Genomic DNA, 57,113 nt, shown 5'->3' with positions numbered 1-57,113 from the left:
GTATCCTGCGGCATATAACCGATCGCCCGTTTCCCTTTATTGGACCCCTCGACGACAACTCTGCCAGGGCCGCGCAGAAGTCCTGCCATGCGTTTAAACAGGGTCGATTTTCCTGCCGCGTTCGGACCGATCACGGCAACAAGCTCGCCTTTGGAAAATGCTGGCGTCGATATTCCCGATACTGTCAGTTTGGCACCGTGAAGGGCACCGACGTCCTCAAGCCTGATTGTTACCATGATCTCCTCACATTCGAGATAATAAGGAAGAAAAAGAACGGGACGCCCACAAGGGCGGTGATAATGCCGATGGGGAAAACAACCCCCGGCAGGATCGACTTCGAGACTACCGAGGTTGCCGATAACAGTAGAGCTCCCGACATAATGGCAGTGGGTAAGAAAAAGCGTTGATCTTCGCCCACCAGCATTCGCGCAATATGCGGTCCCACCAGGCCCACAAAACCGATGGTCCCGACAAAACTCACCGGGACCGACGCAAGCAGTGCCACGATCAACATGGTTTCTAGCCGGATGCGTTTGACGTTGACACCGAAGCTTGCGGCCTTGTCTTCGCCCAATCGCATAGCCGTGAGTGCCCAAGCGTGTCGAGCGAACATCGGTATGGCAAAGACCAGAACCACGGAGGTAATTGCGATTTTCTCCCAAGTAGCCTTGGTGAGACTGCCCATCGTCCAGAAAACGACGGCTTGTAGCGCTTGTTCGGTGGCAATGTACTGGAGGAACGCAAGCAGCGCATTGAAGGTGAAAACCAGCGCGATGCCGAGCAGCACGATGGTCTGTACCGTTACCCCGCGTGCCTGTGAAAGAAAGTGAATGATGAGCGCGGCAATCAGCGCCATAACAAAGGCATTGACCGGCACAACGAAATTGGCGGCAAAGGGTACAAGTGAGACACCAGCAACAAGCGCCAATGCTGCGCCAAAACTGGCAGCTGCCGAAATCCCGAGGGTGAACGGGCTTGCGAGTGGATTGGCGAGGATGGTCTGCATCTGCGCACCGGCCAAAGAGAGCGCAGCGCCGGTTATCACAGCCATCAGCGCCATCGGCATCCGGATCTGCCAAACGATGACGCGGAGCTGATCGGGAACGTCGCCGGGTGCGATCAGGGCTCTGGTGACGTCGCTGAGATTGTAGTGCGCCGGCCCCCACGCGATATCAACGACAAAGGACGTAGCAAGGGCCAGAGTGAAAGCCGTGATGATCGCCAGGCGCCGCCAAGCCAGGGCGCGGTAATGACCGCGCCCTTCAGCGATTGTGGTGCTGGTGGCTTGCTGTGCCATTGCCTTATTCCGCTTTGAGGCTCAGCCAGTAACCTGGCTGATATGGCACGGGCAGGAACCGGTCATGGAACTCGGCGAACGTGGCATCGGGATCCAGATCAGCGAACAAGTCGGGATGAAACCATTTCGCCAGCATCTGGACGGGTGCGAACTGATAAGGACTGGCGTAAAACTGGTGCCAGATCGCGTAGACTTCATCTGTGTTGGCGGCCTGCACGTCGGTGAAGGCGGGCAATTCCATCAAGGCAGCAAGCGCTTCGCGACTGACTTCGGCGCTATCGGCAGCGTTAGGTCCGACATTCACATAGGCGATTTCCGAGTTTTGAGCGGAAGGTAAGCTGCGCCAGTCCGAGCCAGTGACGACGATGATCTCGGGGTTCGAAGCGATAACCTGCTCGGGATTGATGGTGCCGGTGTAGCCTGGCAGAAATTCGGCCCCCAAATTTATGCCACCAGCCAGTTCGACCATCTTCCCATAATTGTCGGTGCCAAATGTCCCACAACAATCGGAAAGTCCCGCGGCGCGATACATGAACACCAAAGGTTTTTCTGGGTTCTCATGCTCAAGGACGTCAGTGACGCGTGCGGTCTGTTCGCTCCAGAACGCAATCAATTCTTCGGCTCTGTCGTGCTTGTCGTATAGCTGTCCAAGGATGCGCAGGCTCGGTTCGGTGTTTTCAAGGATGTGCTCGCGGAAATCGACATAGACGATCTTGACCCCAACCTCGTCGAGCATGGCCTCAAGACCGATTTCGTCTGCGGCTCTTTTTGCCGATATGGTGAGGATTAGCGCGTCGGGATTGAGATCGACAATTGTTTCCGTCTGGAGCGTGCCGTCCGTCAGGTTGCCCAGGAACGGAATATCTGCGGCTTCGGGGAACGCTTCGAGATAGGCATGAAATCCTGTGAAATCGGTCGTGAAAAGATCGTTGCGCCACCCCACGACCGAAGCGAATGGATTTTCGGTCTCAATGGCGGCCAGTGAATAAACAAGTCTGCCCTCGCCCAAGATCACGCGCTCCACGGGCTTTTCGAAGGTAATTTCGCGACCCGTTACGTCGGTGACAGTGAAGGACTCTGCCCAGGCAGCGGGCACAAAAAATTGTGCGCTGACCAGAACGGCCAACGGTAGGAATTTGGCGGACATTTTTGCCCTCCTATATTGCAAGACAGCTCCAATAATGAAATATGATTAAAAGAGTCAACTTTTATCTTTTAGAGCCATTCCAATGAACGCCTTGAGCAATTATTCCATCCGGGACGAGATACGCGACTTCTGGTCTGAGCGGGCCGCAACGTTCGATCAGGGTGTGGGACACGAAATTTTCAGCGAGGCGGAACGCCGAGGCTGGCACAGGTTGATTGAAAAGCATCTTGGCAAGGGCGATGGTCGCCCATTGCTCGATCTGGCCTGCGGAACAGGGGTTATCTCGCACTTGATGGCCGATATGGGCTTTGCGGTAACCGGGCTGGATTGGTCTGAAGCCATGCTCGAAGAGGCCCGCACTAAAGCCGCGAGACGCAAGTCGGGCATCCGGTTCATCATGCGCGACGCAGAAAATACCGGAGAGCGGGATGACAGCTATGCGGCCATTACAAACCGCCATCTGGTCTGGACATTGGTAGACGTACCTGCAGCGTTCGCTGAATGGTTTCGACTCCTCAAGCCAGGTGGGGCGCTGCTGATCGTTGACGGCAATATGGGCAAGCGCAGCTGGGTTTCTCGGCTGCACACAGGCTTTAACATGCTGGCACGCCGCCCAGAACCACGCGGAAATCTGGGCCCCGAAATGGCGGAACGTCTTAAGCGTATCCGCGAGCAGGTCTGGTTTTGCGATGGGATGCCAGCCGAAGCGGTTGTGGCACTTCTCAAGGATGCCGGCTTTGTCGATTGCGTCATAGACCGCAACCTATGGGATATTCACTTCTCTCAGGCACGCAAAATGCCGTTCTGGCGTGCGGCCGAACGACTCGCCTCCGACCGATTTGTGATCTGTGCTCGAAAGCCGGGCGCGGTTTACCTTGACAAACCGACCATGCAATCAATAACTGGATTATAATACTCATATTTAAGAATCTCGTTTTCGAGAGTCGTTGTTTTGGAGCAAATTCAATGAGAAAACCGCTTCTTTTGGTGCTTGGGATCGTCGTGTTGGGGCTGTCGCCAGTTTGGGCGCAAGAAACACGGTCGTTCGTGGATGACCAGGGCCATGAAGTTGAAATCCCGGTCGATCCACAACGCATAGTTTCTTTACGGGGGGAGCAGACAACCGCACCTCTTGTTGAGTTGGGCGCCAATCTTGTCGGTTCAACTGGACGGATAATTGAAGGGGTTAACAACGGTCTACCGCATGTGCGCGGCGCCTATGATGCGCTCGACTACCGGATGGAAGAGCACGGCGTTGGCTGGGTGGGGCACCCTACTGAGCCAGATATGGAAGCGATTGCGGCGCTCGAACCCGATTTGATCATCGCAACTGATGTATGGCAGGCCAATTACGATCACCTGGCGATCATAGCCCCAACGGTCATCTTTAATGTCTGGGAACAGGATATGCTGGAGCTTTATCGCAAGGTTGCAGATGTTTCGGGGCGACTGGATGTCTACGAGGAAATGCTCCGAAACTATGACGCTCGTATCGAGCGGGGTATCTCACTCCTGAGCGATACGATCGGCGATCCAAAAGACGTGAGCATTGCTATTGCCAGTGCGTATCCCGCCGATGGCCAAATCCTGATCCATCGAAACTACGGAACGCTTTCCCAGGTCCTTAGAGATCTGGGATTTACTATGCCTGACGTTATTGCCCAGCTTGAAGACGGAAACAGCACCATCAGCGTTGAGCGCATTGAAGAGATTGACGCTGATTTCATGATAGACACCTATGTCTCATCCAGTCAGCCGCCAAGTTTCATGATCGAAAACTGGGACGAAGAGCTGCCCATTTGGCGTGATGTCTTGCATGCAGCCGGGCATAACCAATTCTTCATGGTCAATCGGGAAGAAATGCGCGCCGTGAGCTTTCAGGCATTGCGTAGCATGACAGAAATCGTCCTGGCCAACATTGCAACGCGAGATTTTGTGCCGCTTGAAAGGTAGGTGAAGCCAGATCAAGCAGGCTTTCTATTGAGCCGAGGCTTTGATCCAAGTCTCTGACTTTTCAAGCGCGCGAGCCGGAATACCGTTTCCACGTTTTCTGGATACGCTCAAGCCTGCATGAAATCGCACGGGCCGGATGGAGTGTTTTCGGCTCGTAATCTTCTTATTGAGCTCCGGGCGTCCAACTCGCTGAGAATTGCGCGTCTTTCTGTTCAAGCAGTTCCATGATTGAGAGTGGCTCAAGTGTTTCGCCAGCGAGCATTGGAAGGATATCCATGGAAGAAAATCCGGCCGAGCTTGAAAACGAGATAAACAGCTCTCCTTCAGGATCTGGCAGGGCGGCGAAAAATTCAGCGAAATCCGTCCTGGAGTTGGATGACATCAGACCGTTAGGTAGGGCTGCGATGCCTGCAATCAGGGTGTTTTTGAATTCTTCGACTGCTTGCTGCGGCGTCGCGCCAAACTCAGGGTAAATCAACGGCATCCAGACATAGCCGATAGACTGAACGAGCGAACGAGTTCGTGCTCGAAACTCAAACTCATGGACTCGCACATTGAGTGCCAGCTCGGGCGAGGGCCCCTCTGCCGCGAGTAGGAGTGGATCGACCTCGCTTAGGCTCGCAGACAACCCAACGTGTTCATGGCGCAAGTCGAATTCGAGAGCGTCAAGGTGGAACAGACCCTCCTCGGGATCTATGTGATAAGCAATCCGCCCGTTGATTTTGTCGAGATCCATCAACAGTGCGTTGATATAATTTTCGGCAGGCGAGAGGACGTCCGACCGTAGCAATGGACGAAAGCCGTCAATCTCAATAGTCAGAGCGCGAAGCTGAGGAGCTGGGGGCGTATTAGACCATTCCGCACTCCATTTCAGGCCGTCGATGCGGATGAAATGATGCATCGTGCCAGTGATATCGGTCGGGATCTCCAGATAACCAACACGGCAATATCCCTCCTCGAAATAAGGAGCCGGTAAAGTGGCAGGATCCAATTTCGGAGCGCCAAGCTCTTCGACAAACTGGATAACCGCAAGACCGGAAGCAATAGCTGCAAGTTCGGCGCTGCAATCAAGGTGCTCTGTCGGCGCAGCGGGTGTTGCAACCAATACCGCCAAAAGTGGTAACGCAAACCGCGATTTTATTGCCATCTATGACCTTTCACCCAACTGCCTTTCTTGAGCGCAGCTTAGTGAGCCGTTCTGCCTTACACAATTAAGCCAATGCATAAATCACAAAGAAATCAGCACGTTCACCGCACAGCTAATATCACATCGGCAATGCGCAGGATGTGTAGGCAATAACCCATATCCCGATGCTGAAAGAGCGCAGCTGAGAAGTTTCGGCAATCGGGAACAGGAGCTGCTATGGGCAATCCCGCCTAAAGCGCACTTATTTCAGGATCGGACACGAATTACACTTAAGCACGAGCCTTGGCACGTCACTCGTTGGTTTGTCGTTTTCGGCTTAGGTTGAAATATCGGGTCTCGGCATCTTGAAAGAAAACCGTCCGCCGATTCTTGACCACTTCCAGTAGCAATCGCGATTTGCCCACGCGTCTGCGCCCTGTAACAACAACAAGGGAAGGACGGACCCGAGAGAATTCTTTATGGAGCTTGGCAGGCTCATGCTTGCGACCGACGAACCTGACAAGCACCATTAGACTAATCGTAATTATACGAATTCAGATTAGTTTAATTTGCAAACGGTGTTTGTGAATTGGAGGAGGGTCCGGATGGGTTATCAAGGACACCTACCGTGACCAGCCCAGTCTCTGGGCGATGCGGCTGGCGCTTTGGCGGACGAGATCCTTTAGGTTCGGGTCGGCTTGCTCAACCTTATGGTCGGGAACCACGATCGAAATCGTCGCCCGGCAAAGCCCTTTATCGTCAAGGATTGGCGCGGCAATACACGCGACCGAATAGTCTGACTCCCCCGCCTGAATGGAAAGCCCTTGCTCAAGAGCAAGGCGCGCAGAGCTTGTCAGGACTTCAATATCGGTCTCAGCCCGACCCGTGGGTGAAGGACGCGTCGCTTGGGAAAAGATCTGCCGGCGTTCGTCCTCGGGCAAATGCCCGACAAGAAGACGTCCAGACGCCGACCAGTTAAGCGGAGAACGGCTGCCAACCTGCGAGGCGACCTGAAAATGATCAGGCCCATCGACCATGGCAAGAACAACCATATGGTCACCGTCGCGACCGCAGAGCTGAACGGTTTCCCCCGATGCCAAAGCGAGGTCGGTCATTTCGTGATTGGCTGCGGTCAGAAGATTAAGGTGCCGCGCGTAGGTCAGTCCGTAATGAAAAAGGCGTTTGCCAAACCACAAGGTGCCATCCTCGTGGCGATCAAGCATATCCTTTTCCACCATGTCATCGACGGTCACATAGATCGTGGAGAGGGGTGCTCCGACCCCCCGCGCGATCTCATAGGCGGTTGCCGGCTGGTCATTGGCCTGCAGGAAATCGAGAATTTGCAGGATGCGCTCAAGAGCCCCCGTTCGCTTGCGCTTGGGCGCGTCCGTTTTTGCTTCTCCCTCGTCCAGCGTGCTCATGGCAAGCCTCCCAATGCACTTAGGTGCAGACGGAAACCTTTCCTGCACCTAATGGTTCAATGTCGGTTGCCCGGCTTGGACGGGCTATGAAAACGTTCAATCCGGCCAGTTAAGGGCAGCCTGCTCATTGCGCAAGGCGCGCTCTGCGAAATCGGAGATGAACGGCTCGTTTGAAACACGGGCAGCTTCGAGTTCCGATTTCAGCTTTTCAGCGACAATATACTCTTCATCGGGATGAAGGTTACACGGATCCAGATAAAAATAGCCATGCTCGGCTTCGTGGTCGCGCACAATAACGGGATTATCGCCGCGCGCCATGCGGTCCGCAAGATCCCATGCTGTGATGCGGGCTTTTCCTGGATCCACCCATACCTTGAGCCGGTCGAGCGGATTGTCGGTCGGGTCCGGCTCGATGATGGCGTTAACACCGGAACGGCCCGCAAGCGCCTCGGTCCAGACATCAAGCGCATTTTGCTCTCGGCGCCGTACCCCTGCGTGATCACGTTGCTCCCAGGCTTCGAGCGCGGCGATCACCCCTGCCACACCTTCTTTACCAACCTTCATGCCGCGACCGACGCCACGATTTTGAAGATAGCAAGCCGCAACCAGGTCCTTGCTGCCGGCAATAATCCCCGATGTGGGGCCGCCGAGAAACTTGTGCCCCGAATAAAGCACAAGATCGGCGCCAGCGTCCAAGAACATCTTGAGGTCATATTCCGACGCTGCATCGACAATCACGGGGACGCCCTTGGCGTGGGCGACCTGGCAAAAGGTCTTGAGCGGGATTTGCCCATAATTGACGACATGATGGGAAACGACAAATACGGCCGCTGCGGTATTTTCCGTGATCGCACCGGCAAGCTGATAAGCATAGGCGCTGGTCGCCTGGCCGACCGGGACCACCTTTGCACCGCAAAGCCGTATGCTCTGCTCGACCGGCGCGCCATAGCTCACCATGTGCCCGGACTGGATCACCACTTCGTTTTTGAGCCCTTTAGTGTCAGGCAATTGCTCGATTGCCGCAAGGTTCTTGCCAGTCATGGCAGCAGCAACGCCCAGCGTTATTGCCGCCGAGCAGGACGCGGTGACGCAACCAGCCTCTGCGCCCGTCAATCGCGCAATAGTCCGGCTTGCGATTCTTTGCAGATCGGAGATTTCGGTCCATTGGCTCAAGATTGCAGCCACGGTTTCGATTGCATGGGGAACGACAATCGAGGCCCCGAGTGAGGTCATTGTGCCCGAGCAGTTGATGACGGGCCGCAGCCCCAGCTTTTCCCGGATGGTTTGTGTCGACATTGGTATTGCCTTTAATTCTCGATAGCCACGATAGCTTCAATTTCCACGGTAATCTGGTTGGGCAGCGAAACAAATCCCACTGCTGAGCGGGCATGGATGCCGCGTGATTGAAACACCTCGGCAAAAAGATCCGAACACCCGTTCATCACTGCAGGATGGCCTCCGAACTCAGCGGTTGCATTGATCATGCCCAGGACCTTCACGATGCGTTTGATCCGGCCAAGGTCGCCCAGTGCTGCCTGCATCACCGAAATCAGGTTAATCGCGGTCAGGCGCGCATGCTGATAGGCCTCATCGATACTCACATCCGCGCCCACCTTGCCCTGATGCTGGCTGCCGTCGGGATAGGTTGGTCCCTGTCCGGACAAAAACAGCAGATTGCCTTCAATGACATGGGTTACGAAATTGGCCACCGGCGGTGGTGGGGGCGGCAGCACGATGCCCAGCGCCTCAAGGCGTTCATAAGGCGAAGATTCCGCGCGCTTTTGCGCTTCGGAAATACTCATAAGGATACTCCAGATAATTACGAAGCGACCGCCAACTCACTTTGGCGAATGCAGGCCACATGATGATTTTCCCCGATATGCTCGGCCTGCGGAACGGTTTGGGCACAGGCATCGATTGCATGCGGACAGCGTGTGCGGAAAACACAACCCGATGGCGGATCAATGGGGCTGGGAATGTCGCCCTGCAAGGGAACGCGGGTTCGTTTGCGCGTTGGGTCTGGCACTGGAGCCGTTGCCAGCAGCGCCTTTGTGTAGGGATGGCGTGGGCTGCCATAGACGGCGCGGGCTGGCCCGCGTTCCATGATACGTCCCAGATACATCACTACCACTTCGTCGCACAGATATTCGACCACCGAGAGATCATGGGCGATAAACAGTAAAGTCAGCCCCAACCGTTGCTGCAGATCGCTCAACAGGTTGAGAACCTGCGCCTGAACTGAAACGTCCAGAGCCGAAACTGGCTCGTCTGCCACCACGAATTCGGGTTCGACCGCAAGGGCGCGGGCAATCCCGATCCTCTGGCGCTGCCCACCTGAAAATTCGTGCGGAAACCGGCGGCCATGTTCAGGCTGCAGCCCAACCAGCGTCAGAAGTTCGCCGATCCGCGCCTTGCGACGCTCCCCTTTCGGAAAATTGCAGGCATCGAGCGCTTCCCCGATGATCGCTTCAACCCGCATGCGCGGATTAAGGCTCGAAAACGGGTCCTGAAAGATGATCTGCATGCGCTGGCGATAGGCGCGCATCTGCTTTTCCGGCAACGCGAAAATATCAACGCCATCAAAAATCGCCTGGCCTTCGGTTGGTTCGATCAGCCGCAACAGCGTGCGTCCGGCCGTGGTTTTTCCCGACCCTGACTCACCAACAAGCCCAACCGTTGTGCCGCGCCGGATTTCAAAGCTCACATCCTCGACCGCATGAACAGTCCGGCCATTGCGTGCAGGAAAGCGCTTGACCAGTCCGCTGACCGTCAGAAGTGCATCGGATCGGTTGGTTTCGGGTACGTTCATAGTTCTGAACTCCTCAGGCAGCGCGACAGCCTGTCCGCTCCTGCATCGGTCAGGCTGGGCGGCATGGCATGGCAGGCATCGATCGCGTATTCGCAGCGCGGGGCAAAGGCGCATCCCGGTGGCAGATTGGTTATGGGAGGCACGCTGCCCGGAATTGAATAGAGCGCCTTGCGTGTGCCGCCCGGTTCCAGATCGCGCGCAGCATTGGGCGTACAGGCCAGCAGCCCCTTGGTATAGGGATGCTTCTGGCGTGCAAAAAGATCGATCACCGGCGCGTGCTCGACAACCTGACCGGCATACATCACCACGACCTCATGGGCGATCTCGGCCACAACGCCCAGGTTGTGGGTGATAAACAGGATCGACATGCCCATCTGTTCCTGCAGCCGCCGCAACAGGTCCAGAATTTGAGCCTGAATTGTAACGTCGAGTGCGGTCGTTGGCTCATCTGCGATCAGCAGCGAGGGGTTGCAGGCCAGCGCCATGGCAATCATGACGCGCTGCCGCATGCCGCCCGACATCTGATGGGGGTAGTCGTCGAGCCGGTTTTTTGCGTCCGGAATCTCAACCGCCTGCAACATTTCAAGCGTGCGCTTGCGGGCTTCGTGGCGATCGAGCTTGTTGTGAAGTGCGATCATTTCCCCGATTTGGTCACCGACCGTATAAAGCGGGTTAAGGCTGGTCATCGGTTCCTGGAAAATCATTGCGATCTCACGCCCGCGAATGGCACGAAAACCGCGGGGACCAAGTTTTGCCAAGTCCTGCACCTTCTCGGATCGGTCCCGAAAAAGAATTTCTCCGCTTTCGATCGCACCCGGCCTGCTCAGGAGTCCGATGATCGAAAGTGAGGTTACAGATTTGCCCGAGCCGCTTTCGCCGACAACGGCAAGGGTCTGGCCGCGTTTAAGGTCGAATGTCACACCATCGACCGCCTTGGCAGTGACATATTTGGTGCGAAACCAGGTGCGCAGATTGCGCACTGACAGGATCGTATCTGCATCAAGGGTCATGGCAGGGCCCACCCGCAATGGGGACAGTTGTCAAGCGCCACGTCGGGAGCAGGTTGATAACGATGCGCATCGACGGCCCTTGCGCCCAAAATGGCATGGCGCGGTTCGAAAACCTGATCGAGACGGCTGGAAATTCCCTTGGAGTCCTTGACCTCGAGTGTGCTGTTCTCAAGTTCAAAGATCGTAAATTCGGCAGGCTTGCCGATGCCGAGCAATCCGGTGTGATCAAGCCCGATCGCCTTTCGCGGCGTGGTCGTGGAGGCCCTTATGACATCCTCAAATTCCATCCCAAGCGAGAGCAGTTTGGACATCGTAGTGCCCATGTCCCAGACCGCGCCATCCATCGAGCGGTTATGTAAATCGGTCGAAATGGTCTGAGGCGTCAATCCCTTGGAAAGAGCGGCCTTGGCAACATCAAACGAGAATGATGCACCGCCATGCCCGACATCGAGCACAACACCCCGCTCTGCCGCGGCCACAACAAGTTCGTAAAGGTCCTCGTCTTCAAGAATGGAGCCGCCGACCTTGCCGTTAAAGCAATGGGTGACGATGTCGCCTTCGCCCAGAATGGCCAGTATGTCGTCATAAAGTGGGGGAGGTTCACCCACATGCACCATGATCGGCAATTTCAGGACACGACCGAGTTTCTTGGCAAGCTTTACCGGCACCAGGTCCCAGCCGCCCGAAATCACCGCGCTCGCCCGCACCTTGAGCCCGACGATCACGTCGCGATTGGCTTCGACACAAGCCGCGATGCGATCGATATCGATCGAGCGCATGTCGGCGAGTTCAGTTACCCGGTTGCAGGCGACAAGACCGATCGAACCGATATTAAGAAAGGCATAGACATTCTCGATTGCCGGCTCGATCATCAATTCGCGCAGGCCGTGAAAATTGGCTTCCCCGGCTGAGCCCGCATCCACCATGGTCGTTACCCCGTGATGGGCACCGCATTGTTCAGGCTTCAATGAGATATCCGTACCGCCATACCAGACATGGGTATGGATGTCGGTCCAGCCCGGCGAAACGAATGCGCCCTTGGCGTCGAGAATTTCGGCATTCCCATCCGCCGCAATGCCGGTGCTCACCTCCGTGATCGTGCCATCTTGTCCGATAAGGATATCGATAGCTCCGGTGGGTGTTTTTTCAAAGCCGACCGGTCTGGCATTGCGGATTAGAAGCGGACGATGAGAAGGTTCAAAGCGATTGCCGATCATCAGATATCCTTTGCAAGCCTTGGGTCGAGAAGGTCGCGCAATCCATCGCCGAGCAGTTGCAGCGCCAGAACGGTCACCACAATGGCAAGCCCGGGATAAAACAGAATCCAACCAGCCGAATTCATGAACTGGCGCCCCACCGAAATCATGGTGCCCCAGGTCGGTATATCGGGCGAAATGCCCACCCCGAGAAACGAAAGCCCGGCTTCTGCGAGAATGGCCTGCGCGAAAATGAAAGTGCCTTGCACAAGAAGCGGCGAGGTGATGTTGCGCAAGACATGCCGGAACAGGATAACGCGGGTGGGCACTGCGAGGGCACGTGCCGCTTCCACATAGGGCAATTCGCGGATGACCAGCGTTGAAGCGCGTACGACACGGGCCATGCGCGGCGCATAGACAATCCCGAGCGCTAGAACCACGTTGAACGCGGATGCCCCCAGCGCAGCAACAAGTGCAATCGCCAAAAGGATGTCGGGAAAGGCCATGAGCGCATCGATGAGGCGCGAAACCGGCGCATCGGCCTTGCGGAAAAAGCCCGCGATCAAGCCCAGCGTGATCCCCAGCAGCGAAGCGACAATCACAACGGCGAAAGCAACGGATAGCGAGGTGCGTCCGGCATAAAGCATGCGGGTAAAGACATCGCGCCCCAGATCGTCTGTCCCGAGCAGGAATTCCGGACTTGGCGGGCTTAGCCGGTTGACGATTGAAAGCTGGGCCGGATTGTAGGCCGTGAGCAGCGGTGCCAGGATTGCAGCAAGCACCACGAGCGTGATTGTTATCAATCCGGCAGCGGAGGTTGGGCGAGCAAGCAGTCGCTTTAACAGATTTGGCGTTTTGCCAGGTCCTGTAGCAATGGCGGCCATCAGTACCTCACGCGTGGATCGACGAGCAGATAGAGCATATCGATAAGAAAATTGATCAGGACATAAAGTCCGGCGACGATGAGCAGTGCGCCCTGAATGACAGGATAGTCGCGGCGAAGGACCGCCGAAACAATCAGGTTTCCAACCCCCGGCAAGGCGAAGACAGTCTCGGTGACAATTGCCCCGGAAATCAAAAGCGCTGCTGTCAATCCGACCACGGTGAGAATGGGGATGAGAGCATTTTTGAGCGCGTGTTTGACCACTACCCGCCATTCGGTCATGCCCTTGGACCGGGCCGTTCGGACATAGTCGTCGTTGAGTACGTCAAGCATGGATGCACGGGTAAAGCGCATGATCAGGGCTGAAGAGACGATGCCAAGCGTTGCGGCAGGCAGCACCAGATGATGCAGGCGTTCGACAAACCCAGTATAGGGGCCGCCATAGCCAGATGTCGGGAACCAGCCAAATTGCACGGCGAAGACCTGTATGAAGATCAGTCCCAGCCAAAAGCTTGGCACCGATGCTGCAAACATCGCAATCGCCGTCATTGCCTGGTCGAACAGCGATCCGCGCCAATAGGCTGACGCAATGCCAATCGGCAGCGCGATGATCGTTGCGATACCGAGCGAAAAAAGAGTGAGAAAGAATGTCGGTTCTGCACGCATCCATAAAGCGGTGGTGACCGGCTGACCCAGAAAAATCGATTGGCCGAGATCGCCGCGCAGGATGCCTCCAATATAGGCTACAAACTGCTGAAAGATCGTACCGTCGAGGCCAAGCCTCTGGCGAAGTGCCTGAACGTCGGCAGCGGTGGCGTCCGGGCCGAGCATGACGGCGGCGGGGTCGCCAGGTGTTACTCGGACGATGATGAAAACGATGGTGACGACAATAGCCATCACCGTAAGCATGCCGACAAGGCGATTGAATGCAGCGCGCAACATGATGGATCCCTTGGCTAATGCAAAGTTTGGGGAGGAGGAACCCGCAAATTGACAACTCAAGTTGCGAGGGTAGGACGCTCCTCCTCCCCAAGACTGACCGGCTCCCGTGTCCCCGTGAAAAGCGGTAAACCGGGAAAACAGGAGACGGTTAGACGAGCTTACTCGGCCAGATAAGCATTCCAGAAATAGGGCCAAGGCGCAGGATTCATGCCTTCAAGATTGCTCGATTGCGCAGCGACTGCATTGAAATTGCCGACCTTGAACGCTGGCACTTCTTCGTAGATCACTTCTTGCACCGCCGACCAAAGCTCAACGCGGCGATCAGGGTCTGCTTCGGCATTGAATGCGCCCAGCGCCGCGTGTTTGGCGTCCGACACCCACCAGCCGGGCGAGGTGTCGGACATGATCCCGGTCAGGGACGGTTCGGGCAGGAAAGGTGAGTGGGTTATATAGATATCCCAGAGCGCGGGATCGGTGCGCCGCTGGGTCAGCGTTGCCCATTCCACCACGTCGAGTTGCACGTCAAAACCTGCTGCCTCGAGATAGGCTTCGGCCACCTGCGCCATGGTGTAGTGGAACTCATACTGGCGTGAGGTCAGGATGCGGACAGGTGATCCATCATACTCGGATTCGGCCAGAAGGCTCGCTGCGCGCTCCATATCGCCGCTCGGATTATAGGGTTCGATGCCCGCCTCGGTGTGCCAGACATAGCTGTCCGGATACATCGGCGCTTCGGCTGCGAAAAACTCTTCCGAGCCAAAGGCCGCCAACAGCATGTCATGGGGCGCTAAGCCAGCTTGCACGGCTTTGCGGGTCGTAAGGTCCGCCATCACGCCTTCGGCGGTATTCATCACAAAGACGGGCCAGCCGAACGGTGCAAGCATTACCGGTTCTGTCTGCCCGCTTTCGATACGGTCATAGGCTTCCACGGGAATGGAATCTACATAATCGAACTGCCCGGCAACCGCGCCTTCGATGCGCGTATTGGCGTCGGGTACTGGAACAAAACGGATTTCATCGAGATATTGGGCGCGACCGCCACCATATCCGCTGGCATCTTCCTCCCGGCTTGCATAGTCCTCAAAGCGCGTAAGCTGGATGAACTGGTCGGGGCGGCGTTCGCCGAGCTGATAGGGGCCGGTACCGATATAATCTTCCATCACGTCATTGCCCGCGATTTCAGCCGGAATGACAATGGCTGCGGAATTGTTGAGTGAAAGCAACGATAACAGCGGCGCATAAGGTGTTGAAAGGGTGATTTCAACCGTCAGGTCATCGATAGCTGCAACGGATTCCACGACTTCAGCGGTCTGCAACCCACGGCTTGCGATCCGCAGCCAGCGTTCGAGCGATGCAACGACATCTTCAGATGTCATGGCCGATCCGTCATGAAAGGTAACGCCATCGCGCAGGGCGATGGTATAGGTCAGCCCGTCTTCGGAGATTTCCGGCAGGTCTGCTGCCAATAGTGGTGCCACAGCCCAGTTTCCGTCAAACGTATAGAGCGTTTCAAACATGTGCTGGGTGATGATCCCAACCAGATCGGCCGTCGAGGTCATCGGGTCGAGGGTGGGCGGTTCGCCGATTGTTGCAACATCGATTGCCCCGCCATGGGACTGGGCATGTGCAATTGCAGGCAAGGATGCGCCCGCCAGAATGGCAGCCGACATCAGCTTGAGAAATGAATTCATGACTATGCTCCCTTTGTTCCAATGATACATAAATATGGAATACATATCACTGTTATGTCAGGAGAGCACAAGAAGGCGTGGAGGTCAACTTTCTTGATATTCATCTGAAAGGACGCTGCGCGTGCCGGACAGGAGTTCTTCCGTTCGCTTGAAGCAAACCTGTTCTGTTGCGTGTGATTGTTTCGTACTGACCACGTCAATTGAAAGAGAGCACATCCATGGGCCAGGTAAGCATTGTTGGCATGGACCGACTTGCACAGAAGGGGTTGCTTCCTGCCATCGGCTTGTCCCGGAGCTGAGAAAATAGGCTAACCCAGCCTTGCCCCAAAAAACTTGGTATGCAACCTTTGGCTTCTGGAGCAGTTATTGCACCTACCAAACGTACAGTTTTCCGACGTTAATCGCGATAGTCGATCATTGCTTGGTCACAAGCATTATCAACGATCAACCCAGCACGGACGCACTCCATGGCCGACATGTCGAAGCGCTTGCGCGAACCACTCGTTTTCACTCTTGTTGTTGTCGCCGTGGCCGGATGGCTTTCACTTTTCGCGGTGTGGATCAACACTGCCGGCCAGTCCAGTCAGCAAGAGCAGGCCATCTCAGCGCTGACCAATGAGCGTGATCAGATGGCCGGGGAACTGGAGGCCCGCGACGCGGCCACCGGCGCTTTGGCCGAGACCGAAGCCGAACTTGCAGAGGCCCGAGAGCAACTGGATTCAGTTTCTGCTTCACGCGATGCCATCAACGCCGAACTGGCAACACGCGCAGACGAACTGGCCAGCATTGAGGCAGATCTTCAAGCCCGCCAATCGGAAGCTGACGAGGCCGACCAGCGACGGGCAGAGGCCGTTGCTGAGACAGAGGCTTTGACGGCGCAGCGCCAGGAATTGAATGCCCAGCTTGAGACCGCCAACGATCAAGTCAATGACGTAGGGGAGCGGCTGGAAGAGATGCGTGCCCAAGAAGCCCAGGCTGCTGCACGATTGGCACAAATTACACAAGAATCTGCTGATGCAGCTGCCACATTGTCGGAAAACCAGTCCCAGCTGCAGTCGATGCGCGAGGAACTGGCCCAACTACAGGGCGAGATGACCGAAATCTCCACGCGAAGCCTGGAAACACAAGCGGAAATCGAGGCTCTGGAACAGCAGGTAAACGATGCCACCGATCGCCGCGACCAGCTTGCCCAGGAAGTGGAAGGCTATCTGGTCCAGCGTGACGAATTGCAACCTCAGGTCGAGGAACTGGCCGCTACCGTTACCGCGAGGGGTGAGGAGCTGTTGGCACTGGAAGAGCGTATTGGTGAGGTAAGCGCAACAGCGGACGCTGCCCGCACCACCGGGCGGTTTGTCGTGGGTGAGGGCGATACCCCGTCTGGCCTGACGTTGATCCTTGGCGATGACAATCGGTTTGCGCTTTCAAATGCGCGGGGCCGTTTGGTCGAGGGAACCTACTCGCGCACCGAGAGCGAACTTGTGCTCTCCGATGCGACGGGCGCGCTCGGCGACGCCAGTTTTCCGATGACCTGTCCCATCACGGATTCTGGCTCCGGGTTCACCGTTTCCGAAGCTGAAGGATGTCTTCTCGCGGGCCTTCAGTTCGAACGCGTTTTCTGACCACAAAACTTTGACCAGTGCAGCCGACACCGCTCATCCCGACGGCGCGAGCATCGCTTGGAGATAGGGCTTGTTGTCATCGAGCATTTGTTTTTTTGCAGGTTCGTAGACCTCGGGCGATGCCGTTACTGCCGGTCAGCGCTGTAACGCGTAAAGCGCCTGGCGCCAAGGTGGGAAAGAGCCAAACGTGTGCAAATGCGTGCCAGTGAGCTTTGAGGTTTATGCCGCAGATGCACTCGGATTGATTGGTTTCGATGGATACTTTGACCGGTGCCTCGTTGGTCAGACCGTTAGGCTGCTGCGCGAAAGCTGTCGCCCATTCCTCGGCGCGCTCAATTACGATACAAGTGTGTCAGCGGCGCCGGTCGAAGCCAGAAGCGTTTGGCGGGCCGTTGCAAGATGAGCCAACGCGGCAGATTGCGCGGCCTGCCAATTCCGGCTTTGTAACGCGTCGATGTAGGCGAGGTGCTCGCTGATTGCGACGGTGTTGCGTTGCCGCTCCCACCGCTTGTTCCACTGATAATGATAGTGGAAAATCATCGAGATCAGAGACTGAAATTCGCGCGTAAAGCGGTTGTCCTGCACACTGTTGATCGTTGTGTGAAGTCGATCGTCGAGCGATGAAAAGTCGCGATACCGCACCTCGATATGTTCAAGCAGCGCGATATGATCGCGCTTGAGCTCGTCTAACTGCGCCCAAACCGGATGGTCGGTCGCGAGCGCAACTAGTTTTCGCACTGAAGTAAGTTCGATCATCTCACGGAACTCCGACAATTCGATTGCATATTCCGCCGTAAATCCTCGCAGTACCCACCCACCTGTTTTCAATCGCTCGACAATGCCGAAGCGCGAAAATCGCACGAGGAATTCATGTAGCGCATGCGGGGTGCAACTGAATTGGCGTGACAATAGGGAAACGTTCAGCCGGGTGTCGGGGGCCACATCGGTACGCAGTACCCATTCGAGGAAGTATTCCTCGAGGCGCACCGAGACACTTTCGACTTCGTCGTCGGGAAACCGATCCGATGCGTCAGGGGATTTGAGCAGCTTTTTTCGTCGTCCTCGCCAGGAAATTATGCGCATCTTTTGCAGCCGCTCGAGAACCGCACGTACGATTGTGCGGCTGACTCCCAATTGCCGCGCCAGAATGGTCTCAGATGACAGCTCGCTTCCAGCAGGCATTGCGGCGAGTGAATCAAGCATCTGGTTGAATGCTGTCTTGTATCGGTCGTTTGTGCGCGCCATTTCAAAGATACCGTTCGGTTACAAATCACTGAATTAAAACAAAAAAATCTCACTATGTATATAAATAATTAAAAACAGTTGACCGATAGGAATACGACATGGCTTGATTGGGTTCAAGATGAACAAGAGCACGCAGGGTCGTGCCGATATGATTTGAAGAGTACCTCGGCAAACGCCGTATGGACCTTCGGAGGACGAAAAGGACACCGATAATGAGAGTTTTCGGTTCGAGCGCGGCGAGGGCTGCGCTTGTCGGGAATAACGGCCTGTCAATACGCGCCGACATGTTGCACCGCATATCGGCGCTCGTAACCCTTTTGGGGCTCATCATTGCCTTTGCGTTCCTCAACAGCGCCTTTCTGAGCCTCAATAACGCGATGACCATCCTGCTTCAGACTGCAGTCATCGGTCTATTGGGCATCGGGCTGACGATTGTCATTCTGACCGGCGGCATCGATCTAAGCGTGGGCTCGGTGCTCGCACTTTCGGGCACTGCGGCGGGGCTATTGGTCAAGGCCGGGCTGCCCGTGCCTGTCGGCATGGGCGGCGGTTTGGTGGTGGGCACGCTATGCGGGATGGTCAATGGCTTTGTCATCACGCGGCTGCGAATTGCGCCGTTTATTGCAACCCTCGGCATGATGATGATGGCCCGCGGACTGGCGTTACAACTCACTGGTGCGTCGCCCGTCTCCCAACTAGGTGCCGCCTTCGGCTGGCTGGGCAATGGCGCGCTGTTCCGTATTGTTGAAACCCAGTCCAATGGCCTGCCGCGGATGGTGTTCCCCGGCATTCCGTACCCGGCCATCCTGCTTCTTATTGTGGCGTTGGCCGCCACTTATATGCTCAAGCGGCGGCAGTTCGGACGCCACGTCTATGCGGTTGGATCGAACGAGGAAGCAGCACACCTGTCGGGTGTGAACGTCAATCACACCAAGTTCGCCGCTTATGCACTTTCGGGGTTCCTTGCCGGGCTGGCCGGGATCGTCCTGATGTCACGTCTCGTCACCGCTCAGCCCAATGAGGGCGTTATGTACGAACTCGATGCTATTGCGGCGGCGGTCATTGGGGGCGCGTCTCTCATGGGAGGCGTGGGCTCTATCTCGGGCACCATGATTGGTGCCTTCATTATCGGAATTTTGCGCAACGGGCTCAACATGGCCGGTGTCTCCGCCTTCATCCAGCAGATCGTGATCGGTGGCGTGGTGATCGGGGCCGTCTATGTCGACCAGTTGCGCAATCGGCGCTGAGGCGCGTCGCATTTCGCCTTGGACTTAATTAAACAGGAGGAAACAATGAAGTCCGTATTTCGCTGCCTTGCGCTTGTCGGCGCTGTAGCAGTCACCGCAATTCCGGCGACCGCAATCGCCCAGGAAATCGCCGTGATCGTCAAGACCACGAGCTCCAACTTCTGGCAGAACGTCAACCGTGGCGCGCAGGCCGGCGTGGAAACACTGGACGGCTATACCATGAGCTTTGACGGCCCGGCGTCAGAATCCGACATCGCCGCACAGGTCAATATGGTCGACAACGCGATCAACCGCGGCGTAGCGGGCCTCGTTCTCGCACCGTCTGATCCCGAAGCCCTGGTCCCTTCGGTACAGCGCGCCTATGAGAGCGGCATTCCGGTGGTGATCATCGATTCCGCACTCGCTCAAGGTGCCGAAGACTATTACCAGGCCTTCCTTTCAACCGACAACAACGCTGCCGGTCAGCTGATGGCCCAGACAATGATTAACGCTGTCGGCCCTGAAGGCCAGATCGCAATCATGTCCTATGTGCCGGGCGTCGGATCGGAGATCGGTCGCGTCGGTGGCTTCACCGATTATATCGAAGCCAACTCCAACATCGAGATTGTCAACACACTCTATTCGCAGTCACAGATGGCGACCGCCCTCAATCAGACGACCGATACTCTGTCTGCTTATCCCGAGCTTGACGGTATCTTTGGCGCCAACGAACCGACCGCCGTCGGCATGGGGCGCGCCATCGTTCAGGCGGGCCGCGAGGGTTCGCTCGTCGCGCTCGGCTTTGACGGTAACGAAGACCTCCAGCAGTTCGTTCGCGACGGCGTGCTGGAGGCGATTGCTGTCCAGGGCTCGTTCCAGATGGGTGAAATGGGCGTCCAGACGATTGCCAAGCTCCTTGCCGGCGAAGAGGTCGAGGAATTCATCAATACCGGTGTCGTTCTCGTGACTAAGAACAATATCGATTCTGAGCAGGCCCAGAACGTCCTTTATTAGGGCACGGCTTAGGAGGGCGGACTACAGCCCGCCCTCCGCCCCCTCTTTCGACCGAGAAGATATCATTATGAGCACCTCCAATTCCAGCGCAGCGCCCCTCGTTGAAATGCGAAACATCTGCAAGCATTTCGGTGGCGTACAAGCGGTCCGGGATGTGTCTGTGGACCTCTATCCCGGCGAAGTCGTGGGTATCCTTGGACACAACGGCGCCGGCAAATCGTGCCTCATGCGCATGCTTTCAGGCGCAATGATCCCGTCTTCGGGGGATATCTACCTCGATGGCGAGAAGATCGAAATCGCGAGCCCTACCGCGGCACGCCAGCACGGTATCGAGACGATCTATCAAAATCTGGCCCTTGCCAATCATCTCGATGCTCCTGCCAATCTCTTTTTAGGACGCGAACTCAAGACACGCTTCGGCAACCTTGACGATAAACGGATGTTTGAGGAGGCCAAGGGTGTCCTGCAGCGTCTCAACCCCAATTTCAAAAATCTGTCCGATCCGGTGGTGAGGATGTCCGGGGGGCAGCGACAGGTTATCGCGATCGCACGTGCCATCCACTTCAATGTCCGAGCGCTGATTATGGACGAGCCAACAGCGGCTCTTGGGCCTTCGGAAACCGAAATGGTCGCCGAACTCGTGCAGAAGCTGCGCAATGAAGGCATCGGAATATTCCTGGTCAGCCACGACATGCAAGATGTTTTCCGACTCTGCGACCGGGTGATGGTCATGAACAACGGCCGCAATGTCGGCTCCCACAAGATTTCCGATGTAACGCAGGACGACGTTCTTAGCCTCATCATCAAGGGATCGCTACCCTCAGGCTGGCGTCCGCGGGGGGCAGCAGCTTGAAATTGACGCTTAGGAATACACCATGAAAACGCTCGTTTGCGAGCAACCCGGAACATTGCGCCTCGAGGATCGTGCGTTTCCCCAAAGCCCTGGGGAAGGCTGGGTACCGGTCGATATCAGCCATGTGGGTATCTGCGGCACCGACTACCATATCTTTGAGGGTAAGCACCCTTATCTCCAGTACCCTCGCGTCATGGGGCATGAATTGTCTGGACGCGTCGCTGAAAACGCCGGGGCGTTGTCCAAAGGCGATCTGGTCATCGTCAATCCTTATGTCGCCTGTGGCACCTGCCGGGCCTGCCTTCGAGGCAAGCCCAATTGCTGCTACAATATCGGGGTACTGGGGGTGCACCGCGACGGTGGGATGTGTGAGCGGATTTATGTGCCTGCGGAAAATCTCTATCCTGCGCCGGGCCTCGAACCTTACCAGGCGGCGATGGTCGAATTTCTTGCTATCGGCGCGCATGCCGTCCGCCGATCGGAGGTTGAGGAAAACGATCGCGTACTGGTTGTCGGGGTGGGACCTATCGGTTTGGGCGTAGCGCTCTTCGCTCGGCTGCGAGGTGCCCAGGTGCACCTACTCGATTCCAGTCGCAAGCGGCTTGAGATGATTGCGGAAAAATTCGAGTTCGACAGCGCCATGAGCGTGGACAGAGGTGCCGATGCGGTCATGGCCCCGACCGACGGGGAGGGCTATGACGTGGTCTTCGATGCTACAGGCAACGCAAACGCCATTGAAGCGGGCTTCGCCTATGTTGCGCATGGCGGAACCTATGTGCTCGTCAGCGTCGTGACCGAAACCGTTACCTTCGCGGACCCAGAATTCCACAAGCGCGAGATGAAGCTTGTGGGCAGCCGCAATGCAACGCGTGAAGACTTTGAGACGGTCATTGCAACGCTCAAGGCCGGCGAGATCGATACGAAGTCCGTCCACACCCACAGCGCCCGGCTGGACACGCTGGCCAATCAATTCAATGACCTGCTCGAAAATCGCGATACGGTGATCAAGGCTATTGTTGAGGTTTCATGACCAGCGCCATTGTCCAATTCGGCACCAGCCGGTTCCTGCAGGCCCATGCCGATCTGATGCTGTCCCAGGCTCGTGACGCCGGGCAGGAGGTCGGGGCCGTCACGGTGATCGAAACCACCGGCTCACCGGCCAGCCGCGCGCGGGTCGCTGCCTTTGCCAAAGGACATCCTTTCCCGGTGCGCATTCGTGGCCTCGAACATGGTAAGACGCGGGATACAACCTATGACGTGCGTGGGATTGAAGCTGGGCTTTCGGCGCGCACCGATGTCCCCGCGCTGCGCGAGGCCTTCATCAACGCGCGTTATGTGCTGAGCAACACGGGCGATAAGGGATATGCGGTGCCGGAAGACCCCGATCCCACTTTGAATGGGTGGAGCGGTTTCCCCGAATTGCTTACCGCACTGCTGCGCGAACGCTTCGAGGCCAGCGGAACTCCGCTAACCCTTTTGCCCTGTGAACTCATCTCGCGCAACGGCGACACTCTGCGGGGCATCGTTCTCGATCTTGCGCGCCGAGGTGCGGGGAACGCGGCGTTCGTGCGCTGGGTCCAAGATCGCTGCATTTTCGTCAATGCGCTTGTCGACCGCATCGTTTCCGAGCCAATCGACCCGGTTGGGGCCGTGGCCGAGCCATACGCGCTCTGGGCGCTGGAAGCCCGACCCGGCTTCGTGCCTCCGTGCACCCATGATCAGATGGTGGTCGTTCCCGATCTGGGGCCTATCGAGCGCAAGAAACTCTTTATCCTCAATCTCAGCCATACCCTTCTCGCGCAACGCTGGCTCGATCGTGGTGCACCGGAAAGACTGACGGTGCGCGAGGCGATGACCGATGCGAAGACCCGCGCCTGGCTGGACAGTATCGTGACGCAAGACATTCTCCCCGCCTTTCCAGCCGACGATGGTGCATTCGCCTATTGGGCGCAGTGCCGGGAGCGGTTCGACAACCCTTTCCTCGATCATCGTATTGCCGATATCGCCAACAACCATACAGCCAAGATCGAACGGCGGGCCAGGGGGTTTCTCTCCTGGGCGGGTTCATCGGATGCCGGCAGCGCCACTTGTCCCAGGCTACGGGCGGCGTTCGGTGACGCGCTGAGCGAAGGCGAGGCGTAGCGCCATGAGCAACCAGGTTGATATTCCGCGCCTCGGATTTGGCGGTTCGGGCCTTGGCAATCTGTCACGCGCGATCAGTGAAGTCCAAGCTCAGCAGACCATGCAGGCGGCGTGGGACGGCGGACTACGGTATTTCGACACATCGCCGCTTTATGGTTTTGGGTTGAGCGAGTTGCGGGTCGGGCAGTTCCTGCGCGGCCAACCGCGCGCCGATTACAAGATCTCGACCAAAGTGGGCCGCTATATGGTCCCGCCGCGGGGGCGGGCTTACGACACTGGCATGTGGGCAGCGCCCCTCGATCTGATGCCTGTGCTCGACTACTCGTATGACGCCACGATGCGTTCGCTTGAACAGTCGCATGCCCGGCTCGGGCTGGCCGATATCGACATCGTCTATATTCACGACTTGGACCGCCGCAATCTCGGTACGGATTTCGACCGCCATTATCGGGTCGCAATAGAGGGCGCCTATCGCGCGCTGGACCGATTGCGCAGCGAAGGCTTTGTCAAGGCTATTGGGATCGGGGTCAACGAATCCGACGTCGCATCCGATTTCATGGCCGAAACCGATATCGACCTTGTTATGCTCGCCGGCCGCTACACCCTGATCGAGCAGCCCGCGCTGTCCGACTGCCTGCCTATGGCGGAACGGAAGGGGGTCGGAATTGTCAATGTCGGAGTCTTCAACTCCGGCGTTCTGGCCAAGGGCGCGGAAAGCGCCACCTACGACTACGGCGCGGTTCCTGGACACGTCATCGAGAAGATCGAGGTGGTGCAGTCGATCTGCGAGGTATTCGCGATTAGAATGCCGGCAGCGGCGGCCCAGTTTTCCCTTGGTCATCCGGCAATCGCCTCGGTGGTTTTTGGAATGACGAGGCCCGGCTCAGTCGAGCAGACGCTGGACTATCTTGCCGAGGACATCCCCGACGCCTTCTGGCAGGCGCTCATGGAGGCGGGTATCGTCGATGTCCGCGTTCCAATGCCCAAAAGATCGAACGCCTGAGCACAGGGACATGAACGAACCCCGAAACCACGCCGCCTTGGTGTTGAACGCCAGCGACAATGTCGCAGTGACACTCGATCAAGTGCGGGCCAAAGCCGAGATTGGGCCCGATCTTTTATGTGCCCGGCGCATTTCCATCGGGCACAAGGTCATCATCCAGGCCACTGCGGAAGGCGCGTCCGTGCGCAAGTTCGGCCAGATTATCGGCTCAGCCACCCCAGGTCGAGGAACTGGCGGCCACCGAAACTGCGCGGGGTGAGGTAAGCGCAACAGCGGACGCTGCCCGCACCACTGAGTGGTTTGTCGTGGGTAACGGTGATACCGCGTCTGACCTGACGTTGATCCTTGGCGATGACAATCGGTTTGCGCTTTCAAATGCGCGGGGCCGTTTGGTCGAGGGAACCTACTCGCGCACGGAGAGCGAACTTGTGCATGTCCGATGCGACAGGCGCGCTCGGCGACGCCAGTTTTCCGATGACCTGCCCCATTACAAAGTCTGGCTCCAGCTTCACCGTTACCGAAGCTGAAGGATGTCTTCTCGCGGGCCTCCAGTTCGAACGCGTTCACTGACCACAAAGCTTTGACCAGTGCAGCCGACACCGCTCATCCCCAACGGTGCGAGCAGCGCTGGGCGGTAAGACTGGTCGTCATCGCCATTTGTTTTTTTTGCAGGTTCGTAGGACTGGGCGATGCTTTGCGCGCGATATACGTGCGCAAACGATGCTTGGCGAACCTTGATAGTCTCAGAGACGTCCTTGCCGCCATACGTCGCCTTGTATTTATAAAAACTGGCACTGCTGACGCCGTGCTTGCGACAGACCTTCGCAGTTGGCATCCCCGCCTCCTGCTCCTTGATCATCGCGATAATCTGTTCCTCAGTGAACCTGCTGCGCTTAATTGTCCGTCTCCAAAAGTGGGCGGACTCTACCAAAAAATGGAGGAAGTTTGAGGGCTCAGGTCAAGCGATTGCTCGTTTCAAAGCACTGATCGCCAAGTTCGACTTGAGCCAGTCGCTGGTTGCCCATCCCACGATGCGCCGGGAGTAAAGATCGAGCACGATCGCCAGATAGAGCCAACCCTCATTGGTCCAGATATAACTGATATCAGCTCCCCACTTCTGATCCGGCCCCGTGCAAAAGAAGTCCTGGGCCAGCAAGTTGGCGGCCACCGGGCCGCCATGATGGCTATCGGTGGTTTTCTTGAAGCGCCGCTTTTGCAATGCCTTCAGCCCATTCTCCCGCATGAGACGAGCGATGCGATGACGACCGACGGAAAATCCATCTTCCGTCAGTTCAGCGTGCATGCGGGGTGCGCCTAGGTCTGGTTCGACGTGTTGAACTGAGGGCGAAATTTGAGCCAGAAGAACCAAATTTTGCTGCTGTCGAGCGCTGGCAGGACGCCCTTTCCAAGCAAAATAGGCGCTTTGGCTGACCTCAAGAACCTGACAAAGCCAATAGATGGGGAAATCCTTTTTCGCCTCATCGATAAGCTTGAATCTCATCGTTCGGCCTGGTCGCTCGACCCAATGGTGCTCCGGGCCTCGCTCCCTCCTTGGCGAAAAAAGCTGCTGCCCGCTTCAAAATCTCCCGCTCCTGGCGAAGCAGTTCGTTCTCCTTGCGCAATCGTGCCAGTTCTTTCGCACTATCATCGTCAGGACCGGCGAGGATTTCAGCATACCGATATTGGCGGTTCCAGCGTGTCAATGTCGACAAACCTATGCCCAGGTCCGCAGCCAGCTGGCCGATCGTTCGGTCACTGGTTTGTGTCAGCCGGCCAGCTTCCTTCTTGAACTCTGGCGTGAAGAGTTGGCGGTCTTTGTTTCCCATAGAAGCCTCGTGTTGCTCTTTAAGCTATCAGAAAGTCCCTCCACTTTTTCGGGGTAAGTCCATCTCGCGTTCGAAACTCCATTGCACGAGCTTGTTGCTGCTCGCTCTTGGGCTCGACATACCGCATGGTGGGGCGGTTGGCCGCTTCTGCGATTGCTTCAGCGTCGGCTGCATCGTTCTTTTGCCTTCTGACGAAAGGTTTGACGTCAACACGCCGAATAGAGAAGACAATCAACAGTCGAGACATCGCGCGGCCGCGGGCTTGCATCTGAGACGCAATCTTGCATACAGTGTGTATTCAAGATTGCAAGCCGTGATCGGGCGTGCCGGGCCGCGCCTGCCGACCCGGTGAACCCTTTACGCGAGAATGGAAGCCGACATGAGTCAAACCACCCTGACCTTCGACACCTTGACGGCGACGATCCGCGAGATCTTCCTGAAGGCGGGACTTTCGCCCCTTGCCGCCGCCTCGGTGGCGACGATCATCGCCGCCGGCGAGCGCGACGCCTGCAAGTCGCACGGCGTCTATCGCATCGAGGGCTGCCTGCGTACGGTCAAGGCCGGTAAGGTGGTGCCAGGTGCGCTGCCGACGCTGGAGGACGAGGGGTCGGGCGTCATCCGCGTCGATGCCGCCAACGGCTTTTCCAGCCCGGCTTTCGAGCTTGGTGCGCCGGTGCTGGCCGAGCGGGCCCGCAAGCTGGGTGTCGCGGCGCTGGTCATCAACCGCTGCACGCATTTTTCCGCCCTGTGGCCCGAGATCGAGACGCTGACCGCCATGGGCGTGGCAGCGCTAGCGATGTGCCCCAGCTACGCCGCCGTCGCGCCGGCCGGCGGCACGAAGCCGCTTTTGGGCACCAATCCGTTCGCCTTCGGCTGGCCGCGCCCCGGCGGCGACCCTTATGTGTTCGACTTCGCCACCAGCGTCGCCGCGCGCGGCGAAATCGAGCTTTACTGTCAATCGGGCCAGCAATTGCCTGAGGGCTGGGCCGTCGATGCCGGCGGCCAGCCGACCACTGACCCGGCCGCGGCGCTGGATGGCGCCATGCTGCCTTTCGGAGACCACAAGGGCTCGGCGATCTCGACCATGGTCGAACTTCTGGCCGGCGCAATGATTGGCGACCTGACCAGCGCCGAGGCGCTCGACTATCTGGGCACGACGACGCTGGCGCCGCATCATGGCGAGCTGATCCTGGCCTTCAGCCCGGAGCGCTTCTCCGGCAGCCGGCGAGGCGACCCCTTCGCACGCGCGGAAGTGCTGTTCGAGGCCATTGCGGGGCAGGGGGCGAGGCTGCCCTCGCAGCGCCGCTTCACGGCGCGCCGCAAGGCGATGGCGGACGGCATCACCCTCACCTCGGAGGAAATGGCGCTGATCGAGCGGCTGCGCTCTGGCGGCCTCGTCGCCGTCAGCTAGAGCGGCAGGCGGCGCGTGTTCCGGGTCCGGTCCGCAGCGTCCGCCGCTGCTTCACCGGCCATGTGTCGATAAGAAAAAGGGCCCTCCATCCGGAGGGCTTTTCTGCCCGGTCACGGCGCACGATCGTGCCAGCCAAGGAGGACAGGCGTATTTCTGCGCGCCGGTGCGGGCGTTCCAGTCCGTATACCAGCTATCGAACAGCTTAAGCTGCGACTAGGCCCAGCCGCGCTGGCTGCCTCCGTTTCGTCGGCAGCGTCTCCCTCGTGTCGCCGCTTATCAACTGCGCAAGCTCTGCGGTTCTCCAATGTTTTCCTGAGCGCGTAGAAGCTGGACGCCAGACGGCACCGATATATCGTCATGACGAAAGCAACAACATTCCGGGCATCCTGCGATGCAGCGTCGTAGGTCTCCGAGAAGTAGCCCTCCACCGTCTAGTAAAGTGCCTCCTCCTCTTCCTACAGCGGGATGAATACGTCCTTGACTTAGATTCAATCCCCAGTTGGCATGATCCTGTATTCTGTTACCTGCGGCATTGCGCGTAGTCGAGTCGAAAGGCCATCAAGCGCAACACCTTTTCGTCTTTGGATAGTCGCACGATATTCTACAGCTTCACCCCCGCCTGTAAGTCGGTGGGAAAGATTATGTACCGAAAACCCCTCTTTTATGACTTCGTCCCGGAGCTGAACCTCCGACAATGCCAGCTCTCGTTCGAACCTGACCCAAAGCGAGGCGTGGTACGATCTTGGGAGATGAGCTTCTACCCAACGAAGCCCAGAAAGAACCAGAAGTGTTGCCACAACGCCCGCCAAGGCCGGCAGGTAAAAACCGATACCTATCAGTATTCCCAATGCCGACGTAATCCAGACTGTCGCGGCCGTAGTCAGTCCTCGCACGTTCGCTCCTTGCTTGAAGATCACGCCCGCGCCCAGAAACCCTATGCCGGTCATGATGCCTTGGGCCATCCGTGTTGGATCAGTGCGGATCGCGTCCACCGGCATCTCAGTCATCCAACTGCTTTGGAAAACAGTCACAAGCATCAGGAGGGACGATGTTAGGCAAACCAGTGCATGTGTACGGAATCCGGCAGGACGACCATGGAATCCTCTCTCGAAGCCGATTGCCGCGCCGGCAGCCAACGCAAAGCCGATCCGGCTTGCAACCAAAGCAACTTCTTCAAACATTATCATTCCCATTCCGACCGGTAGATGTCTGGACCGATACTTTTCAGACCTTCAACAGCATCAAGCTTGGAGCAGTTTTTTCCGTCGACGGCTAACAACGGCGGGTCGTTAGCCGCTGCGCGCAATGACCCCTTGCGACAGCAACGCTGGCGCAGAACCGTTGTCTGGACGTCTATGCAATAAGGCAGCCTGGCGAGGATGCCGCGACAGCTCGATCCGTCGGGCACCTTCTACTCTGACACCAATTAGAGGTGAAAGTCGCCGGACGCTTCAGGTTGGTAGATGAGCGTCTGAATAGTGACCTCCTGGGGGCGGTCAGAGACCATCCAGTCGACCACGTCGCCTTCCCGATAGCCCAGGATCGCTGCACCGACATCGGAAAGCACGGACTGTTTGCCAAATTGTTCGTCAGCCTGTTGCGGATAGACAAGGGTCAATTCCTTGCACTCCCCTGCCAGCTGTAACACCACCTTGGAGTTCATCGTGACGACATCGGCAGCGATACGCTTAGGATCGACGATGGACGCCCGTTCGATTTCATGTTCCAGTTCGAATACCTTAGGCGCCCGATCTGCAGCAATGAGGTCTTCAAGGCGTGATTTGTCCGCCGTCGTGATGAAGAGCCCAGCGTCCTCGGACATGGCACCTGCCCGCAGTAACTGCAGATACCGTCCGACATCCATAGACAGGGAAAAACTCGTAGAACTCTCGTCAGCGGCGAGAAAACCGCATCGCTTGAACGCTCTCAGCGAACGGGCATTGTCAGGGTGAATTTTGGCGATGACACGCCTGGCTCGCATGTCAAAGAACGCGAGCTTAAGGCTTTGTACGATGGCACTTCCACCGAGCCTGCGCCCCCAATTGTCGTGGTCCCCGATAGCCAAAACGATCTCGCAGTCCATGCCACTTTTGACCAGTCTGACAAAACCAACCGGGACATCATCCCGGTTGTGGACCATAAAGAAGCGACCGCCCTGATTGAAAAGGTGTGTCAGAATCGGCATCTGGGTTCGGTTGATGGCTTGTTCGATAAAGTGCGAAACACCGCTCTTATCGCTCAGGAAGCGGGTGACGCGTTCATCTTCCAGCCAATCCATAAGGATCAATGCATGTGTCCGGGTGATCTCAGGACGTAACATAACAAACGGCTTGTTCATCTTCGCCAACCTCAGTTGCAAAAAGGAAAGCCTGTCACGTCATCGTCGTGCTGGTTCTTTCAAAAAATACAGGACGGTTGACCATACCGCAGAATCGCCACCAACGACCACCCGGCGGCAATTGGTCTCAGCCCGACACTACAGGCCATTCTGCCAGGGCAGATGTTTGGTTCCAGGTGCATTTTCACGGAGGTTACCCGCTCGCCACATGATATCAAAGGAGCGGCAACAAACCGCGACAGGTCCAAACAAGGTATGACGGATTCGCTGGACGATTTCGGCACTGGCTAAGCGCGCAACACGGGCAGTGCCAAAGATGAGAAATAAATTAGACTTTCAAAAAATGGTCCAGTGTTCATCTTTGCATCGACTGTCGAAGAGTAGCGCCGTCCAATCGCCGTCAAGAACACCCGGCTCGTCGTTTGCAGGTGTCACCTTTCTTGCAGATTGGTTCATCCGCCATCAAGGGACGTGCGGCTTTGCAGAAGCCAGAACCCAAAACCACCCACCATGCTAAGCATGCCTAGAAACATCAAAACGCCCGCAAGACCAAATGACGCGTTCACCGGCGCTGAGACCGCTTGAATGGCTGCTGCCCCGACAAAGAAGGACAAATTCACTGCCGAAAGCGCCTTGCCAGCATGCCGAGGCTCGACTGCAGCACGACCAAGCGCGAACAAGAGTGGCTGCACCGAAATGAAGATGCCGAATGCAACAACCAGTGTTATGTCGAAGCTTGCCGAGAGAGTTTCAGCGCCGAAAGCTCGTGCCAGCAATCCATTATCCGAGCCAGCCGGTAGCAGTATGAGTGCAACACCAGCAAGGACGTGGCCGATTGCCAATAGCGCGTAGGGGCGACCAAAACGTTTCTCGATGAGCCCCACCACCATGGGCATGGTAATCAACATGAGCGTCAAGGCGAGCAAGACATTCCCAGCGGAAACTCTGGCCATATCCTTTGCCTCCATCAACCAAGGGCCGGCCCACATTCCGCGGACACCGATCATCACCGCAAAAGACACAAATGCGAGGAGAATAACGCCGCGAAGCGCCGGTGAAATGCCAATTTTTAGCACTTCCCGGACCTCTGAACCTATGCTCGCAGGCATATCGTTCGATGCACGAACTGGTCGAATGGCCAGCTGCACGATAATAAGGACAAGCAGCGCAAACAGCGCAGGCAAACCGTAGGCAAGTCGCCAGCCATGATGTTCGATGAGCCATGCCATTGGACTGGCCGAGAGTATCATGCCGGTGTTGCCGATTGCCAAAATGACGGCAGACCAAAGAGCAAACCGGCTTGGGTCCGTCGTTCGCGCGGCATAGGTGAGAGGGCATAAAAGCATTCCGCAAGTTCCTATCCCAAGTACAATCTGGGTTATTGCAAAACCCGTGGCACCTTGCACAAACTCTGCCAAAACCGAACCAACAACCACTACACCCAACAGTGTGCTGACGACGGCCTTGACGCTGTAGCGGTCAAGCGCAACGCCCACTGGAATTTGTCCGGCAGCAAATGCCAGGTGATAAACCCCGGTCACTGCAGCGATATCGCCTGCCGATAGAGCCAGATCCCGTGCAACCAGATCAGCTGAAACTGCCGGAAGCGTTCGAACCAGATTGGAAATGGTGTGTCCCAGTGCCAGGACCATCAACGGCAAGGCGACTTGCCAAATTGTGCCATATGACGTGTTGGTATTGGCGGGAGGCGACATTGGGGGGCGGGAAAGCATAGTGGTACTCGTTTGAAAATGGAGAGTTGGGGGCAGCGGTTCTTCTGCCCCCAATGCGGCTTATTTTGCTTTTCGCTTGCCGGCCTCCGGTACACCCGATCCCGATATCAGGCCGGTGACCGAGTCAGGAGCGAGACTTTGCTTCTGTTTTTTCTTTTTGGGCTGTTTGCGTTGCTGGTCGCCCTTGCGTTTTGCCATTTGCCATAACCTTCAATACGTCCGCAGAGGCTTCTGGGACTGGAGGGGAAAAATTTTCGAAATTTGGAATGCTTGAATATCGTCCCTGGCCGCACTCATGTGCTGACCAGGGGCGATCCTCCTGTTTGAGTTCGCCTCCAGGTCACTAAAATGGTCATCGCGCTATGCTGCTTTTTTCGGCATGGTCCGCTCAGAGTAGATGCCAACGCTTGCCAGAATATCTTCTACGGCACATCCAGACTTAGCCGCGCGTAACTTGGCAGCCAAGTGGGGGAGCTTGGCAAGTCTCGCCAGCCGGGGCAGAGCAATATGCAGCCAGCGTATGTCATGGCGATTGCCCACGGCACACAGCAACACATCTACTGGACGGGCATCTTCAGCGCGGAAGTCGACGGGGTGTTTCAGGTGCGTCACATGAATCAGAGGAGGGCAGACCTGCTCAAAGATGGTGTGGGGTGCTGCAACGCCTGACCCTATGGCAGTCGATCCCAGCATCTCACGTGCCAGAAAGCAACGGGTAATGTCATGCGCAAATATCGCAGGTCTGAGCGTGCCAATGCGTTGACCTAAGGTGCTCAGTGCTGCCTTGCGCGATTTCGATAGATTATCGATTGTGAATTCTATTTCAAACGAAACACTTGAGAGTGCCATCACGAACCTCCGCCGGGTAAAGTTGAAGCCGACTAAAGAATTAAAGTTGTCGTGAATGTTTTCCCGGAAGTGCAAAGTGTTTCGCAGCTTCCGGGCTAGGCATCCCGGTCTGTAGGCGCAGACTTAAAAGTGTTTTTGAAGCCATAGGTGCTCATAGTTCAGAAAACCTAGCGTCGATAATAATTATGTCAACTGAGCATTTTTGTCGCGTGGCGCGCCTACTTGCAAAGACCACTTTGGGCGCTATGTTGATATCTATGCTCCGCAAGTCGATCAAAACTGCCTGTACCAGAACGCCAATCGGCGCACTCACCTCCCCCCGGGGCGGGGAATGTGTTTTGCGCTAGCGTCAATACACCGCCTCGGGACCATTTTGAGTTCTCGTTCTTTTTCGTCGCGCAAGCGTAAATGGAGGCCGGTGTGCGAAATTCTGTCAGCCCTTTTACTTGTCGTCATTGTACAGAAACCATTCCGCGGGCCGCGATGCGATGCCCGTGGTGTTTGAAACCACTACCAGACCATTGGCCTGTGCCTATGCCGCGTTCCGGTCCGCTCCGTCGCAATGTGTCACATCAGCGACTGTCCGGTGTCCTCTTGCGCGATTGATAGTATTGGTTCGCAAAACAAGATAGGCGATCAGTCGCTGGACTGCTCCCTTTCGTCACGTCAATCCAGTTAGGCGGACCTCTGGTCGCATGCCCTAGCCCAGACTTGACTTCCCCGTACAAAGGACTAGCTATAAACTTATGACTATCCGAGCGCGTTTGACACTTCAGGAAATGCTCATGGGACAGCCCGTAATAGGACTGTAACCCGAAGCTCGGCTATTTGTGCCTTCCGAGCTTCGGGAGGTGCGCTCATCGTATGCACGATCAGCGTCTTTGGTGCCTTCACAATTTTCTCAACATTGGACTGCCAGCCGCGTTGCTGGCGAAGATCGTGTGCAATCATGTCTCAAACTGCAATGAAATCAACGGCCTTGCCGCGCTTGATCCTTGGCGTCGAGGATCATGGAAAACTGATGACGATGGCCAGTGGAATTTCTGGTCCAATGGCGAGTGTCGCGGACCAACTGATGAACGAGCTGGATCGTGCGCGTGTCGTTGACCAAGGTAAACTGCCTGACGATGCCGTTCGGATGGGATCGATCGTTTCCTTCACGACGGAGGACGGATTTAACCGCACCTTTCAATTGGTTTTCCCCGGTAACGCAGACATCGCATCGGGAAAGGTCTCTGTACTGACCCCGATCGGTGCAGCACTCATCGGTCTGCGTGAGGGGCAAAGCATCCCCTGGACCGCACGGGACGGTCGACGCCTGTCGCTGACCGTCAATCGTGTGCAGCAGGGCCAGTGACATGAGATACCTCAATAACGAGCTGCCAGCGGTGCTCAAGTTTGGATCAAGAGACCAGACCGGCATGATGCCGTTCTGGTCACATCTAATGAACCGCATTTTACTCGAAGGTGGAATCCTCATGTGCATGTCCAGACGTCCAAGTGTCACGCCGCGCGATTTTTCAATTCTGGAAACGATGCTCGCTGACCATTTAGGTGGCGACGAACTTCTCATCGCTGCAATCCGCAAGAAGTTAGACGACGCCCAGATTGTATTTGCCGACGATCTTCCCGCCGAGGTTGTAACGATTGGATCTCGCGTCGCCTTCACCGTCGATGACCAATGGTCACAAGAGCGTCGGCTTGTACCAATCGAGCATTATGTGCCGGGTCAGGATCACCAGTCGGTCGCCAGCCTCAGGGGGATCGGGCTTTTGGGTCAGGCAGCTGGAGATAAAATCGAGATTGATTTTGGTGGGCGCGTGGTCGCGCTCGAAATCCATAAAGTGCTCTATCAACCGGAAGCGGAAAGCAAGGCACGCAAGACGACGGGCAATTTACATCTGGTGGCAAGCCACAGCGGTAGTCCACAACCTGCTTTCCGACGTTCCGTCCCTAAGCCGGGCGATGATCCTGGCCCATCTGCCGCATGATCTCCTATTGCTGTCGTACAGGTCTCCAACACTGCGCGATGGCGATTGGCGCGAGGGCAACCCCCTCGCCCTCGCGCCTCAACATAAACTAAAAAGGTAACCGGACATGAGCGCTACAGACGACTTTCTCGGACCAGTTTTTTCACAGGTCCTTCTACGCAATCCGGGCGAGGAAGAGTTCCATCAGGCGGTTCGAGAAGTGCTCGATAGTCTGGGACGGGTGGTTGCCAAGCACCCACACTATGGGGATGCAGGGCTGATCGAGAGGCTTTGTGAGCCCGAGAGACAGATCATTTTTCGCGTTTGCTGGATGGATGATGATGGACAGGTTCAGATCAACCGGGGGTTTCGCGTTCAGTTCAATTCTGCCTTGGGACCATATAAAGGGGGATTGAGGTTTCATCCCAGCGTCAATCTGGGGATCGTAAAATTTCTTGGATTTGAGCAGGTATTCAAAAATGCTCTAACGGGTATGCCCATTGGCGGCGGCAAGGGTGGGTCCGATTTTGATCCCAAAGGCAAATCTGACGCAGAAATTATGCGGTTTTGCCAGGCATTCGTGACCGAACTCTCTCGCCATATCGGTGAATATACCGACGTTCCAGCCGGTGACATCGGGGTGGGGCAGCGGGAAATTGGTTATATGTTTGGCCAATACAAACGTATGACCAATCGCTATGAGTCGGGGGTGTTTACTGGTAAAGGCTTAAGTTGGGGCGGTTCTCGGGTTCGCAAGGAAGCAACAGGGTTCGGCGCGGTCTACTTCTTGGCCGAGATGTTGCGAAACCGCAGCATCGACTTGGCTGGGAAAAAGGCTGTCGTTTCAGGTTCGGGCAATGTTGCCTTGCATACTATGGAAAAGCTGATCGGGCTGGGGGCAACGGTCTTGGCCTGTTCAGATTCGAGCGGCTACGTCGTCGATGAGGACGGCATCGATGTCGAATTATTGAAAGAGATCAAAGAGCGACGACGGGGGCGCATTGAGAAATATGTCGAAATCAAAGGTAATGGTGCGCACTTCAGCACTTCTGGTTCGCTCTGGACGGTGCCATGTGATCTGGCCATCCCTGCCGCGACTCAGAACGAGCTGACTGGCAAGGATGCCCGGTCTCTTGTTGAAAACGGTGTCTTGGCCGTTGTTGAAGGCGCAAACATGCCTTGTACACCGGAGGCGGTGCGCATGTTTCAAGAGGCCGGTATTCTTTTTGGGCCGGGAAAGGCATCCAATGCGGGTGGTGTAGCCACCAGTGCACTAGAAATGCAGCAAAACGCTTCGCGCGATTCCTGGACGTTCGAGCAGACCGAGGAACGGCTGGCCGAAATCATGAAAGATATTCACGATCACTGCGCGCAGACTGCCGATGAATATGGTCTGCCTGGAAATTACGTGGCGGGAGCCAATATCGGAGGATTTGTCCGGGTCGCCGACGCCATGTCCGCACTAGGCATAATTTAATCGGCAGGCGATGGCATCCTAGAACGGCTGAGCCTATCATGGCGACGTCCGATACGGAGGAAATTTATGAAACTTGAAACACTTGCTCTTCACCACGGGTATACTCCAGAACCGACTACAAAGTCGGCCGCCGTGCCAATCTATCAGACGACCTCCTACACATTTGACGATACCCAGCATGGTGCCGATCTTTTCGACCTCAAGGTCGAGGGCAATATCTATACGCGTATCATGAACCCCACTTCCGCGGTGCTGGAACAGCGTATGGCCGCCCTGGAAGGAGGCATAGGAGCATTGGCGGTCGCCTCTGGGATGGCAGCGATCACGTATGCCATCCAGACGATTGCCGGGGCTGGCGATAACATTGTTTCTGTGAGCCAGCTTTATGGTGGCACCTACAATTTGTTCATGCACGCCCTGCCTCGCCAGGGTATCGAAGTGCGTATGGCTCCAGGCGATGATCTTGATGCTTTCGACGGCTTGATCGATGAAAACACCAGAGCTGTCTTTTGCGAGTCGATCGGGAATCCGGCTGGCAACGTCGTGGACATCGAAAAGCTCGCCGGGATCGCCCATCGCCACGGCGTCCCATTGATCGTCGATAATACGGTCGCCACGCCGTTTCTCTGCCGTCCGTTTGAGTTCGGTGCCGATATCGTTGTTCATTCCCTGACTAAATATATCGGCGGACATGGCAACGCCATCGGTGGTATTATCGTGGATTCAGGAAAGTTTGACTGGGTTGCGCACAAGGAGCGCTTCAAAATCCTGAACGAGCCGGACCCGTCCTACCATGGTGTCGTCTATACCGACGCCCTTGGAGCCGCTGCCTATATTGGACGCTGCCGTGTTGCTCCTCTGCGCAATACGGGGGCTGCATTGTCGCCACACAACGCGTTTCTGATTATGATGGGGCTTGAGACATTGGGCCTCCGCATGGAGCGTCACTGTGAAAATGCCCTCGAACTCGCCAAATACCTTCAGTCCCACCCCAAGGTGAAATGGGTGAACTATGCGGGGCTCGAAACCAACCGCTATAAGCCCGTTTGTGACAAGATTTCGGGGGGGAAGGCATCAGGAATCGTCAGCTTTGGAGTTGCTGGTGGACGCGAAGCTGGCGGGAAGTTCATTGACGCGCTCAAAATGATCTACCGCCTTGTCAACATCGGTGATGCCAAATCACTGGCTTGTCATCCCGCGACCACCACGCATCGTCAACTTGATGCCGATGAACTGAAATTGGCTGGCGTGTCTGAGGATCTTGTGCGCATTTCGGTGGGCATTGAGAACATCGATGACATCATCGCAGACGTCGATCAGGCACTGGCGCATATATAACAATTGCAGGGCAAGGTGGCCATATATCCCCTGCAGTTGCACGGCCTGTTGAGCGAAGATTGCGCATACAAACGCGGCTCGACAATCTTCCACTTGGATTACACCCGGTAATCCAAGTGGTCTGCACTGCGCCCATATTTGCAAAGCGCTCGGTCGCAATGTGCATGAAGCCGGAATTGTTTTTCATAGCACTCAGCGGCCCATCTTGCCTCGCCACTGATAAATATGCTGGCGGGTGATATCGAGCCGATACGCAACACTGGCAGCGGCAAACTCATGACCTTGTCGGACGACAAGAGCCAAGACACTACTGTCCGACAACGGCACGAAGGGCGGCTGTTTGAGAGGCTCTGCTCATAAGCAGTATTCTGCCGAAGTCCAACTGCAAGATCCACATACCCAATGACCCTCGTTGATACAGGGGCTGCAATCGCATCGAACGCATGTTCGGGCTTCGCGAGTACAAGCGTCGCACTGCCTACTGGGTACCACAAAACTGTCCTGTCATCGCTAGCCTCCTCAATCCTGCAGCGATCCGGAGGTGGCAATCAGCACTGAAAGAGGAGAATTCCTGCGGCAAGTCAACTTGCACTTGGGATTCGTGCGAAAATAAATATTCAACGTTGATTAATCAGATTCAATCGGGTAATGGATATGAAGACCTTGAGTGAGTGGGGAGGAACTCGTGACTAAAGTTAAGCGGCAAAGTTATCGTGCCATGTGCGCCTCCGGCGGTCCGATCCTGAGTGCGCTGGCAGCCTTGTGGCTTGCAGGGTGCTCTCCGCAAGCAGATGCACAGGCAAGCGCTGATCCCGGCGTGCCGGAGGGCGTGCTAATCAGTACGGAGGCGTGTGAGCGCAATTCGGCGGTCGGGACCATTGTTTATGTGTCGGGCTATGGTTACTCGGCGAGTGCCGGGCAGCTCGACGTTTTCCTGGCCAAGGAAATGGGTTATTTCGATGCACTTTGCCTGGACGTTGAAATCAACGCCGGCGGGGCAAACGGCCAGCAACTGGTTTCATCGGGTCAGGCTCAGTTTACTGCTCTGGGTTCGGCTTCCGACGTTATTCTGGCCGCTGCCAACAGCAGCAACCTTACAGCCGTCGCGACATATGGAACGACGTCGCCATTCTCAATCTTTGCGCATGAGGATGTCACGTCGCTCAAGGAGCTTGAGGGCCGGAAGCTGGGATACTTCATTAACATTACGCCGATTGCCAAAGCGATGCTGGACAGTGCGGGCGTGGATGTTTCCAAGGTCGAGCTTATCAGGATGACGAATTATGACCCGACCGTTGTCACCCGTGGGCAGGTCGATGCGATTGTAGGCTATGCATCGAACCAGCCCGAGCGGCTGCGTGCCATGGGGCTTCCGTTCAACGAGTTCCGGCCGGCCGATTACGACCTTCAGGGCACTTACAACGTGATGGAGGTGAACACCCAGTTCCTCAATGAGAACCGAGAGGTCGTTGCGGACTTCATGCGTGCAACGCTCAAGGCGCTGCATCATTGTCTGGACGATGAAGCCGATTGCGTGGAGCGGATCAGCGTGCTTGCGGAAGAAAACAATCAGGGCTCGGCATTTCCGGCGGACCAGCAGGCTCGAACCTGGGCGGTTGAGGCGGGATGGGTGCGTGCAACCGGAAAGGCGCCAGGAGTTCAGTCGATCGCTGACTGGGAGGCCGAGCACGCCATGGTCGCCCAATATGGAGATCTCAGGACGTTACCTGCGATTGAGGACATGATGGACCCGGATCTAGTTGCCTCGCTGTATGTCGATGGCGAGCTTCAGTGGCCGGGCGAATAAGGTGGTATCGATGCTCGCTGAAGTCGTTAAGCAGCCTGAAACCTTCGCAGCCAGCAAGGATTCCGGTGTCGCGGTCTGCAATGTTTGCAAGGGATTTGGCCCTCCCGATGCGAAGGTAACCGTTCTCGATAACGTCAATTTCAACATACAGAAGGGGGAGTTTGTCTCGGTCATTGGGCCGAGCGGCTGCGGGAAGTCAACTTTGCTCAAGTTGGTGGCGGGGCTCTCGGAGGCCGACTCCGGGAGCGTCAGCATTGATGGCAAGCCGGTAAAAGAGGCTGCGCGCGCCAAGTCCATTGGGCTCGTTCCTCAATCTCCGGCGTTGCTGCCCTGGCGCACCGTTCTCGACAATGTGCGGTTGCCGATGCTTGTCAACAAGCGTTCCAATGCGGGAAGGACCATGCGTGACCCCGAAGCCCTGTTGCACTCATTCGGATTGGGCAATGCGATAGACAAGTTCCCCTCTCAGCTTTCCGGGGGAATGCAGCAGCGCGTAGCGATTGCACGCGCCTTCGTCTTCGACCCGGCCGTAATGCTTATGGATGAGCCGTTTTCGGCCCTCGATGAAATGAACCGCGACAAGCAGCGCATGGGATTGCTCGAGTTCTGGCAGTCCAACCGCAAGTCGGTGATGTTCGTTACGCATTCGGTGCCCGAAGCCATCATGCTTTCCGACCGGATTATTCTCATGGCGGCTCACCCAGGAAGGATCGCAGAAATTATTCCTGTCGATCTTCCGCGCCCCCGCGATGAAGCAGTCTATGCCACCGACGCATTCCGTGACCTTGAAGGGTATGTGCGTAACAGCCTGAAAACCGTGATGAGGCAAGTTCATGTCTAATTTTACGAATGTGGGAATGGCTACGGCTGGAGAGGGCAAAAAAACAAGTTTGTTCAGCTACCGGGTTGGCGCGATTATCGCTTCCTGGGCCCCTCCGCTGATAACTTTCTTTGTTGTTGCAGTCGTCTGGCAGCTGCTGGCTATCTCCAACCCATTTGTGATCCCGACACTCGATGCCATAGGCTCCAGTCTTCTCGAGTCACCGCAGATGTACTGGGCAAATATGCTCGTAACGAGCCAGGAGATTGCCATTGGTGCCGGTTTCGGCATTCTGTGCGGCTTTCTTCTTGCGGTCATAATGGCAGAGCTGCCGATTGTTGAGCGTGCGGTCATGCCGCTGATGGTGGTCATTATGGTGACACCGGTCGTTGCAATAGCGCCGGCCCTGGTCGTTGCCTTCGGTTTTGGCATGATGCCGAAATATATTGTGACGGGTCTGGTGGTATTTTTCCCCATGCTGGTCAATTCGCTGGCTGGTCTCAAGGATGTCGATGCTCGTGCGCTCGACGTGATGCGTACGCTCAATGCAAGTCGCTGGGAGATTTTTCGCGACCTGCGCTTCCCAGGTTCCATGCCATTCTTTTTCGCTGGCCTGCGAATTGCGTTGCCGCTGTCGGTTGTAGGTGCCGCCGTGGCCGAGTTTGTCGCACCAGGTCAACAAGCCGGCCTTGGGTCCTTGCTGACCATTGCCGCCGCACAGGCAAACCTGCCGGTTACCTGGGCCTGTATCGTATTGCTTTGCGTACTTGGCGTGGTGCTTGTTTCAGCCCTGGCCGTAGTGCGGAAACGCGTTCTGTGGTGGAGCGATCAGAGCATTGTCGGGCGCTGATCCTGGCACTCCATTCCTCTAGAAGAAAGTTACAAGAAATGAAGCAACTTCGTTTCGGCCTGTTTGAAAACGCGCAGGCCAATGATTCCGGCACGGCGACTTGGCGCCATAAGGATAACAAGCGTGACGGTTTCGATCGACTTGATTACTGGCGTGAAATCGCGCGCACTTGCGAAGAGGGCGGCCTGGACTTCCTGTTTCTTGCCGATGCCTGGGGGTGGTCCGAAGTCAACGGCCAGCGGCCGGAAATCTGCTCGCGTGAGTCGCTCGATTTGCCACGTCTTGATCCGTTCATCGTGGCAGCGGCAATCATGGCGCAAACGACACGGCTGGGTCTGGTTGTAACGGGGTCAACCCTGCTCGAGCAGCCATATGCTTTTGCTCGCCGCATGGCCAGCCTCGATCATCTGTCCCAGGGCCGGATCGGATGGAACGTTGTGACGACGGGGACCGCGGAAACTGCAGCGCGCGCTTTCGGCATACCCATGGTCGCACACGACGCGCGCTATGACATGGCGGATGACTTCATGGACCTTGTCTATAAGCTGTTTGAAGGCGCATGGGAGCCCGACGCGCTGGAGCGGGATAAGCAGGGCAATTTTGCAGACCCGGGCAAGGTCCACCGCATATCGCACAAGGGACCCCATTTTGCCTGCGATGGGTACGGGAATTCTTCATACTCGCCTCAGGGCACTCCTGTCCTGTTCCAGGCTGGCACGTCTCCGCGTGGGCGGGCGTTTGGCGGACGCCATGGCGAGTGTATCTTTCTTGGAGGTGGGTCGCCTGAAAAGCTCGCCGAACAGGTCAGGGCCATTCGTCAGGAAGCCGTCAAATCCGGACGCGACGCTGCATCGATCAAGCTGATGAGCGCCTTTTCCTGTGTAGTGGGGGCGACGACGGAAGAAGCGCATCGCAAGTATAACGAGGTTCTGGAGGCACAGAATCCGGACGTAGCGGTTGCCTCTTACGCCATGTTTACCGGTCTGGATCTGTCATCCTACGATGTGGATACCCCGATGAGTTCGCTGCATACGGAATTGTCGCAAACGCAGATTGCGCGTTTCGGTGACATGACGGTTGGTCAAGTGCTCAATGAATGGCATGCACATGGGGTAAGGCCCAAGGCGTTCCTCGGAACTGCGGAAGTCATCGCCGATACGATCTGCGAGCTTGCAGAAAGCGCCGATCTGGATGGATTTCTTTTAACACCAGTCACACAGCCCGGTTCGACCAGGGATTTTGTGGAGCAGGTCCTGCCGATATTGCGTGCGCGCGGCGTTGCTCGTGAAGGACATCCTGAGCCCACGCTCCGGCAGCGCCTTGTCGGCACTGCGACGCCTGTATTGCGCGACGACCATCCGGGTTCATCGTACCGGGCAGGTCTGGGCACTTAATCCGGAGGTGGCGTGATGGGCACGGTCTGCGTTGTTGGCAGCATAAACATGGATCATATGATCGGTATGCAACGCCTCCCGGTACCGGGCGAGACGCTTTTGGGGCGGACCATGGGCAAATTTCCCGGTGGCAAGGGGTTCAATCAGGCCGTGGCAGCGCACCGATCCGGTGCGGCAGTCCGCTTCTTCGGTCGCGTTGGGAACGACAGCGAAGGCGCCTTGCTGCGCGAAGCGTTCGACCAAATCGGTCTTGAAGACCGTTTTTTGCAAGTCGATCCCGACTCGCCAACCGGCGCAGCGCAGGTGCTGTCCCTGCCCGGGTCGGAAAATGCCATTATCGTTGTGCCGGGCGCGAATGCAGCTTTGGATGTTCAGGCTTTGCCTGAGGCTCTGCTTGGTGCTGATGTCCTGATGGTCCAAATGGAAGTCGGCCATGACACGGCCAGTGCTGCATTGGCGCTCGGCAAGGACGCTGGCGTTACTACGATACTGAATGCGGCTCCGTCCGGATCCGTAACCACTGCCACGCTGGCGCTGGCGGATATTGTGGTGGTCAATGAAACAGAGGCGGCAGAGCTCGGTGGCGTGGAGGCATTGCTTCAGTCCGGTCCGGACGCGGTGGTGTTGACCTTGGGGGCTCGGGGCGCCGAATGGCATGTGCATGGCGCTGAACCGATACGTGTCCCGGCATTCAGGATCACGCCCCGCGATACGACAGGGGCGGGCGACGCGTTTTGCGGCGCACTTGCGGCAGCATTGAGTGCCAAAATATCGTGTGGCGACGCGCTTGTTCGTGCAGCGGCCGCCGGCGCCATCGTCGCAATGGCCACGGGGGCTCAAACAGAGACGCTTTGCCCGCGTAATCTCGACAGGATGATCGCGCGCGGCAACGACATTATTGAGTCAGTGCAATGAGCGAATGTTTTACGCGTATTTCAGGTGCGGTTGCGCCCCCGGTCAGTCGGTTTTTCGCCGACGAAATTATAGTCGCCTTGCTTCAATCGACCCAGAAGCGTCTCAGCCCACTGGCGCTCTCCGCTCAGCCGGTTGATGGACAGCTCAAATATTTCCCGCACATAGACCGGTGTCGTCGTGGATTGCAAAACGTCCTCGATCTGATAGCCATTCGCCTTGATGCGGGCATCAATTTCGCGAATGCGATGCTCAAGAACCTCGATCACTTCCTGTCGGCTCAAGGCGAACATGAACGAGACAAGAACCATCGCGGACTTTGTATCGAATGCGTCAACTGTCCAGATGACCTGACGCAGAAGGCGCAGAAATTCAACTTCCCCCTCGGGTGTCACCTTGTAAACCGTACGTTCAGGGCGGCGTCCTTCGGTTTCGACGCTGTGCTCTTCCACATAGCCGTCTTTTTTGAGCGCCCCCAGGGCATTGTAAATCGACCCGGGATTCACATGGCCCCATTCATCGACGTGCCAAGTCATGAGTTCGCGCCGCAGGAAGTAGCCATGCGCGGGCTGAAACTGAAACACGGCGCCAAGCACCATAAGGCGGGTAATGTTCGACATGGGCGACAAGGTATATCCCGCAATCTGAATATTCAAGATGGAATAATTAAGTTGCTCAATGTCGGTCGCCCAGGCCAGGCATTCATCAAGCCAGGGAGGAAAAGGTAATGTCAGAAAATATGAATATGGCGGTCATGGCCTCGCAATCAGATCTTCGGCGCGTCTTTTCTGTTTTCCCCACAGGTGTGGTTGCCGTTTGCGCCATGGTCGAGGGCCGTCCTGTCGGCTTTGCGGTAAACTCGTTCAACTCCGTTTCACTGAAACCGCCGCTTGTCTCGATCTGTGTGGCCCGCACATCGACAACATGGCCACTTTTGGCGCAAGCGCCGCGGTTGGGATTGAGCGTGCTTGGTGCACAGCATGGTGGTTTGTGCCGCAAGCTTGCCTCACGCTCGGCAGATCGGTTCAAGGATGAAGCCTGGACGGTCAGCAATGATGGAGCGGTCCTGATCGACGGTGCTGCACTTTGGCTGGAATGCTCCATGAGTGCCAATTTCACAGCAGGAGATCACGATATCGTGGTGTTTGACGTTCGCGAGGCCCAACTTTTCGATGCGGTGAAGCCCTTGGTTTTCCACCACAGCCAGTTCCGCGAGCTAATGAACGAGGAATGTGTGCCGACGCAATGTGCCTGACATTGGAGGGGGTGGTCACATCGGGCCATGGGCGCGGCCGGATACTGGGCTTCCCAACAGCGAATCTGGCGATTTCAGTTGATTCGGACACACCGGTCGACGGCATTTATGCGTGTTTCGTCAATATTCCTCCCGAGCCTATCATGAGGCCGGCAACCATGAGCGTTGGGTACAATCCGACCTTTCATGACGTTGTGGGCCGCCAATACGAGGTCTTCATTCATGATCTTGATCGCAATATTTATGGCGATCGGGTTCGGGTGAAGATTGTCGAGAGACTACGGGACATCATTGCGTTTCCCAATGTTGAGGCACTGGTTGAACAAAGCGCGCGCGACATAGAAATGTCCCAGGAGATATTGGCCCTAGTAACGCATTTCGATCCGGCATCTGATGATTTTTAAAGAGTCTCGAGTTTTGCGGACCGAATAGCCCCTGCGCACCGATTCTCAAGGTGCCGGCATTGTCGCGAGGTCGGGAAGTATCGCTGGTAAGCTTTCCATTGTAACTGATTTGGAAAGGTTTGACGCTTTCGATCCGCAATGATAGCGGGTCAAGCAAGCAGGTTGTTTCCTGCGCCGGACAGGACTGATAAAGGTCACTCAATGGATAACGGCACCGAAAAAAAAATCACCAAACCACAGCTCTTGCCGATTAGTCGTGACGATGGTCGTCTTCCGAACGCAAGCTATATTGTTCCTGCCCTGCATCGCGGTCTTACGGTTCTTACCCTGTTCAGACGAGATCGGCCACGGTTGAGTCTTGCCGAAATATCGTCGATCCTACATCTGCCCAGGGCGACGGCGTTCCGATTGATTTACACGCTAGAAAGTCTGGGCTTTCTGAAAAAGAGTTCAGACGATGAGCGCTATGAGCTTGGTACGGCTGTTCTGTCGTTGGGATATTCCTTGTTTTCTTCAATGGACGTGGTCGACCGCGCGGAAGGGCCATTGCGACGCCTGAGGGACCAAACCCAAGGTTCAACACATCTTGCCAAGCGTGAGGGCAGGAATGTCGTTTATCTCATGCGCTTTGCTTCTGCTGATGCAATGACAGGCAATGTGCAGGTCGGCGCTCGCCTTCCGGTACATGCGACCACATTGGGGCGCGCACTTCTCATCGATAGTTCGTACGAAGAGTTAAGAGCGATTTTTGAGGAAGACGAGACGTTGCCAGTCTTCACCAGAACAACGGCAAGGTCTCTAGACGAGTTGGCCGAACAACTTCGCGAAGATCGTGATCGTGGCTATGTGGTTGGACAATCGATTTACGAGAACGGCCTAGACAGCATGGCCGTGCCAATTCGCGGGGAGGGCGGGAAAATTGTCGCCGCAATATCCGTCGTTGGTTTTGGATTGCTGAACGGCGGACAGGAGCAGGTGCTCCTCAAAGCGCTTTTATCAACAGCGCAGGAAATAGAGATTCCAGATTCTCTGTAATTTGGCCCGAATTTTCAGACACACAAAACGCTCAGTTTTTCAAAGTTTTACCGTCGGTGCCCGAACGATGAAGCTCGCCTGAACGCGCGCTACTGAAGTCCACTGGCGGCCAAGACGCGCTGTTGACGTTGACACGCGGCAGTAACTTTCTTATCGTTGCGCTACTGAAACATATGTTTCATATGCGAAACAACGGAAGAGGAGCCGTTATGAAACGTCGCCAATTTCTCAAGTCTACTGCTGCACTGTCTGCGGGATCCATGTTTGCGGGCATGGGTATTGGACAAGTAGTTGCCCAGGAGGCAGGGCGCCTCGTTTTCTTGACGCCGCAAGGATACTCACTAGCATTCTCGGCCATCATGTATGGTCAGAGTGGCGGATTTTTCGCCGAAGAAGGCCTCGACGTGCATGTCGAGGGTGGGCGCGGCGCTGCCCAAACCATTCAGTTGGTTGCGGCCGAACAGGTTGACGTCTCCCGCACAGGTGGCGCCAATTACATGATTTCGCGCATTGAGCAGTCGGCGCCGGTGATTGCCATCGCAACGATCGCTCAGATCTCGCCATTTTTCATGATTTCTCCGGAAGAGGATCCCATCGTGGACGCCGAAGACTATATCGGCCGTACTGTTGGCATGGCCTCGCTCGGTGGATCGATGGAAGCGACGCTCGACCTGATGTTGCGGCGCAACGGGCTCGATCCTGCTGAAGTCAACCGCGAACGCGTGGCCGATACCCCTGCCGGTTTTGGGCTTATTGAAGCCGGGAGGCTAGACGGTTTTTTCGGCAATGTGAGTACTGCGACAAGGCTGCAAGCCGAAGGCTTGCCCATTGCAATTGAGCCTGTGCGTGACGGTATCCCGGGGCAGGTGTATATCGCTCACGAGAATACAGTGGCAGAACGGCCCGATGAGTTGACGGCATTCGTGCGCGGTGCATATCGCGCCGTCCAAGATATCGTCGCTCGTGGCGACGACCTTGAACCTGTTATCGAATCCATGCGCTCCATGTTCGATATTCCCGGGTCGGAAAACACTGAAGTTGCAATCCAGGATCTCAAGGGCAACCGCGACCTGTGGGTTGCTAACGGGGTCGACAATGCCTTGCGTTGCGACCCCGAGCAATGGGCGGAAGGAGAGGCTCTTCTGCGCGATGCGGGTTCGATTACGTCCGAAACCGATCTCGAACTCTTTACCAATCGCTTTTGGGATCAAGCCAATGCGGGCTAAGCCGTCTCTGGTTTCCTCGGCTGCGCAGAATGCAGCCGAGGCCAAGCCGCCATTGCTGACAGTCAATAAGGTGGGACGCATCTTTGGCTCCGCTGAAAGCGGCGTGACAGCTCTCGACGGCATTGATATGGCGATCGGAAAAGGCGAGTTCGTCGCGATAGTTGGACCTTCAGGTTGCGGAAAATCCACCTTGCTGCGGCTTCTGGCAGATCTCGATGCGCCGACATCCGGTGCGATCACGTGGACCAGTGGCCAAGCCGGACAGAGTTCGGTTGCATTTCAGGAGCATCGCTTGCTTCCGTGGAGTTCGGTGCTGGATAACATTATGTTGCCGGCAACGATGCGCCGGCGCCCGAATGAGAAAGATCGCAATCGAGCGCTTGAATTGGCCAGTTTGGTTGGTTTGGAGGCATTCACCAAGTCGCGTCCAGCAGAACTTTCGGGCGGTATGCGGCAGAGGGCTTCCGTTGCGCGGGCACTGTTTCCCGAGCCAGACCTCCTGCTTCTTGATGAGCCGTTCGGTGCACTTGATGCTCTCACACGGGAAAAGATCACAGGCGACACAGAAGAAATCTGGCTTAAGCAACGCTTCACCGCGCTCTTGATCACGCACTCGATCGCAGAAGCCGTGCATCTCGCTGACAGGGTATTCGTGATGTCGCCGCGTCCCGGCCGGGTAACCCATGTCGTCGGAATCGAGCTTGAGCGCCCCCGTGCGCCTCTTGTTGGTTCCGATCAGTACAACGCGCTGGTCAACGATATCCGCGCCAAGTTGCAGGACCCAGATCATGGCTAATTCACAGCGTTATCTTATTCAAGCAACTGCCGTTATTGGCTTCTTCCTGATCTGGAAGTTTTACGTCGAGTTCTTCGAGGTTTCGCGTTTGGTTTTGCCGCCACCGGAGCAGGTATTCGTCGCCCTTTTTGAGCTTTTCGCGACAGGCGAAATCTGGCGTCACCTCTATATCACTCTGCTCGAATGTTTAGGCGGCTTTGCCTTTGCATGTATATTCGGGGTCACGGCAGGGATGCTTCTGGGTCGCAACCAGATGCTTGACACGGTCTTCAAGCCATTCGTCATCGCGCTGCAGGTCACGCCGAAAGTCGCGCTGATTCCACTGTTTATATTATGGTTCGGCTTTGGCCTTGAATCCAAAATCATAGTTTCGGCGGTGCTGGCCTTCTTCCCGGTATTTGCCAACACATATCTCGGTGCACGTTCCGTTGACCATGGGCTTTTGGAATTGTTTGAGGTTGGCAAGGCCAGCCGCAGTCGCCGGTTCGCAAAGCTCATCCTACCCAGCTCATTGCCGTACATTCTGACCGGCATGGAGATGGCAATCGTGCTCTCGATTATCGGAGCGGTTGTAGCGGAATTCGTGGCCGGTTCGAGCGGCCTGGGATACCTCGCAACAATTAAACTTCAGGAACTTCAGGTTAGTAGCCTGTTTGCTGTTGTCATCGTTCTCGCGCTCATTGGGTTCGTTCTCTATTTCCTCGTTGGATCGCTCCGCAAGGTGTTGATCCCTTGGCATGAGAGTTCGCGTCCCACCACAATTTGATCCTTCAATCCGGTCTGGCTACGGCCGACCCAACGTCCACCACTATGGAGACACCTATGTCTGCACCCATTAAATTTCCCTCTATCGAACCCGATGATGTGAACGTGCCTGAGGGTAAGACTTTGGCCGAATGGATCGAAAGCCGGGTAGCGCGTTATGAAACCCGCACGATCGACTGGAATGCCCTAAAATTCCAGGCAGACTTTGATCCTAAGTATCGTCGGGCCCAAATGCGCTATATCGGTACCGGCGCAACTGGCGTCACCGACGATGAAAACGTGGTGCCCGCAGAGCACTTTACGTTTTCGACTATGGTGTTACCTGCTGGTTGCGAGGGCCCGCTACATATTCATCGAGATGCTGAGGAAGTTTTCTTCATTCTCAAGGGTCATAAGATTCGTCTGTTCATCGAGCATAAGGGTGAGATGGTGGAAACTGTCTTGACCGAACGCGACATTATATCGGTACCCCCAGGGGTTTATCGCGGACTGCGCAATGAGGGGATCGAAGAAGCACTCATGTGCGTAATGATCGGGAATCCAAAGCCAGTCACGCCAACTTATCCCGAAGATCATCCTGTATCGAAGATTCCGCGGCCTGCAGGAAGCAAGGCTGCTGGCTAACTTTGGGGTGTGGAGGGGCACGTCCTTCCCCTCCACACATGTTTCACGCGACGTGCAAATGCCCAGGCAAAGCACGCAGTGGCATTTTAAAGGCTAACTTGGCTGACCTTAAAGAGTTCGGCTCGCTGCCATCAGGGGGGCAGCTACAAGGTGCCTTTCCATCGAAACTGTCTGCAATTGGAATGATGATGCAGCGGCAACCACTTACCAGCGATATCGAATGGCATGAGAGGCCCGGCAATGGAACGCCTCTGATCTGTTTACACGGTATCGGCTCGCTGGCGACGACATTCGCACCGCTTGCGGAGCGGCTCGGCCCTGACTTGCGCGTTATCGCGTGGAACGCGCCGGGCTATGGGAGGAGCCGTCCTCTGGCCTCCGACTGGCCTCTAGCGGCAGACTATGCGGACGCACTTTTACGATTCTGTGACGGCTTAAAGCTCGACCGCGTACATGTCTTGGGCCATTCACTGGGCACATTGATTGGAGCGTCATTTGCCGCGGCTTATCCGAACCGCGTGTCCAGCCTCACCCTTGCATCTTGCGCTCACGGACGTGGTACTCCCAGAGGGCACAAGCTTTCAGAAATTGACGCCAAGAGGCTTGAAGATCTCGATAGGCTTGGCGTGAATGAATTTGCACGTATCCGTTCCCCGCGCCTGGTCTTCGAGCCAGGTGTTAATCACGATCTTGTTGAGGCCGTTCGTGCAGATATGACGACAATCACGATGCCAGGATATGGCCAAGCGGTGCGAATGTTGGCTTCGGGAGATTTGAGCGCCGATTGCACCAAGGTTCAGGTGCCCACATCAGTCATAGTAGGTCTGCACGATCAAGTGACGCCACCTGAACAATCCCGCGCAGCATATCAAGCTCTCGTCCCAAAAGCCCGGAGCAAATTTGTGTCTGTGCCCAATTGTGGCCACGCGCTGCACCGGCAGGCTCCAGACGCGCTCGCAGCTACCATTGCATTGACCATCAAGGACGCGATGCAAGAGGGCGTCGCAGAGCTACATGATTGAACGGGTGCAGGTGTTGGATCGCTCATTCACCTATTGCGAAAAAGACGCCCCTTTCTGATCCACAAGTGAAAGCGAAGCCAATGACAACATCATATGAAGGCAGGGTTGCGGTGGTGACGGGTGGATCGTCCGGGATTGGATTGGCCACCGTCCAATTGCTGCTTAGTCAGGGTGCAAATGTCGCATTTTGTGCGCGCGGAGAAGGCCGCCTTCGCGATGTGGTCTCGGTGTTGCAGCGCGACTATGGGACTGAGAAAGTCTTGGCACGGGCGCTTTCGGTACTCGACGCTGGTGCCGTTCAGGAATTCGCATCAGATGTGGCATCGACATTTGGCCGTTGCGATCTGCTCGTCAACAATGCCGGACAAGGGCGTGTTTCTACGTTCGTTGAGACGTCGGACGAAGACTGGCGGGCAGAGTATGAACTTAAGCTCTTTAGTCAAATCTATCCGATCAGGGCCTTTTTGCCGATGTTAAAGTCATCGAAGGGAGCAATTGTCGCGGTCAATTCGCTGCTGGCATACCAACCAGAGATGCATATGGTTTGCACGTCTTCTGCGCGTGCGGGGGTCCAGAATCTGATCAAGTCGCTGAGTATGGAGCTGGCGCCTGATGTCCGAGTTAACTCAGTTTTATTGGGCCTTGTTGGTTCCGGCCAATGGACGCGACGGTTTGCCGAACGGGAGGATCAATCGATGAGCCGGGAGCAGTGGTATGGCAATCTTGCCCGAAGCAAAGGGATCCCGCTTGGACGACTGGGCGATCCCAGCGAGGCGGCGGCCGCAATCGCATTTCTAGGGTCTCGGGCTGCCAGTTACATAACTGGTGCGCAACTCGATGTCTCGGGCGGCCTTTCTCGGCATATCTAAAAAAATGGAACCGGCGATGAAGCTCGAGCACGTGATCCCAAATAGTACCGTCGGCGAATTCATCGCCGAATACCTCGCAGATATCGGCGTTGAAGTAATTTTCGGCGTGATCTCAATCCACAATATGCCGATCCTGGATGCGGTTGCCAGGCAGGGGCGCATTCGGTTCGTTCCTGCCCGCGGTGAGGCCGGAGCAATGAACATGGCCGATGCCTATGCTCGCGTTTCTTCGCGCATGGGAGTGGTAATAACGTCTACAGGCACGGCGGCTGGCAATGCCGCTGGAGCGCAGCTGGAAGCGCTCACGGCCGGGACGCCCCTGTTACACATTACCTCGACTGTCGATACTCAGTTCATGGACCGTGATCGTGCGCCAATCCACGATGTGCCGCGTCAGCCTGACATGCTCAAGGGTATCTCAAAAGCCTACTATCGCATGTGGAGCGCACAACAGGCGATTGGTGCATTGACGGCATCCATTAGCGCGGCAATCAGCGCACCCTGCGGACCGGTGTGTCTCGAAATTCCTGTGGATGTGCAGCGGATGCCGGCACCGCCTACCGGAGGTGCTTTCAAGCTCGCACCGCAGTATCCACGGACTTGCGATGCCTCGATCGATGAATTAGCCAAACTGGTTCTGCGCGCGCGGCGTCCGATGCTTTGGCTCGGCGGCGGCGCGCGACGTGCTGGCAAACAGGCGACCGAACTGGTGAGGCGCGGATTTGCTGCAGTGACCTCCACAAATGGCCGGGCTATCGTTTCGGAAGGCGATCCAGCCAATCTGGGTGCCTTTAACATGGCGCCGGAGACGCAGGCACTTTACGAAACGATGGACCTGATGATCGTCGTCGGCTCCAAACTGCGTGGTAATGAAACCCTTAACAACACCATGAAACTACCCAGGCCGTTGGTGCAGATTGACGCCGATGCATTTCAGGGTGGCAGAAACTATCCGGTCAGTTTGTTCCTGCACGGCGATGCAGCTGACACACTGGAGCGGTTGCTCGAGCGTTTGCCAGAAACGCTGCAGGTTGATCCTAACCTTACTTTGGACGTGGCGACAGTGCGAGCCAAGGTGGAGGGCGCTATGCGCGCGGCGATAGGCCCCTATGTGACCATAGCGGATGCGCTACTGGAGCGCGTAGCGTCTGCACGCCATCCGTGGGTCCGTGATGTCACCATATCTAACTCCACGTTTGGCAACCGCTACGTCAAGATTGCCCAGCCCAATCACGGTGTGCATGCCCTGGGCGGCGGCATAGGGCAGGGTGTTGCGATGGGTATCGGTGCAGCCATCGCTTCGAAATCGGCAAAGGCGGTTACCCTTTTGGGCGACGGTGGGACCCAGCTCGGTATCTCCGAGTTGATCACTGCGGTCGAGGAGAATGCCCCAGTCGTTTACATTCTGATGAACGATCAGGCATATGGCGTGATCCGCAATATTCAGGATGCGCAATACGATAGCCGCTACCATTTCTCTGCGCTCAGGACGCCTGACTTTGCGGGACACTGCGCTTCAATCGGGCTGCCCCACCATAAGGTTTCAGCGGTAGCGGACTTCGAGGGCATGCTTGATGCAGCCATCGCAGCCGAAGGGCCTCAATTGATCGAGGTCGACATGCTTGCCGTCGGGCCGTTTGCAGAGAGCTTTTCGGGCCCTCCTGCGGGCGCTGCGGGTAACAAGGCCTGATAATATGCATCTGGGACTGATCGGCTACGGCAATATTGCACGCACGCTTCTGGGGGTCTTGGCAAGCGAAGGCACGAAGCTTTCGCAAGTGTCGGTCCTCTGCCATTCCGGCAAATCCGCGGAAACCGCGCGCTCGCTGTCCACTATGCTCGAAGGCAAAAAGCACGTTGTGCAAACTGCCGATGCGCTGGTCGCCACCAGACCCGATCTGGTCGTCGAGTGTGCCGGCCACGATGGAGTACGTGAACACGCGCCCGCCGTCCTGCGGGCCGGTATCGAGACTGTCATTGTTTCAGTTGGAGCGCTAGCGGACGAAGTCCTATACGCGGCGATCAAGGATTCGGCACGCGCGGGTGGCACGCGGTTCATCCTGCCCGCGGGTGCCATTGGCGGCATCGACATCCTGTCTGCGCTAAAGGCCTCGGGAATCGAAGCTGTGACCTATACTGGCAGGAAACCGCCACAGGCTTGGAAGGGCACATATGCCCAAACATTGCACGATCTGGACACGCTGGATCGTGAAACCGTTTTTTTCACTGGCACAGCACGCGAGGCTGCCACGCAGTACCCCAAGAATGCAAATGTGGCGGCAACGCTTGCGCTCGCCGGGCGCGGATTCGATGGCACGCAAGTGCGTCTGATTGCAGACCCTAAGGTCGAAGGAAACGTGCATGAATACAGTGTCACCGCAAATGGCGCCGATTTCAGTATCAAGATCGAGGGGCGCCCCTCCAAGAACAACCCAAAAACGTCGGTGACAACCGTCTATTCGGTGGCCCGGGAAATTTTCAATCGCAGTCGGGAGCAGGCGGTATGAACACCTACGAGTTGCCGGGACCGAAGCTCTATCTGGGCGGGCAGTGGGAAGAGGGCTCAGGGGCAGAGATCACCTCGATTTTCTCGGCTGACGGTTCGACCAATCGGGTGCTCAAAGGCGCAAGCAAAGGCGATGGCGAACGCGCCATTGAACGTGCACTCAAGGCACAGGCCGATCCGGCCTGGCGCAATTTGAAGCCATACGAACGTGCGCGTTACCTGCACAAGATTGCCGATGGTATCGAATGCAGCGCTGCGCGTATCGCCTATATTCAGACGCGCGATACCGGAAAGACCTTGCGCGAAACAAGGGCGCTGGCAGCTTCCGCTGCGGGTACGTTTCGATATTTTGCCGCAGCGCTGGAAACGCTTAACGATGATCTGACCTCACCACGTGGCGACTACCTCTCGATGTCGGTCCACGAACCCCTTGGACTGGTTGCGGCGATCACGCCGTGGAATTCACCTATCGCCTCGGACGCGCAAAAGGTAGCGCCCGCACTTGCAGCCGGAAATGCGGTGCTGCTCAAGCCTGCCTCGTGGTCGCCGTTGGTTTCGCTAGAACTGGCGCGCATAATTGAAGCAGCGGGCTTGCCCACAGGGTTGTTTTCCGTTTTGCCGGGCGCCGGTCGCGAGATAGGTAATCTGCTTGTCGAACATCCGAACATCAGCAAAGTCAGCTTTACCGGCGGCACTTCCACGGGGCGTATGCTGGCGCGCCAGGCGGCGGACAAGCTGATGCCCGTGTCGTTGGAACTGGGCGGTAAGTCCCCCACCATTGTGTACGCAGACGCGGATATAGACTTAGCCATAGCGGGGATCCTGTTTGGGGTTTTTTCCTCGAGCGGACAGAGCTGTATCGCTGGCACGCGCCTGTTCGTTGAGCGGACAATTTATGACAAATTTTTGGAGCGCCTTGTGACAGCAACCAAGAGCCTTGTTGTCGGTGACCCCTTCGATAAACAGACCCAGGTTGCACCGCTTGTACACTTCGATCATCACAGGTCGGTGGTCGAGCAAGTCGAAACCGCGATTGCCTCTGGGGCCCAAGTCCTCTGCGGAGGTGCGCGGCCAGAAGGCGCAATCTATGAAAAGGGTGCGTATTATATGCCGACCATTTTGACCAGCGTGGCAAATGACGCTGCGATATGTCGGGAGGAAGTGTTTGGGCCCGTTTTGTGCGTTTTGCCATTTGACGACGAGGCCGACGTGATATCTCAGGCTAATGACAATGAATACGGCCTTGCATGCGGGATTTGGACGCGCGACTTCCCCAAAGCTTGGCACACGGCTCGTGCGATCACGACGGGGACCGTCTGGATCAACACCTACAAGCAGTTTTCAATTTCTACTCCTTTTGGAGGCGAAAAGGATTCCGGGATCGGTCGCGAAAAAGGCCAAGAGGGCATAAGGGCCTATACGGCGCAAAAGTCGGTCTATGTAGATTTGACGGGCAAACCGCATGCATGGGCGCGTTGGCCCAATGAGGAACCGTGACAAGATCTTGGGGAGAGTTCATCTGCGACAGGCGCTCTCAATGCCGGATTTTTATCCAATTCTCTGACGGGCGCGCACACGGATTGAACCGGCCCGGGTTTGCCGGAGGCCATTTGGTTTAAGTTGACCGTGCAATAGTTCGGCTCTGATTTGAAACCTACGTTTGTTGCAACCCAGAATGCAACCCCGGACGCTCTACGCCGTGGCGCGCGCCCAGCGCGACTGACCTAACTACCTGCAATTTAACGGGAAATTTGGTAGCGGAAGACCGCTACCGCCAATCCACACACCTACCGGAAATCCGCTACAGGCTCCGATTCTTCTCTCGGCTTCGGGTGGCGTAGGTATGCTGTCCGCATGACCTGTTTGGGGCCGAGGACCTGCTCCAAGCACCGACCTGCCTCTTCATGAACGATTTTCGACATCGGTGATTGATTTTCAATCCTTGAGCTGTAAGATCCTTTCGACAGATACACGATACGTGATCGATTTTCGACAGGCATGAGGGAAAACCGACATGAAGCTGGATGCCGGCAAACCTGCCCATTTTCAGAACGAGCCCGTTCCAAAGGGCACGCGGCTCGCGGGGTGGACCGCTCTCGTCCACGCGCTCGATGTGAAGGCGCCTGTGAGAAACCCCGCCTGCATTTCCGAGCGACATGTACGCGGCAATCGCCGGGGGGAGGGCATCTGGGAGGTCTATGACAAGCGGTATCAACCGGACGACACTCTCGATGGGCATCTCGGCTTTGCACTGCGCCATGAGCCGATCGATCTTCTGGTTCTCAAACGCATCCTCGATGCGTTGCCGGAACAGGACCTCATAGATTTCATCCAGCGAACACCGACCGGCGCGGTGACGCGACGTGTGTGGTTCTTTTATGAAACCTTGAGCGGCAAGCGGCTCGATATCGACGACGCCCCCACAGTCACCGCCGTCGACGCACTCGATCCCGAAGCCTATTTCACCGGCCCCGCGTCGCTGTCCCTGCGCCATCGCGTGCGCAACAATCTGCTTGGTACGGGCGCGTTCTGTCCGATTATCAGGCGCACAGAAAAGCTGGAAGCATTTCTGGCCCTCGATCTTTCCAGGAAGGCACAGGAGACGATAGGGCGAACCGGCGCTCACATTGTTTCCCGGGCTGCAAGTTTTCTGTTGCTTGCAGACAGCCGCGCGAGTTTCGAGATCGAAGGGGAACGCGCGCCAGCCAGTCGGCTCGAGCGTTGGGGACGTGCCGTTCTCGGGGCTGGCAAGCGTCCGCTCAACCAGACCGAAATCTACCGACTGCACCGCATCCTGATCGGCGACGATCGGTTCACCGAGATCGGATATCGCAGCGAGGGCGTATTTCTGGGCGAGCGGGATCACAACCATGATCCTTTGCCCGAGTTCATCGGTGCCCGTCCTCAGGATGTTCCCGACATCATGACCGGCCTCAATGAATGCAACAACAGGCTGCGGACCTCAGACGTCGATCCGGTTCTGCAAGCTGCCGCGATTGCATTCGGGTTCGTATACGTCCACCCGCTGGTCGACGGCAACGGACGTTTGCACCGCTGTCTTGTCCACCACGTGCTCGCCGAGCGTAAATACACCCCGCCCGGCATGGTGTTTCCCGTCTCGGCCGTCATGCTGGATCGCATCGACGACTATGCCACGATCCTCAAGCGGCATTCCGGTCCCCTGATGGAGTTCATCGGCTGGCGGGCCCTGCCTAACCATAATGTCGAGGTCACCAACGACACCGCGGACCTCTATCGCTATTTCGACTGCACCGAGGAGGCCGAGTTCCTCTATAGCTGCGTGCAGCG

At 56.5% G+C, this 57,113-nt stretch carries 53 protein-coding genes and 3 pseudogenes (1 of these 56 running past the window's edge); 33 read left to right on the top strand and 23 right to left on the bottom strand.

Features of this window, described 5'->3' with window-relative positions; all coding sequences use genetic code 11:
* The 3 genes in view from EO133_RS10575 to EO133_RS10565 are tightly spaced (at most 4 nt apart) and all read right to left on the bottom strand, a layout consistent with a single transcriptional unit that may run on beyond the window.
* Positions 1–236, bottom strand: the start of a protein-coding gene (locus EO133_RS10575; protein ID WP_127072613.1) for an ABC transporter ATP-binding protein. 559 nt of this gene lie to the left of the window's left edge; the window shows 236 of its 795 coding nt (coding positions 1–236); the start codon lies at positions 234–236; its stop codon lies off the left edge, out of view.
* Entirely contained in the window at positions 230–1,297 is a 1,068-nt protein-coding gene (locus tag EO133_RS10570) for a FecCD family ABC transporter permease (protein WP_127072612.1), read from the bottom strand. Before EO133_RS10570 ends, EO133_RS10575 begins: the two co-directional genes overlap by 7 nt.
* A 4-nt stretch (positions 1,298–1,301) precedes the next feature.
* A complete protein-coding gene (locus tag EO133_RS10565; protein ID WP_127072611.1) occupies positions 1,302–2,444 on the bottom strand; it encodes an ABC transporter substrate-binding protein in 1,143 nt (380 codons plus the stop codon).
* Positions 2,445–2,526: 82 nt separating this feature from the next.
* Between EO133_RS10565 and EO133_RS10560 the strand changes: the two genes are divergently transcribed.
* Both EO133_RS10560 and EO133_RS10555 read left to right on the top strand, forming a co-directional pair.
* A complete protein-coding gene (locus EO133_RS10560; protein WP_127072610.1) occupies positions 2,527–3,357 on the top strand; it encodes a class I SAM-dependent methyltransferase in 831 nt (276 codons plus the stop codon).
* 53 nt (positions 3,358–3,410) lie between these two features.
* Positions 3,411–4,397: an ABC transporter substrate-binding protein gene (locus EO133_RS10555; protein ID WP_127072609.1), complete on the top strand. Its 987-nt coding sequence runs from the start codon at positions 3,411–3,413 to the stop codon at positions 4,395–4,397.
* Between the two features lie 163 nt (positions 4,398–4,560).
* Here EO133_RS10555 and EO133_RS10550 read toward each other — a convergent pair whose 3' ends face one another.
* The 10 genes from EO133_RS10550 to EO133_RS10505 all read right to left on the bottom strand — a co-directional run bounded on the left by EO133_RS10550 (position 4,561) and on the right by EO133_RS10505 (position 15,475).
* Positions 4,561–5,544 (bottom strand): hypothetical protein, encoded by a 984-nt coding sequence (locus EO133_RS10550; protein WP_127072608.1) that lies wholly within the window; start codon positions 5,542–5,544, stop codon positions 4,561–4,563.
* Between the two features lie 602 nt (positions 5,545–6,146).
* Entirely contained in the window at positions 6,147–6,944 is a 798-nt protein-coding gene (locus EO133_RS10545; RefSeq protein WP_127072607.1) for an IclR family transcriptional regulator, read from the bottom strand.
* Positions 6,945–7,040: 96 nt separating this feature from the next.
* A complete protein-coding gene (locus EO133_RS10540; RefSeq protein ID WP_127072606.1) occupies positions 7,041–8,240 on the bottom strand; it encodes an aminotransferase class V-fold PLP-dependent enzyme in 1,200 nt (399 codons plus the stop codon).
* Positions 8,241–8,251: 11 nt separating this feature from the next.
* Positions 8,252–8,746, bottom strand: coding sequence for a RidA family protein (locus EO133_RS10535; RefSeq protein WP_127072605.1), 495 nt, complete (start codon positions 8,744–8,746; stop codon positions 8,252–8,254).
* A 17-nt stretch (positions 8,747–8,763) separates the two neighbouring features.
* Positions 8,764–9,753: an ABC transporter ATP-binding protein gene (locus EO133_RS10530; protein ID WP_127072604.1), complete on the bottom strand. Its 990-nt coding sequence runs from the start codon at positions 9,751–9,753 to the stop codon at positions 8,764–8,766.
* Entirely contained in the window at positions 9,750–10,763 is a 1,014-nt protein-coding gene (locus EO133_RS10525; RefSeq protein ID WP_127072603.1) for an ABC transporter ATP-binding protein, read from the bottom strand. Before EO133_RS10525 ends, EO133_RS10530 begins: the two co-directional genes overlap by 4 nt.
* Positions 10,760–11,980, bottom strand: a complete 1,221-nt coding sequence (locus tag EO133_RS10520) for an amidohydrolase/deacetylase family metallohydrolase (protein WP_127072602.1) — start codon at positions 11,978–11,980, stop codon at positions 10,760–10,762. Before EO133_RS10520 ends, EO133_RS10525 begins: the two co-directional genes overlap by 4 nt.
* Positions 11,980–12,843 (bottom strand): ABC transporter permease, encoded by an 864-nt coding sequence (locus EO133_RS10515; protein ID WP_127072601.1) that lies wholly within the window; start codon positions 12,841–12,843, stop codon positions 11,980–11,982. Before EO133_RS10515 ends, EO133_RS10520 begins: the two co-directional genes overlap by 1 nt.
* Positions 12,843–13,784: an ABC transporter permease gene (locus tag EO133_RS10510; protein WP_127072600.1), complete on the bottom strand. Its 942-nt coding sequence runs from the start codon at positions 13,782–13,784 to the stop codon at positions 12,843–12,845. Before EO133_RS10510 ends, EO133_RS10515 begins: the two co-directional genes overlap by 1 nt.
* 158 nt (positions 13,785–13,942) lie before the next feature.
* Entirely contained in the window at positions 13,943–15,475 is a 1,533-nt protein-coding gene (locus EO133_RS10505; RefSeq protein ID WP_127072599.1) for an ABC transporter substrate-binding protein, read from the bottom strand.
* A gap of 467 nt (positions 15,476–15,942) precedes the next feature.
* Between EO133_RS10505 and EO133_RS10500 the strand changes: the two genes are divergently transcribed.
* On the top strand, positions 15,943–17,094 hold the full coding sequence (locus EO133_RS10500) for a coiled-coil domain-containing protein (protein ID WP_127072598.1): 1,152 nt from the start codon (positions 15,943–15,945) through the stop codon (positions 17,092–17,094).
* A 336-nt stretch (positions 17,095–17,430) separates the two neighbouring features.
* On the opposite strand, the gene EO133_RS10495 is transcribed toward EO133_RS10500, so the two are convergent.
* Entirely contained in the window at positions 17,431–18,339 is a 909-nt protein-coding gene (locus EO133_RS10495; RefSeq protein WP_127072597.1) for a GntR family transcriptional regulator, read from the bottom strand.
* 284 nt (positions 18,340–18,623) lie between these two features.
* On the opposite strand from EO133_RS10495, the gene EO133_RS10490 reads away from it, so the two are divergent.
* From EO133_RS10490 to EO133_RS10460, 7 genes are all read left to right on the top strand, one after another.
* Positions 18,624–19,586: an ABC transporter permease gene (locus EO133_RS10490; protein WP_244640713.1), complete on the top strand. Its 963-nt coding sequence runs from the start codon at positions 18,624–18,626 to the stop codon at positions 19,584–19,586.
* A gap of 45 nt (positions 19,587–19,631) precedes the next feature.
* Positions 19,632–20,579 (top strand): ABC transporter substrate-binding protein, encoded by a 948-nt coding sequence (locus tag EO133_RS10485; protein WP_127072595.1) that lies wholly within the window; start codon positions 19,632–19,634, stop codon positions 20,577–20,579.
* Positions 20,580–20,646: 67 nt separating this feature from the next.
* A complete protein-coding gene (locus EO133_RS10480; RefSeq protein ID WP_206513501.1) occupies positions 20,647–21,432 on the top strand; it encodes an ATP-binding cassette domain-containing protein in 786 nt (261 codons plus the stop codon).
* A 22-nt stretch (positions 21,433–21,454) separates the two neighbouring features.
* Positions 21,455–22,462, top strand: coding sequence for a zinc-binding alcohol dehydrogenase family protein (locus tag EO133_RS10475; RefSeq protein ID WP_127072594.1), 1,008 nt, complete (start codon positions 21,455–21,457; stop codon positions 22,460–22,462).
* Positions 22,459–23,574 carry a mannitol dehydrogenase family protein gene (locus EO133_RS10470; protein WP_127072593.1) on the top strand — a complete coding sequence of 372 codons (1,116 nt, stop codon included), beginning with the start codon at positions 22,459–22,461 and terminating at the stop codon, positions 23,572–23,574. Before EO133_RS10475 ends, EO133_RS10470 begins: the two co-directional genes overlap by 4 nt.
* A 4-nt stretch (positions 23,575–23,578) precedes the next feature.
* Complete coding sequence (locus EO133_RS10465; RefSeq protein ID WP_127072592.1) at positions 23,579–24,577, top strand: aldo/keto reductase; 999 nt, start codon at positions 23,579–23,581, stop codon at positions 24,575–24,577.
* Between the two features lie 10 nt (positions 24,578–24,587).
* Positions 24,588–24,836: a hypothetical protein gene (locus tag EO133_RS10460; RefSeq protein ID WP_127072591.1), complete on the top strand. Its 249-nt coding sequence runs from the start codon at positions 24,588–24,590 to the stop codon at positions 24,834–24,836.
* A 468-nt stretch (positions 24,837–25,304) separates the two neighbouring features.
* Here EO133_RS10460 and EO133_RS10455 read toward each other — a convergent pair.
* The 3 pseudogenes from EO133_RS10455 to EO133_RS10445 all read right to left on the bottom strand — a co-directional run.
* A pseudogene (locus tag EO133_RS10455) lies at positions 25,305–25,475 on the bottom strand (transposase); the annotation flags it as partial.
* Between the two features lie 66 nt (positions 25,476–25,541).
* Positions 25,542–26,403: pseudogene (locus tag EO133_RS10450) on the bottom strand (IS3 family transposase); the annotation flags it as partial.
* A gap of 43 nt (positions 26,404–26,446) precedes the next feature.
* A pseudogene (locus EO133_RS10445) lies at positions 26,447–26,608 on the bottom strand (IS110 family transposase); the annotation flags it as partial.
* A 174-nt stretch (positions 26,609–26,782) separates the two neighbouring features.
* Between EO133_RS10445 and EO133_RS10440 the strand changes: the two are divergent.
* On the top strand, positions 26,783–27,814 hold the full coding sequence (locus EO133_RS10440) for an Ldh family oxidoreductase (protein WP_127072590.1): 1,032 nt from the start codon (positions 26,783–26,785) through the stop codon (positions 27,812–27,814).
* A 488-nt stretch (positions 27,815–28,302) separates the two neighbouring features.
* Here EO133_RS10440 and EO133_RS10435 read toward each other — a convergent pair whose 3' ends face one another.
* The 5 genes from EO133_RS10435 to EO133_RS10420 all read right to left on the bottom strand — a co-directional run bounded on the left by EO133_RS10435 (position 28,303) and on the right by EO133_RS10420 (position 32,809).
* On the bottom strand, positions 28,303–28,995 hold the full coding sequence (locus EO133_RS10435; protein ID WP_188681858.1) for an MgtC/SapB family protein: 693 nt from the start codon (positions 28,993–28,995) through the stop codon (positions 28,303–28,305).
* A 245-nt stretch (positions 28,996–29,240) separates the two neighbouring features.
* On the bottom strand, positions 29,241–30,152 hold the full coding sequence (locus EO133_RS10430) for a bifunctional GNAT family N-acetyltransferase/nucleoside diphosphate kinase regulator (protein WP_127072588.1): 912 nt from the start codon (positions 30,150–30,152) through the stop codon (positions 29,241–29,243).
* A 452-nt stretch (positions 30,153–30,604) separates the two neighbouring features.
* Entirely contained in the window at positions 30,605–31,804 is a 1,200-nt protein-coding gene (locus tag EO133_RS10425; RefSeq protein ID WP_244640714.1) for an MFS transporter, read from the bottom strand.
* Between the two features lie 141 nt (positions 31,805–31,945).
* Positions 31,946–32,083: a hypothetical protein gene (locus EO133_RS20250; RefSeq protein ID WP_164734976.1), complete on the bottom strand. Its 138-nt coding sequence runs from the start codon at positions 32,081–32,083 to the stop codon at positions 31,946–31,948.
* Positions 32,084–32,245: 162 nt separating this feature from the next.
* Complete coding sequence (locus EO133_RS10420; protein ID WP_164734975.1) at positions 32,246–32,809, bottom strand: PTS sugar transporter subunit IIA; 564 nt, start codon at positions 32,807–32,809, stop codon at positions 32,246–32,248.
* Positions 32,810–33,683: 874 nt separating this feature from the next.
* Between EO133_RS10420 and rnk the strand changes: the two genes are divergently transcribed.
* The 9 genes from rnk to EO133_RS10375 all read left to right on the top strand — a co-directional run bounded on the left by rnk (position 33,684) and on the right by EO133_RS10375 (position 43,305).
* Positions 33,684–34,091 (top strand): nucleoside diphosphate kinase regulator, encoded by a 408-nt coding sequence (rnk, locus tag EO133_RS10415; RefSeq protein ID WP_127072585.1) that lies wholly within the window; start codon positions 33,684–33,686, stop codon positions 34,089–34,091.
* Between the two features lies 1 nt (position 34,092).
* The gene (locus EO133_RS10410; protein WP_127072584.1) at positions 34,093–34,725 is read left to right on the top strand and encodes a GreA/GreB family elongation factor; all 633 of its coding nucleotides are present in this window, start codon (positions 34,093–34,095) and stop codon (positions 34,723–34,725) included.
* 106 nt (positions 34,726–34,831) lie between these two features.
* Entirely contained in the window at positions 34,832–36,181 is a 1,350-nt protein-coding gene (gdhA, locus tag EO133_RS10405) for an NADP-specific glutamate dehydrogenase (protein ID WP_127072583.1), read from the top strand.
* A 66-nt stretch (positions 36,182–36,247) separates the two neighbouring features.
* Positions 36,248–37,519, top strand: a complete 1,272-nt coding sequence (locus tag EO133_RS10400; RefSeq protein WP_127072582.1) for an O-acetylhomoserine aminocarboxypropyltransferase/cysteine synthase family protein — start codon at positions 36,248–36,250, stop codon at positions 37,517–37,519.
* 685 nt (positions 37,520–38,204) lie between these two features.
* On the top strand, positions 38,205–39,326 hold the full coding sequence (locus EO133_RS10395; RefSeq protein ID WP_206513500.1) for an ABC transporter substrate-binding protein: 1,122 nt from the start codon (positions 38,205–38,207) through the stop codon (positions 39,324–39,326).
* A 10-nt stretch (positions 39,327–39,336) separates the two neighbouring features.
* Entirely contained in the window at positions 39,337–40,167 is an 831-nt protein-coding gene (locus EO133_RS10390) for an ABC transporter ATP-binding protein (protein ID WP_127072581.1), read from the top strand.
* Positions 40,160–40,996: an ABC transporter permease gene (locus EO133_RS10385; protein ID WP_127072580.1), complete on the top strand. Its 837-nt coding sequence runs from the start codon at positions 40,160–40,162 to the stop codon at positions 40,994–40,996. The genes EO133_RS10390 and EO133_RS10385 overlap by 8 nt, the downstream gene beginning before the upstream one ends.
* A 38-nt stretch (positions 40,997–41,034) precedes the next feature.
* A complete protein-coding gene (locus tag EO133_RS10380; protein WP_127072579.1) occupies positions 41,035–42,390 on the top strand; it encodes an NtaA/DmoA family FMN-dependent monooxygenase in 1,356 nt (451 codons plus the stop codon).
* A 15-nt stretch (positions 42,391–42,405) separates the two neighbouring features.
* On the top strand, positions 42,406–43,305 hold the full coding sequence (locus EO133_RS10375) for a ribokinase (protein WP_127072578.1): 900 nt from the start codon (positions 42,406–42,408) through the stop codon (positions 43,303–43,305).
* Between the two features lie 20 nt (positions 43,306–43,325).
* On the opposite strand, the gene EO133_RS10370 is transcribed toward EO133_RS10375, so the two are convergent.
* Complete coding sequence (locus tag EO133_RS10370; protein WP_127072577.1) at positions 43,326–43,922, bottom strand: PadR family transcriptional regulator; 597 nt, start codon at positions 43,920–43,922, stop codon at positions 43,326–43,328.
* 107 nt (positions 43,923–44,029) lie between these two features.
* Between EO133_RS10370 and EO133_RS10365 the strand changes: the two genes are divergently transcribed.
* The 13 genes from EO133_RS10365 to EO133_RS10305 form a co-directional block, all read left to right on the top strand.
* Positions 44,030–44,557, top strand: coding sequence for a flavin reductase family protein (locus EO133_RS10365; protein WP_206513499.1), 528 nt, complete (start codon positions 44,030–44,032; stop codon positions 44,555–44,557).
* Positions 44,533–44,961 (top strand): riboflavin kinase, encoded by a 429-nt coding sequence (locus EO133_RS10360; protein ID WP_127072576.1) that lies wholly within the window; start codon positions 44,533–44,535, stop codon positions 44,959–44,961. The genes EO133_RS10365 and EO133_RS10360 overlap by 25 nt, the downstream gene beginning before the upstream one ends.
* A gap of 201 nt (positions 44,962–45,162) precedes the next feature.
* Positions 45,163–45,996 carry an IclR family transcriptional regulator gene (locus EO133_RS10355; RefSeq protein WP_164734973.1) on the top strand — a complete coding sequence of 278 codons (834 nt, stop codon included), beginning with the start codon at positions 45,163–45,165 and terminating at the stop codon, positions 45,994–45,996.
* A gap of 209 nt (positions 45,997–46,205) precedes the next feature.
* Positions 46,206–47,222, top strand: a complete 1,017-nt coding sequence (locus EO133_RS10350; RefSeq protein WP_164734972.1) for an ABC transporter substrate-binding protein — start codon at positions 46,206–46,208, stop codon at positions 47,220–47,222.
* Entirely contained in the window at positions 47,212–48,018 is an 807-nt protein-coding gene (locus tag EO133_RS10345) for an ABC transporter ATP-binding protein (protein ID WP_127072573.1), read from the top strand. The genes EO133_RS10350 and EO133_RS10345 overlap by 11 nt, the downstream gene beginning before the upstream one ends.
* A complete protein-coding gene (locus EO133_RS10340) occupies positions 48,011–48,784 on the top strand; it encodes an ABC transporter permease (RefSeq protein WP_164734971.1) in 774 nt (257 codons plus the stop codon). Before EO133_RS10345 ends, EO133_RS10340 begins: the two co-directional genes overlap by 8 nt.
* A 56-nt stretch (positions 48,785–48,840) precedes the next feature.
* On the top strand, positions 48,841–49,407 hold the full coding sequence (locus tag EO133_RS10335; protein WP_127072571.1) for a cupin domain-containing protein: 567 nt from the start codon (positions 48,841–48,843) through the stop codon (positions 49,405–49,407).
* A 98-nt stretch (positions 49,408–49,505) separates the two neighbouring features.
* Entirely contained in the window at positions 49,506–50,429 is a 924-nt protein-coding gene (locus EO133_RS10330) for an alpha/beta fold hydrolase (protein ID WP_244640652.1), read from the top strand.
* An 80-nt stretch (positions 50,430–50,509) separates the two neighbouring features.
* The gene (locus tag EO133_RS10325) at positions 50,510–51,298 is read left to right on the top strand and encodes an SDR family oxidoreductase (RefSeq protein ID WP_127072570.1); all 789 of its coding nucleotides are present in this window, start codon (positions 50,510–50,512) and stop codon (positions 51,296–51,298) included.
* A 16-nt stretch (positions 51,299–51,314) separates the two neighbouring features.
* Entirely contained in the window at positions 51,315–52,988 is a 1,674-nt protein-coding gene (locus tag EO133_RS10320; RefSeq protein ID WP_127072569.1) for a thiamine pyrophosphate-binding protein, read from the top strand.
* Between the two features lie 4 nt (positions 52,989–52,992).
* The gene (locus EO133_RS10315) at positions 52,993–53,805 is read left to right on the top strand and encodes an aspartate dehydrogenase (RefSeq protein ID WP_127072568.1); all 813 of its coding nucleotides are present in this window, start codon (positions 52,993–52,995) and stop codon (positions 53,803–53,805) included.
* Complete coding sequence (locus EO133_RS10310; protein ID WP_127072567.1) at positions 53,802–55,301, top strand: aldehyde dehydrogenase; 1,500 nt, start codon at positions 53,802–53,804, stop codon at positions 55,299–55,301. The genes EO133_RS10315 and EO133_RS10310 overlap by 4 nt, the downstream gene beginning before the upstream one ends.
* Before the next feature lie 517 nt (positions 55,302–55,818).
* On the top strand, positions 55,819–57,113 hold a 1,295-nt coding region (locus tag EO133_RS10305; RefSeq protein WP_164734970.1), incomplete at its 3' end, for a Fic family protein.

It is taken from the genome of Pelagibacterium lentulum, assembly GCF_003992625.1.
Classification (GTDB): domain Bacteria; phylum Pseudomonadota; class Alphaproteobacteria; order Rhizobiales; family Devosiaceae; genus Pelagibacterium; species Pelagibacterium lentulum.
Note: the sequence above shows the minus strand (reverse complement) of the source record. Positions and strands in the feature narration are given on the sequence as shown.

What these genes read in the sequence shown, in the direction of transcription:
- EO133_RS10480 (WP_206513501.1), top strand. Translation starts at nt 20,647, where the DNA reads ATGAGCACCTCCAATTCCAGCGCAGCGCCCCTCGTTGAAATGCGAAAC.
- EO133_RS10520 (WP_127072602.1), bottom strand. Translation starts at nt 11,980, where the DNA reads ATGATCGGCAATCGCTTTGAACCTTCTCATCGTCCGCTTCTAATCCGC.
- EO133_RS10325 (WP_127072570.1), top strand. Translation starts at nt 50,510, where the DNA reads ATGACAACATCATATGAAGGCAGGGTTGCGGTGGTGACGGGTGGATCG.
- EO133_RS10320 (WP_127072569.1), top strand. Translation starts at nt 51,315, where the DNA reads ATGAAGCTCGAGCACGTGATCCCAAATAGTACCGTCGGCGAATTCATC.
- EO133_RS10390 (WP_127072581.1), top strand. Translation starts at nt 39,337, where the DNA reads ATGCTCGCTGAAGTCGTTAAGCAGCCTGAAACCTTCGCAGCCAGCAAG.
- EO133_RS10560 (WP_127072610.1), top strand. Translation starts at nt 2,527, where the DNA reads ATGAACGCCTTGAGCAATTATTCCATCCGGGACGAGATACGCGACTTC.
- EO133_RS10410 (WP_127072584.1), top strand. Translation starts at nt 34,093, where the DNA reads ATGAGATACCTCAATAACGAGCTGCCAGCGGTGCTCAAGTTTGGATCA.
- EO133_RS10380 (WP_127072579.1), top strand. Translation starts at nt 41,035, where the DNA reads ATGAAGCAACTTCGTTTCGGCCTGTTTGAAAACGCGCAGGCCAATGAT.
- EO133_RS10400 (WP_127072582.1), top strand. Translation starts at nt 36,248, where the DNA reads ATGAAACTTGAAACACTTGCTCTTCACCACGGGTATACTCCAGAACCG.
- EO133_RS10360 (WP_127072576.1), top strand. Translation starts at nt 44,533, where the DNA reads ATGTGTGCCGACGCAATGTGCCTGACATTGGAGGGGGTGGTCACATCG.
- EO133_RS10475 (WP_127072594.1), top strand. Translation starts at nt 21,455, where the DNA reads ATGAAAACGCTCGTTTGCGAGCAACCCGGAACATTGCGCCTCGAGGAT.
- EO133_RS10510 (WP_127072600.1), bottom strand. Translation starts at nt 13,784, where the DNA reads ATGTTGCGCGCTGCATTCAATCGCCTTGTCGGCATGCTTACGGTGATG.
- EO133_RS10525 (WP_127072603.1), bottom strand. Translation starts at nt 10,763, where the DNA reads ATGACCCTTGATGCAGATACGATCCTGTCAGTGCGCAATCTGCGCACC.
- EO133_RS10505 (WP_127072599.1), bottom strand. Translation starts at nt 15,475, where the DNA reads ATGAATTCATTTCTCAAGCTGATGTCGGCTGCCATTCTGGCGGGCGCA.
- EO133_RS10435 (WP_188681858.1), bottom strand. Translation starts at nt 28,995, where the DNA reads ATGTTTGAAGAAGTTGCTTTGGTTGCAAGCCGGATCGGCTTTGCGTTG.
- EO133_RS10550 (WP_127072608.1), bottom strand. Translation starts at nt 5,544, where the DNA reads ATGGCAATAAAATCGCGGTTTGCGTTACCACTTTTGGCGGTATTGGTT.
- EO133_RS10535 (WP_127072605.1), bottom strand. Translation starts at nt 8,746, where the DNA reads ATGAGTATTTCCGAAGCGCAAAAGCGCGCGGAATCTTCGCCTTATGAA.
- EO133_RS10335 (WP_127072571.1), top strand. Translation starts at nt 48,841, where the DNA reads ATGTCTGCACCCATTAAATTTCCCTCTATCGAACCCGATGATGTGAAC.
- EO133_RS10385 (WP_127072580.1), top strand. Translation starts at nt 40,160, where the DNA reads ATGTCTAATTTTACGAATGTGGGAATGGCTACGGCTGGAGAGGGCAAA.
- EO133_RS10310 (WP_127072567.1), top strand. Translation starts at nt 53,802, where the DNA reads ATGAACACCTACGAGTTGCCGGGACCGAAGCTCTATCTGGGCGGGCAG.
- EO133_RS10500 (WP_127072598.1), top strand. Translation starts at nt 15,943, where the DNA reads ATGGCCGACATGTCGAAGCGCTTGCGCGAACCACTCGTTTTCACTCTT.
- EO133_RS10345 (WP_127072573.1), top strand. Translation starts at nt 47,212, where the DNA reads ATGCGGGCTAAGCCGTCTCTGGTTTCCTCGGCTGCGCAGAATGCAGCC.
- EO133_RS10570 (WP_127072612.1), bottom strand. Translation starts at nt 1,297, where the DNA reads ATGGCACAGCAAGCCACCAGCACCACAATCGCTGAAGGGCGCGGTCAT.
- EO133_RS10545 (WP_127072607.1), bottom strand. Translation starts at nt 6,944, where the DNA reads ATGAGCACGCTGGACGAGGGAGAAGCAAAAACGGACGCGCCCAAGCGC.
- EO133_RS10375 (WP_127072578.1), top strand. Translation starts at nt 42,406, where the DNA reads ATGGGCACGGTCTGCGTTGTTGGCAGCATAAACATGGATCATATGATC.
- EO133_RS10460 (WP_127072591.1), top strand. Translation starts at nt 24,588, where the DNA reads ATGAACGAACCCCGAAACCACGCCGCCTTGGTGTTGAACGCCAGCGAC.
- EO133_RS10430 (WP_127072588.1), bottom strand. Translation starts at nt 30,152, where the DNA reads ATGAACAAGCCGTTTGTTATGTTACGTCCTGAGATCACCCGGACACAT.
- gdhA (WP_127072583.1), top strand. Translation starts at nt 34,832, where the DNA reads ATGAGCGCTACAGACGACTTTCTCGGACCAGTTTTTTCACAGGTCCTT.
- EO133_RS10465 (WP_127072592.1), top strand. Translation starts at nt 23,579, where the DNA reads ATGAGCAACCAGGTTGATATTCCGCGCCTCGGATTTGGCGGTTCGGGC.
- EO133_RS10340 (WP_164734971.1), top strand. Translation starts at nt 48,011, where the DNA reads ATGGCTAATTCACAGCGTTATCTTATTCAAGCAACTGCCGTTATTGGC.
- EO133_RS10315 (WP_127072568.1), top strand. Translation starts at nt 52,993, where the DNA reads ATGCATCTGGGACTGATCGGCTACGGCAATATTGCACGCACGCTTCTG.
- EO133_RS10440 (WP_127072590.1), top strand. Translation starts at nt 26,783, where the DNA reads ATGAGTCAAACCACCCTGACCTTCGACACCTTGACGGCGACGATCCGC.
- EO133_RS10355 (WP_164734973.1), top strand. Translation starts at nt 45,163, where the DNA reads ATGGATAACGGCACCGAAAAAAAAATCACCAAACCACAGCTCTTGCCG.
- EO133_RS10565 (WP_127072611.1), bottom strand. Translation starts at nt 2,444, where the DNA reads ATGTCCGCCAAATTCCTACCGTTGGCCGTTCTGGTCAGCGCACAATTT.
- EO133_RS10350 (WP_164734972.1), top strand. Translation starts at nt 46,206, where the DNA reads ATGAAACGTCGCCAATTTCTCAAGTCTACTGCTGCACTGTCTGCGGGA.
- EO133_RS10555 (WP_127072609.1), top strand. Translation starts at nt 3,411, where the DNA reads ATGAGAAAACCGCTTCTTTTGGTGCTTGGGATCGTCGTGTTGGGGCTG.
- EO133_RS10470 (WP_127072593.1), top strand. Translation starts at nt 22,459, where the DNA reads ATGACCAGCGCCATTGTCCAATTCGGCACCAGCCGGTTCCTGCAGGCC.
- EO133_RS10365 (WP_206513499.1), top strand. Translation starts at nt 44,030, where the DNA reads ATGTCAGAAAATATGAATATGGCGGTCATGGCCTCGCAATCAGATCTT.
- EO133_RS10485 (WP_127072595.1), top strand. Translation starts at nt 19,632, where the DNA reads ATGAAGTCCGTATTTCGCTGCCTTGCGCTTGTCGGCGCTGTAGCAGTC.
- EO133_RS10540 (WP_127072606.1), bottom strand. Translation starts at nt 8,240, where the DNA reads ATGTCGACACAAACCATCCGGGAAAAGCTGGGGCTGCGGCCCGTCATC.
- EO133_RS10530 (WP_127072604.1), bottom strand. Translation starts at nt 9,753, where the DNA reads ATGAACGTACCCGAAACCAACCGATCCGATGCACTTCTGACGGTCAGC.
- EO133_RS10515 (WP_127072601.1), bottom strand. Translation starts at nt 12,843, where the DNA reads ATGGCCGCCATTGCTACAGGACCTGGCAAAACGCCAAATCTGTTAAAG.
- EO133_RS10490 (WP_244640713.1), top strand. Translation starts at nt 18,624, where the DNA reads ATGTTGCACCGCATATCGGCGCTCGTAACCCTTTTGGGGCTCATCATT.
- rnk (WP_127072585.1), top strand. Translation starts at nt 33,684, where the DNA reads ATGTCTCAAACTGCAATGAAATCAACGGCCTTGCCGCGCTTGATCCTT.
- EO133_RS10370 (WP_127072577.1), bottom strand. Translation starts at nt 43,922, where the DNA reads ATGTCGAACATTACCCGCCTTATGGTGCTTGGCGCCGTGTTTCAGTTT.
- EO133_RS10425 (WP_244640714.1), bottom strand. Translation starts at nt 31,804, where the DNA reads ATGGTCCTGGCACTGGGACACACCATTTCCAATCTGGTTCGAACGCTT.
- EO133_RS20250 (WP_164734976.1), bottom strand. Translation starts at nt 32,083, where the DNA reads ATGGCAAAACGCAAGGGCGACCAGCAACGCAAACAGCCCAAAAAGAAA.
- EO133_RS10495 (WP_127072597.1), bottom strand. Translation starts at nt 18,339, where the DNA reads ATGGCGCGCACAAACGACCGATACAAGACAGCATTCAACCAGATGCTT.